Below are 57,671 nucleotides of genomic sequence, written 5' to 3' on the forward strand. Positions count from 1 at the left end.
TCACCCGTCCGCCGCTCGACAGCAAAGTAGCAAGCTACTTCCTGTTTCCGCTCGACTTGCATGTGTTAGGCCTGCCGCCAGCGTTCAATCTGAGCCATGATCAAACTCTTCAATTAAAGTTTTTTTGATGCATTACCTTTCGGCAATGACATCGGCTCAACGAATTATACTGTTTTTCATTAACCACCCTCTATAAAGAGAATGTCAATGAAGCTTACATATTTTGCTTCTTTGAATTTACTTTGCTTGCTCGTGAGAGTAAGAAAGTAGAAAGCAAAGTTGCTATGGTCACTCAGTAGTTCATTGAGAAAATTTGTTGCCACTTACAAAGTAAGATGGCTTCGAATAACTCAACACCTGTGAGTGCCCACACAGATTACTTGATAAATTGTTAAAGAGCTTGGTGCTTGGTAGCACCGCCGTTAGACGCTAGGTCGCTGGCTTGAGGAGGCGTATTCTACGCTTTCCTAGGTTGACGTCAAGTGCTTTTTTTAAAAAGATTTTTAAGCGTTTAACACAACTTAAAAACTATTCTAAAACTAAGCTAACTTGTTGCCCTGACTCAACTGCGTCTTACTTAACGTAATGTTTAGTAGGACTGGTTTGCCGTGTCAGTGGATGCGCATTATAGGGAGTATGAGAATGATCGCAAGCAGTTTTATAAATAAAAACGATCTTTTCTGATAGTCACAATTAAACCACCGCTTACCCCCAGATTTATCCACAGAATGTGCATTCTAGCTCATTAAGTCGGCGATATTCTTTGATATGCTTTAAAACCTGCTAGTAAGCTTAATATAAAAAAGCCACTCAGATGAGTGGCTTTAGATTCATTCTGCTTTCCAGACTAACTAACCTAGGTAAGCTTACCGTGACACTGCTTATACTTACGGCCAGAACCACATGGACAAGGATCGTTACGACCTACTTTAGCACCTTCACGTACAGTCGGAATATGTTCAGCTAAATTTTGAGCTTCTTCAGCCCCCACTAACGCTTCTGCAGCAGCATGCTGATAATTTCGGCTGATCTTAGCTTCTTCTTGACGTCGGCGTTCTTCCATCTCTTCGACATCTGACTGTGCCTGTACCTGTACCTTTGACATAACGCTGATAACGTCATGCTTCAATGACTCCAACATCTCTTGGAACATCTCAAAAGATTCACGCTTATATTCCTGCTTAGGGTTTTTCTGCGCATAACCACGAAGATGGATACCTTGACGCAGATGATCCATCGCAGCTAAGTGCTCTTTCCAAAGCCCATCTAAAGTTTGTAGCATGACAGCTTTTTCAAACTGACGCAGAACCTGTGCACCTACCGTCTCTTCTTTTGCTTGATAAGCTTTCACCCAGGTATCTACTATTCTCTCACGTAGTGTTTCTTCGTGAAGATCATCTTCCTTATCTAACCAGTCTTGTACTGGCATTTTAATAGCGTATTCCTGCTCCAAACGTTTTTCAAGGCCTGGCACATCCCACAATTCTTCTAGTGACTGAGGTGGAACATACATATCGATTAAGCCATTAACTACGTCGGCTTGAATGTTAACGATAGTATCTTGAATATCTTCGGCGTCCATTAACTCATTACGCTGGGCGTAAACGACCTGACGTTGGTCATTGGCTACATCATCAAATTCGAGTAACTGCTTACGGATATCGAAGTTTCTAGCTTCTACTTTGCGTTGGGCATTCTCGATAGCGCGTGATACCCAAGGATGTTCAATTGCTTCACCTTGCTCCATGCCAAGTTTCTTCATCATCGAAGAAACACGCTCGGAAGCAAAGATACGCATTAAGCTATCTTCCATTGAAAGATAAAAACGCGAAGAACCTGCATCACCTTGTCGACCCGAACGTCCACGCAGCTGATTATCGATACGACGTGACTCATGACGCTCGGTACCTAAGATATGCAATCCACCGGCATCAACGACTTCGTCATGGCGAATTTGCCAATCGGCCTTGATTTTAGCTTTCTGTTCAGAAGTTGGGTTCTCAATCGCCTCGATCTCCATCGCCCAGTTACCGCCAAGGACGATATCTGTACCACGACCCGCCATATTAGTGGCGATGGTAACGGCTCCCGTCCTTCCTGCTTGAGCAACAATATCGGCTTCACGCTCATGAAACTTGGCATTCAAGACTTCATGGGGAATCTTCTCTTTCTGCATCAGACGAGCCAGAAGTTCAGATTGTTCGATTGAGACGGTACCCACAAGAACAGGCTGACCACGTTCGCGGCAACCCTGAATATCTTCGACTATTGCAGCATATTTCTCATCCGGCGTTAGATAAACCAAATCAGCATTGTCTTTTCGCACCATAGGTCTATTGGTCGGAATCACAACAGTATCTAGACTATAAATATGCTGAAACTCGAACGCTTCGGTATCGGCGGTACCCGTCATACCCGCAAGCTTTTCATACTGACGGAAGAAGTTCTGGAAAGTGATTGAAGCCAGCGTCTGGTTTTCATTCTGAATATTGACGCCTTCTTTGGCTTCAACAGCCTGATGAAGGCCTTCCGACCAGCGTCGACCCGGCATAGTACGCCCAGTATGCTCATCGACAATAACGACTTCATTGTCCTGAACGATATAGTCGACATCTCTCTCGAAGAGTGTATGAGCACGAAGCGCAGCATTAACATGATGCACTAATGAAATGTTAGCTGCCGAATAGAGGGAATCGCCTTCGGCTAACATGCCTCGCTCGGTAAGCAGAACTTCAACTTTCTCCTGACCACGTTCGGTCATGTGTACTTGTTTCGCTTTCTCGTCGATAGAATAATCTCCATCGCCGATCACCTCTTCCGTATCTTCTTTATCCTGGCGGACTAGCAGTGGAATTAGGGTGTTGATCTTAGTATAGAGAGCCGAACTATCTTCGGCCGCGCCAGAGATGATCAGTGGCGTTCTCGCTTCATCGATAAGAATCGAATCGACTTCATCAATCAGGGCATAGTGAAGTGGGCGTTGAACACGCTCTTGAGGTGAAAATGCCATGTTGTCACGCAGATAGTCGAAACCAAACTCATTGTTGGTTCCATAAGTAATGTCTGAGTGATATGCATCTTTCTTCTCTTGCTGGCCTAAGCCTGCTACGTTGATGCCAACGGTTAAGCCTAAAAACTCAAAAAGTGGACGGTTATTTTCGGCATCACGACGTGCGAGATAATCGTTAACCGTAATGACATGTACGCCTTTACCAGTTAATCCATTCAAATAAGCAGGTAGTGTCGCCGTCAAGGTTTTACCTTCACCGGTACGCATCTCAGCAATACGATTACTATCTAGAACCATGCCGCCGAGCATCTGTACATCGAAGTGGCGCATATCGAATACGCGCTTAGATGCTTCACGAACAACGGCGAACGCTTCTGGCAAAACATCATCTAATGATTCCCCCGTATCTAAACGTTCACGAAAAGTCGAGGTTTTCCCCTTTAACTCATCATCAGTTAACTTTTCATAATCTTCTTCGAGAGCATTAATCTCAGTAACAACCTTGCTAAGAGACTTAAGTGTACGATCGTTGCGACTACCAAATAATTTTGTCAGTATTTTACCAAACATCTGAACCACTTTTTATGTTATTGGCCTAGTCCCTGTCGAGTCTGGAAGCCGATTATTAAGTTAACTTGCTTTGCGGTAGACAAACTTCTGTGGATCTATCTGTTGCCCACCCCGCAACACTTCGTAATGCACATGAGGTCCAGTCGAACGACCAGTACTCCCCATAAGCGCAATACCTTCGCCTTTGGCGACGACATCACCCACAGTTACTGACAGAGATTTATTATGTCCATAGCGAGTTCGCAGACCATTACCATGGTCTATTTCTACCAACTCACCATACCCAAACATTTTTCCTGCCCAAGTGATCACTCCTGCTGCAGTTGCAACCACCTTGGTGCCCTCTTTGCCAGCGAAGTCGATACCTTTATGTATCGTTCTGCGCCCACTAAAAGGGTCATTTCGTAAACCGTAGGGCGACGATAACCAACCTTTACGGATGGGACGCCCAGATATATAACGCTCTTCATCTATATGGAGATTAGATGAGACAGTTTCAAGTATTGAAAGTTGAGCATTATTATTATCTATTCGTGACACTAACTTATCCATATCCAGAATAAGTTGATCGAGTTCGATGTTGGCACCCAAATCACTCAGGCCCCCGACACCGACTTCGGAAGAGAAATCAAACTGATCTTCTAATTGATTGTTCTTAGCGATTTGCAGACCAAGTGCTTCGAGACGTGTCACCTTAGCTTGCATACGGGCAACATGAGTTACCAGCATGGCTAGTTGTGATTCAGTCGCCCCTTTAAGCTCGATAAGTTCTTTTTTCTGCTCTTCACGAGCAACACGTTCATTATCGATATTAGTCTGCTGTTGCTGAATTTGTTTGGCGTTGTGCTGATACAAACCAGTTCCGGCTGCGAGCAACAGAACGGGCAATAATAGCCAACGTTTACCAGGCTGCCATCTTGTGGCGCCGTTTCGACCTTGAATAAAAACTGTTACACTCATAGCCTAATTAAGCCATTTTATTATCATATGAAAAAGCCCCCTAGAGACCTAAGCCAATTACTGCATCAGCAAGGGAAATTCCCTGAGATAGCTGAAAAAGCAGAACTTCTGTTGCACTTGGATAATCACGTAAAACAAGTGCTGACTGGTCCAGTGTCACAGCAGCTCAAGGTTGCCAATCTCCGTCAGGGTGTTCTAGTTATCGAAACGACAACTGCTGCATGGGCTGCAAGAATAAACTTCCAAAAAGCCAAGATTTTGCAACAGCTTCAAGCCGAAACGTTACCCATGCTGTCCGCTATCGAAGTTAAAGTCAACCCGAGTCTGTTTTTGTATGCAACAAAACCCAAAACAAATAACAACAAAATCACTAAAGCAGCTGCAGAACACATAGAGGCACTAGCTGAACATACGGAAGGATCTTTAGGGATAAAACTAAAACGACTGGCTGCTTTAGCCAGTCGTTCAAGACAATCTTAGTTCACTATCAGGCAAATACTGCACCGCTAGGAACCGAAAAACTCACTGGAGCTTCGTCTTCTTTTTCAAAGCTGACTAACTCCCAGGCATCCTGTTGAGCCAATAGAGCACGTACCAATTGATTATTTAGCGCATGCCCGGTCTTGTATGCGCAGAACTCACCGACGATGGCATAGCCTGCAACATACAAATCACCAAATGCATCTAAAATTTTGTGCTTAACAAACTCGTCCTCATAACGCAGGCCATCGGGGTTGAGAACTTTATATTCATCAAGCACAACGGCATTCTCCATACTGCCGCCTAACGCTAAATTATTAGCACGTAAATACTCAATATCACGCATGAACCCAAAAGTTCTCGCCCTACTGATATCACGAATAAAGGCTGAAGATGAGAAATCCATCACCATATGCTGCTTACTACGCGCAATTTCCGGGTGATCAAAGTCGATAGTAAAATCTACTTTGAAGCCTTTATAAGGTTTTAACTCTACCCATTTATCACCGTCTTCAACGCGTATATTTTTCTTGATTCTTAAATATTTCTTTGGCGCGGTTTGCTCTTGAATTCCTACTGATTGTAATAAGAAAACAAATGGACTTGCACTGCCATCCATAATAGGTATCTCAGGCGCATCGACTTCAATAATCGCATTATCGATACCGAGTCCCGCAAGCGCTGCAAATAGGTGCTCGATCGTTGATATACGAATGCCATCGTCATTCACTAGTGCCGTACACATAGTGGTTTCACGGACAAGTTCCGCCTTAGCAGGGATAGAAACTGCAGGCTCCAAGTCTGTGCGCACTAGTACGATACCCGAATTAACTGGTGCAGGCTTGATGCTCAAAGTCACCTTATTGCCGGAATGCAATCCGACGCCGGTAGTTTTTACCATTTCTCTAACAGTTCTTTGAAAAATCATAGTCTTACCTGTATATATCAACAAAAAAAGCACTCAACCTATCCCCCTGAATCACTAGATTCAGGCGTGGCTGGTCGAATATGCTAGCATACCTTTGTAGATTAACCAAAAATCACCTGTAGAACATGCAGCAAAATTTAATTAATACCAGCCTACACGAATAGCTTAATCAGCCTGTTTACGTAAGAAAGCGGGAATATCTAAGTAATCAGTTTCATTCCTTAATGCTGGGGCTGCTGCAGTCTGCGCCACAGGAACTACATTGCCGCTAACCATAGGCTGGACCAATTCGTCACCTTGCGGCTCTGTACGTACTTCGGGAGTCACGACGGACTCAGGACGAGGAGCAGGTTTAGTCACTAATTGGATATCAGCCTTCTTCTCTGAGCCTATACCAGTAGCAACTACAGTAACACGTAGCTCATCACTCATTTCTGGATCAATAACCGCACCGACGACTACGGTAGCGTTATCAGAAGCATAAGCTTTGACATGGTTACCCACGGTCTCAAATTCCTCTATGCTCATATCCATACCCGCTGTGATGTTAACCAATACACCACGGGCTCCAGCCAGATCGATATCTTCCAACAATGGACTGGCTACAGCAGCTTCGGCGGCCTCCTCGGCTCGGTCTTCACCACTGGCGACACCAGTACCCATCATGGCGTTGCCCATCTCAGACATCACAGTCTTCACATCGGCAAAATCGACGTTAATCAAACCCGGACGCGTGATAAGCTCGGCAATGCCTTGAACGGCACCAAGAAGTACATTGTTAGCCGCAGCAAACGCATCTAACAGTGATGTGCCGCGCCCCAAGACCTTAAGCAACTTTTCGTTAGGAATTGTGATCAGTGAATCCACATGCTTAGCCAGCTCTTCGATGCCTTGTTCAGCATAAGCCATACGCTTCTTACCTTCGAAAGGAAACGGCTTGGTCACGACAGCAACCGTTAAGATCCCTTCTTCTTTGGCTATTTCTGCGACTACTGGTGCGGCTCCTGTTCCCGTTCCACCGCCCATACCCGCAGCAATGAAAATCATGTCACAGCCCTTAAGAGCATTTCTGATATTTTCTCTGTCTTCTTCTGCCGCCAAACGACCTATTTCTGGATTAGCTCCGGCGCCTAAACCCTTAGTGACATCGCGTCCTAATTGAATAGTTGTACCAGCAGACGACTTTCTCAGTGCTTGCGCATCTGTGTTAGTAGCAACAAACTCAACACCTTCGATGTTATGCTTAACCATATGCTCTACTGCGTTTCCGCCACCGCCACCGACACCGATGACCTTGATCACCGCTTCATCTGTATGACTGTCCATGATCTCAAACATGGTCTTCTCTCCGTTTTGCCTGCGTTATATATGAAATACCAAATCAAACACTAAGTTAATGTACTAACCTGGTATTAAAATTCACCTTTAAACCAACTTTGAACCCGATTCCAAATGCTGGTTACCCCTTGTCGCTCAGGACGCTCAAACTGACGTTCAAACAACCTTCTTGCTCCATAGTGTAACAAGCCAATACCTGTCGAATATATGGGCTGATCAACATATTCGAATAAGCCCTTCACAGGTAGTGGGTTTGCTACTCTTACCGGCATACCGAATGTAGCCTCAGCCACATCCACTGCCCCCTCGATGGAAGATGTTCCACCAGTGAGAACGATACCAGCAGCGACCTGGTCCTCTAGACCAGAATCACGTAATTCTTTCAACACCAACTCAAACAACTCTTGATATCTAGGCTCAACCACTTCAGCCAAGGTGTGTCTCGACATTGTTCGAGACGGACGCCCCCCTACAGATGGGACCTCTATACTGTCTTCACGACTTACCATTGCGCTTCGAGCGCTAGCGTATTGAACCTTTATCAGCTCTGCATGGGCCAGAGGCGTACGGAAAATCTTGGCGATATCATTAGTCACCTGATTCCCCGCAACTGGTATAACCGCACAATGCCTCAATGCACCATTGGTATATACCGTGATATCGGTTGTGCCACCGCCGATATCGACCAGGCAGACCCCGAGATCTTTTTCATCATTGGTCAATACCGAGTCGGCTGAAGCAATCGCCGAGAACACGAGATCATCGACTTTAAGACCACAACGCTCGACACTCTTAGTTATATTTTTCGCCATATCATTGGCACATGTGACGATATGAACTTTAGCTTCCATGCGCATACCGGACATGCCAATAGGGCTTTTAATCCCATCCTGGACATCGATGGCGTACTCTTGCGGTAACACATGTAAAATACGACGCTCTGTCGGTATCTTCACCGAACGAGCCGTATGGATAACGTTATCGACATCGTCTTGGGTGACTTCTTCATCATTGATTGACACCATGCCATTTTCATTTTGACATGCGATATGCTTACCAGAGATGCCCAAGTAGACAGACGAGACCTGACAATCTGCCATCAGTTCAGCCTGATCTAAGGCTCGCTGGACGCTGCGTACAATTGAATCAAGGTCATTCACACCACCTTTATCCATGCCTCTGGATTGGTGGGTCCCCAAACCGACGACACTTATCTCACCATCGGGCAGCACTTCACCTATAATCACAGCAACTTTTGACGTTCCTATGTCTAATCCAACGATCAGGTTTCTATCTTGATTCTTGGTCATTATTTACTGGCTCTCTTCTGTGCGTTAACCCAACCCACGGCTAATCCGGTGTCGTAGCGCAAATCTACCTTAGCAACGTCTTTATCTTGCTTAATCAGCGTCGGATACACGTTTATAAACCTTTGTATCCTGGCCATTTTATCTTCTCTACCTAGCTCTAGCATGATTCCACTGCCTAGGACACCATGCCACGCATGTCTAGGACTCAAACTTAATCCCTCTAAGTCAAAGCCATTAATGTTCAGTAACTCACTCACTTGCCGATACGTGGTCAACACGATCTTAGACTGATCTTCAGGACCGGCCAATCTTGGTAAGGGACCAATATCCTCTTTTTGAGGAGCATCGAACACTTCCCCAAGATTGTTAAGCCAGGCATCACCATTCCAATGGGCGACCACATCTTGCTCGACTAAATAGATTTTCAATTTAGCAGGCCATTCACGTCTCACTGACGCTTGATAAACCCAGGGCAATGCCTCTAATGCTTCCTGAACTTGATTCACATCGGCAGAAAAAAAGCTTCTTTGCATCAAGTCCTGCAGGGCCGTCTGTATCTCCTCGTCTGAGGTATGCGTTCGATCCCCTTTAATGGCAACGGCTTCAATAGGCAGGGCGTCCGCATCATTGAGTATCAAATTCAACTTCCAAGCAGCCATAGATAAACCTATGAGGACAAGGAAAAGAAATATCAGCCCAAAACAAAGGTACCAATCCATCTGCAACAGCTTAGCCTTCCAACGGCTACCAACCTCACCCCAAGACACGAGCACCCCACCTTCTCTCTTTCTTTCGGTGTGAATGCCTTTCATCAGTACGCCACGGAAAACCGGTCATTATATAGACCTTATGCTCAGGGTCAAAACCTCTATCACCTTCAATGATATACAGTAAATAATCACACTTCTCCTGCATCTAAACTCGCAGTATCAAAACCTAAGTTTGTTTGAGCAATCAACTTTGATAAGGCGCCGATATTGCCAGCCCCCTGAGTCAGCAACAAGTCACCGCCTTGTAGAATATCCGGTAATAAGCTAAGCAGCTGCTCTGCTCCGGCAACAAAAATTGGCTCCAGCTGCCCGCGCAGGCGAATGGAGCGACATAATGCCCGACTATCGGCTCCCGGTACAGGGGCTTCGCCTGCGGCATACACATCGAGCAAGATTAAGCTATCGACTTGAGATAGCACCTCGACAAAATCATCATAAAGGTCTCGAGTGCGGCTATATCTATGTGGCTGGTAGATCATGACAAGACGTTTATCTGGCCAACCCAGCCTTGCCGCCTTGATGGTTGCAGCGACTTCACTAGGGTGGTGACCATAATCATCGACTAACATCACCTCACCTTTGCTAGTAGCAAAAGTTCCCAGTTGCTGAAAGCGTCTCCCTATACCTTGAAACTCAGCCAAGGCACGCACAATTGCCTCATCTTCTATCTCATCTTCGGTAGCCACTGCTATCGCCGCCAGTGCGTTGAGTACATTGTGCTCACCAGGTAAATTTACCATCGCTTCTATGTCTGTCAGACCATCTCGTCTGAGTGTGAAGTGGCTGCGATAACCTTGCTGAACAAAGTTTAATGCCTGAATATCTGCATCTTCATGAAAACCGTAGGTGACAATTTTCCGGCCTACTTTAGGCAGCAGTTCACGGATAACCGGATCATCGATACACATCACTGCGACACCATAAAATGGCAAGTTGTGCAGGAAATCTATGAAGGTGGATTTTAATTTCTCAAAGTCTCCACCATAGGTGTCCATATGATCGGCTTCAATGTTTGTCACCACACTAACCATGGGCTGCAGGTGCAAGAAGCTCGCATCACTCTCATCAGCCTCGGCAATAAGGTAACGACTATGGCCTAACCTCGCATTGGTTCCTGCACTATTAAGCAGACCACCGATAACGAAAGTGGGATCTCGATCGGCTTGAGCATAGACACTGGCAATCAAGCTAGTTGTCGTGGTCTTACCGTGGGTGCCAGCAACGGCAACCCCGTGACGGTAGCGCATCAACTCAGCCAACATCTCTGCACGCTGAACAACGGGTATTCTCAACTTTCTCGCCGCGATTAGCTCAGGGTTTTCTGCATCGATGGCGGTCGATACCACCACAACATCTGCATCATGAACTTGCTCTGCTTGATGACCGATATAAATTTGAGCGCCTAAAGCTCTCAGCCTGTCAGTGACAGGATTCTCGGCAATATCAGAACCGGATAGGCGGTAGCCTTCATTGACCAGCACTTCGGCTATTCCACCCATGCCTGCACCACCGATACCGACGAAATAGATATGCTTAACTCGTCTCATCTCAGGAATGATGCTTCTTAACTGTGAATATTTCTCTTTACTCTTACTCATCTCAATCCTTCTGTGCCAACTCGATGCAAACCTCAGCCACTTTTTCGGTGGCGTCAATAACAGCAACATCTTTAGCTTTTTCGCCCATATGACAAAGCTCGGCTCTGTCGGAGGCTAATATCTGTAACTTATTAATTAATTTGTCGGCATCCAGAATGGTCTGAGGCAGTAAAAATGCGCCCCCGGCATTCACCAACACTCGAGCATTTTTTGTTTGATGATCGTCGACCGCGTGCGGGTAAGGCACTAGTATGCTGGGTAAACCGACGGCGGCTAACTCTGATACCGTCAAGGCTCCAGCCCGGCATAACACGACATCAGCCCAACGATATGCAGCTTCCATGTCGTCAATAAATTCGGCGACGATGACGCTTCCGTCTTGACCTAGATGCTGGTACTCACCTTTTACCGATACCAGATTGCCTTTACCCACTTGGTGCCAGACAGTAATGGAGTGAGTCTTACTCACAGCGTCAGTCACTCCGGGCATAAGATCATTAAATACTTTCGCCCCTAAACTCCCGCCAACGACTAATACTTTTAATGCATCTTCGACGCAGTCTTCTTCTGCGGATAGGCCTAATTCGACCAACTCTTTACGTATCGGATTACCGACGACCTGAGCCGATACCTGCTCAAAGGTATCTTCGAAGGCACATAAAACCTTGCTTGCAAAACGAGACAGCAACTTGTTAGTCATCCCGGGGATGGCATTTTGCTCATGTAACACCAGAGGTATTCCCATCAGTCTCGCTGCAATCCCTCCTGGCCCACTGGCAAAACCACCCATGCCTAAGACTACATCCGGCTTAAACTCTCGTATCACTTCCCTCGCTTGCATCACAGAGCGCATCACCTTAAATGGCGCGGCTAACTTACGCACTAGTCCGTTGCCTCTGACACCCTTGATATCGATAAAATCAATATCGAAGCCATGCTGAGGCACTAGACGAGCTTCCATGCGCTCGGCCGTACCCAGCCACCTTACCTTCCAGCCTTTTTGGCTTAGGAATTTGGCGACCGCTAACGCAGGAAACACATGGCCACCTGTACCACCGGCCATGATTAAGATACGTTTATCTGCGGAGACATTTGTCATTAATTAATTTTTCCTTGTACTGCCTGGATACAACTCAAACGCCGCTCATGATCGATGCGAATGAGTATCATGGCTGCGGCTGTCATAACCCAGAGGCTACTGCCCCCATAACTGATAAATGGCAAGGTCAAGCCCTTGGTCGGTAACATGCCGATACTCGCTCCCACATTCACAACCGTCTGAAAACAGATCCAGATCCCGATGGAATAGGCGAGATAACCTTCGAAGGCTTTATCTATCGCGATACATAAATTACCTAACCTAATCGCTCTTAACGCCACAAAGAGCAACACAGACAGGACTACAATAATGCCCACAAAACCCAACTCTTCACCTATCACAGCAAAAATAAAGTCGGTATGTGCTTCTGGCAGATACTCGAGCTTTTGAATGCTATTCCCCAGGCCCTGCCCAAACCAGTCGCCACGGCCATAGGCCATCAAAGACTGAGTTAACTGATAACCGCTGCCAAACGGGTCTTGCCAGGGGTCTAAGAAAGATGTCACCCGGCGCATTCGATATGGCTCCAATAATACCAAGGCCACAAACGCCAACACTCCGGTCAAAATCAGGGCGAAGAAATCAAACAGTCGAGCTCCAGCCAAAAATAGCAAGCCAACGGTGCCCACAAACAGGACTACGACCGTACCCAAATCCGGCTGCAACAGGATAAGCACCGCATATACCGCAAACACGGCAATAGGCTTGTAGAAGCCCTTGGCATTTTCTCTAATCTCTTCATGGCGCCTCACAAGGTAGCCAGACATATAGATAGCGAATGCAAACTTGGCCAGCTCAGCTACCTGTATTCTAATCGGCCCGATCGTTAACCAACGTTTTGCCCCATTCACTGTGGTCCCTACCAGCAAAACCGCAACCAACATGATTCCTACGATAAGCAGTAACATGGGACTAAACTTCTGCCAGTGACTCATCTCTATCTGCAGCACCACGGCGGAAATAACCACGCAGCCAATAAGATAAACAATATGCCTGATCACAAAGTGAAAAGGATTACCGGTCAGGCTCTGCGCCTCAGGCATAGAGGCCGACATCACCATGACAAAACCAAAACTTATCAATGCGAGGATAGAGAACAGCAAGGCACGATCATACAGCTGTGTGCCTGGAGCCTCATTGTCTTTAAACAAGTTGAGCCAACGCCATGTAACAGACGAGCCAAACAAGTTAAGTTGCCTCTCTTGGCTAGGCATCCGTGACAGCCTCAGGATCTAAGTTTTTGGCGCTTAACGCCTGTACCTGTTCACGAAAATCATCGCCTCTAGCCATAAAATTCTTATACATGTCCAGACTCGCGCAAGCCGGAGACAATAAGACAATGTCGCCAGCCGTTGCCAAACCAGCAGCTTGCTTGACGGCATCGGCCATCGAGTCGACTCGCTTGGAATTATCTTTTAGTGCCGCAATTTCATCGCCATCTTTACCCAAGGTAATGAGGTGAGTAACCTTATCTAATACAGCTTCCAATGGGCTAAAGTCGGCCCCCTTGCCATCGCCACCGGCAATCAGAATGATGTCACCTAAATGCTCACTCAAGCCTTGCAACGCGGCAACCGTAGCACCGACATTCGTCGCCTTTGAATCATTGACGTAAGAGACTGCGTTTATATTTGCCACTAGCTCACATCGGTGAGCTAGGCCAGTAAAGTGTTTAGCCACTTCTATCATGGATTCTTTTTCTATACCGGCATGATAAGCCAGAGCCATGGCGGCAATTAAATTGGCATGATTATGACTGCCGACGATCGCAACATCATGTAATGAGACAATCTCGGTTGTCCCATGGACTATCTTGCCATCCTTAACGCCCCATTCGTCGTTTACTGGCGACGTTAAACCGAAGCTGTTTTGGTTCATTGGGTCATTGGGTTGAGTCAGGGAGTCTTCACGATTAAACAAGGCTCTCTTACTCTGATCGTAGAGGGACAACTTAGCTTGCCTGTAAGCCTCTAGATCTCTATAACGATCCATATGGTCTTCACTGATATTTAAGCAAGTCGCCGCAATGCAATTCAGGCTATGAGTTGTCTCTAGTTGAAAACTGGACAACTCGAGTATATAAAGATCGATTGGACTCTGTAATAGGTTCAGAACCGGGATCCCTATGTTGCCACCCAGTGCATAATTAAGGCCGGCGGCTTTAGCCATCTCGCCCATTAATGTTGTGACCGTTGACTTACCATTCGAGCCTGTGATCCCTATGACGCATGGGCTTCTATCTTTAACTGCTCGTGCGAACAACTCGACATCACCGATAACCTCGATATCCATGTCTATTGCTGCACGGATCTCAGGCGTATCTATGGCTATGCCTGGACTAATCACTATTTGACTGGCCTGCACCAGATAGCGGCAATCGAAGCCTCCGGTAATTAAGTTCACCTCAGGAAATTCGAGCGCTAGCTGCTTGGCCCCTGGAGGTTCCTCACGAGTGTCCATGACTAGAGGTGTGATCCCCTGCTGGCACAAATAGCGCACAACCGAGAGCCCAGTGGCTCCCAATCCTAAAACTAAGTGCGAATTGTGCAGTTCCATAGTCAATTACCTTAACTTCAGCGTGGCAAGGCCAAGCAAAACCAAGAACAGTGAGATGATCCAGAATCGAACGATCACTCTGGGCTCGGGCCAACCTTTCAATTCATAATGATGATGGATAGGTGCCATACGGAAGATTCGCTGACCACGAAGCTTGTATGATCCGACCTGTAGAATCACCGAAACAGTTTCCATCACGAACACCCCCCCCATGATGACCAATAAGATCTCCTGACGAACTAAGACTGCGATGGCTCCCAATGCGGCCCCCAGAGCAAGGGATCCAACATCTCCCATGAAGACCTGTGCCGGGTAAGTGTTAAACCAGAGAAACCCAAGACCCGCACCCACAATCGCGGTGCAGACAATGACCAGCTCACCGGCCCCTGGCAGATAAGGGATATGCAAATAGTTAGCAAACTGTACGTGACCAGACAGATAGGCAATCAGGGCAAACGCAGCCGCAACCATGACAGTAGGCATGATCGCCAAACCGTCTAACCCATCGGTTAAATTCACTGCATTACTCGAGCCTACGATGGTGAAGTAGGCTAAAACAATGAAGAAAGCTCCCATCTGCGGCATAACATCTTTGAAAAATGGCACCACGAGTTGGGTTTCACCCAGAGTATCTGCAGAGGCATAAAGGTAAAATGCGATCACTATGGCCGCTATTGATTGCAAAATATATTTCCACTTTGCAATCAATCCCTTGGTATCTTTACGAACCACTTTACGATAATCATCGATGAAACCGATGAGACCAAAGCTTGCCAATACGAACAACACGACCCAAACATATCGACTGCCCAGATCTCCCCAAAGCAATACACTGATAAAAATACCAGCCAAGATCAGAATACCGCCCATGGTTGGCGTACCACTCTTGCTAAAGTGTGATTCTGGTCCATCGTTGCGCACAACCTGTCCAATCTGCAGCGTCTGTAGACGCTCGATCATTTTAGGTCCCCACCAAAGGCAGAAGACCAAAGCGGTCATCAGACCTAAGATGGCTCTGAAAGTGACATAAGAAAAAACGTTAAACCCAGAATAAAACTGAGTTAAATACTCCGCCAGATACACCAGCATTAAACAAACTCCCCGCGCCCGTAGGCAAGTATTAAAGCTTCGACCACGCGCTCCATTCTGGCACTACGTGATCCTTTGACCAAAACAGTTACATCACCTTGTAACAGCTTAATATTTTTTATTAAATCTTCTACCAAACGTTCGAGGCTAATATGGCCATCGCCCCCAAAGGCACGACTCGCATTAGCACTGAGCTCACCTAAGGTAAACAGCGAATCCAGGCCTCTTTGTCTTGTCAGCTCGCCTAGTTCAGTATGCAAAAGGGCCGCATTGTCGCCCAGTTCTCCCAAATCACCCAGCACTAAACAGCGATGACCTTCAATTTCTTGAAGCCAGTCGATTGCAGCGGTGACTGAAGCAGGGTTTGCATTATAGCTATCATCGATCACACGGACCCGCCCCAATTGAGTGGGCAGCATTCTACCTTTGACAGGCACTAGAAGTGACAAGCCTAATTTTATTTCATTTAGCGTTAATCCAAAAGATAAACAGATGGCCGTAGCGGCTAGGGCATTACTCACCTGGTGACGTCCAGATAGTGGCAGAGCGATAAAAACAGTCTCTTGCAAGTAACTCAATTTGAAGCGGTAACACCCCACTGAATCGGCTTCAAGATCAGATGCTTGAATATCAGCTTCTGACTCGACTCCAAACGTCAGTTGAGTAAAACTCATCGATGCTGCCAGCATTACAGATGCAAACTGATCGTCGGCATTAATCACTGCCGTCCCAGTCGATGCTAAATGATTAAATATTTCAGACTTTGCACTGGCAACGCCTTCAAGAGAACCAAAGCCCTCCAGGTGCGCCGACGCTACATTGTTGACTAAGGCCACATCAGGCTTTACCAAGGAAGAGGTGTAATCGATCTCCCCCTTGTGGTTCGCGCCTAACTCGAACACACCAAATTCATCATCGGCCTCTAAGCGTAAGAGTGTCAAAGGCACGCCAATTTCATTATTGAAGTTACCAGCGGTGTACAAGACCTTGTGCCTTTGAGATAAGATAGTCGCCACCATCTCCTTAACGCTAGTCTTGCCATTTGAACCGGTTAACGCAACTGATTTGGGCTGGATAAGCTCTCTTAGGTGAGCTCCCAGCTCTCCCATCGCCCTCTGGGTATCTTTAACGATCAGTTGAGAAATGTTCAGTGGTAATTCGTGATCGACCAACAAGGCTGTTGCGCCATTTTCCACTGCCGTGCCCGCAAAATCATGCCCATCGAATTTCTCGCCTTTCAATGCGATAAAAAGAGTTTGCGCTGGGATAGCTCGGCTGTCGCTGGAAACATGACGAAACTCACCGTCTGCGCCCACTAGCCTGGCATTCAAGCGTTGGCATATACCTGACAAGTTCAATGGGATCATATCCGCTCTCCCGCCAGTGATTTCGCTAATGCTCTCTCATCATAATCCAAGCGTTCGCCTGCTATTTCTTGATAGGTTTCATGTCCTTTCCCCGCCAGCAAGACGAGATCTCCAGGCTTAGCTAAGGCGACAACTTGTCTGATGGCTTTCTCCCTATTCATTTGAGTTAGCACTCGCTCTGGGGCATTCAAACCCGCTAATATCTCTTCGATGATGACTTCAGGAGATTCACTTCTGGCATTATCGCTGGTAACCATCACCTTATCTGCATAGACTTCGGCAGCTTGAGCCATCAATGGCCGTTTACCCTTATCGCGATCGCCGCCACAGCCAAATAAACACCACAACTGACCTTCACAATGGCCTCTCAACGCCTTGAGAGCCTGCTCTATAGCATCCGGGGTATGGGCATAATCAACCACTAGGGTCACACCATTTTCAGTGGTAAAACGCTCCATCCTTCCCGCGACAGGTTTTAGCTGAGGCGCCATGGCCGCCATGGCCTGCATATCGTAGCCAATCAAATATAAGGCACCCAGTGCTGCAACTAAATTGGAGAGATTGAAAGAACCTAACAGAGGTGACGCCAACTTAGCCTGCCCCTCGGGCCAGACAAGGGTCGCCGTGACACCTTGATGGTGTTGATGGTTATCTTGGGTGTATATACTCGCGGCTTCGGCATGTGCCGAACAGATACTGAAACCAAGGTGCTTAGCCGATTGCTCCTCAGAGAGCCACTGACGTCCGACTTCATCATCGAGGTTTATCAAGCTGCCTTGCAAGGATGGAAACTTAAATAACCTTTTCTTTGCGTCGCTATAAGCCTGCATAGTGCCATGGTAATCTAAGTGATCTCGGCTCAAATTAGTAAACACGGCGACATCGAAAGGAACGGCTTCAACCCGGCCCTGAATAAGACCATGGCTGGATACTTCCATGGCGCACAAGTCGGCACCCGCCAGGTTAAAAGCCTGTAACTGGGCGAAAATAGTGATGGGATCGGCAGTGGTATTGCCACTGTCGACTAAGTCCCCCCATAAACCATTACCTAAAGTGCCCATCAAGGAAGCTTGCTTGCCTAAAAGAGCGACTAACTGAGCCATCAATTGAGTAATGGATGTTTTACCATTAGTTCCGGTGACACCAATGAGTTTGAGTCTCAGTGCCCCCAATGGATAAGCTTGTGCTCCGATTGCCGACAACTGTTGGCTTAATTGGAAAAACAACACCTGAGGTGAGTCCGTTTTTTCAAGCTTGAGCAGACCATGTTCGGCAGGGTCATCCGTGTGGACTAAGGCTGCCACCGCACCTCGTTCGAATGCAGCACAAATAAACTTTCTGCCATCGACAAGATGTCCAGGGACCGCAATAAATAGATCCCCGACAGCAATCACTCTGCTGTCCAATAATATGTTATTGAATGATTCCAGCCCTGAGTAATGCAACCAAGGCGCTAGAAGATCACTTAGCCGCATTATTCTGTTCTCCTGACATGACTTTCTAAACGTACTTTTTCTTTCGAGGAAATAGGCTCCACATTCAGCATCTGTAATGCGCCAGACATCACCTTAGCAAATGCGGGACCGGCCACATCGCCACCATAATACCTGTCTCCTTTGGGCTCATTCACCACGACTGCAATCGCCAGTCTTGGGTTATGCACAGGGGCGACGCCGGCAAATAGGGCGACATAGTCTTCACCATAGCCGCCGGCAACGGCTTTTCGCGCCGTACCTGTCTTGCCCGCAACTGGATAGCCCTCAATATGCGCTTTCCTGGCTGTGCCACCAGCCTCTGTCACGCCTATCAGCATCTCCATCACATGCTGGGCAACTTCCGGAGATATCACCTGTACCCCCTCAGGCTTCTTCTTGAGCTTCAAGATAGAAGATGGGTACAAGACACCTTTACCGCCCAACATGGCATACATTCTTGCGATCTGTAACGGAGTCACTGTGAGAGCGTAACCAAAAGAAAGCGTCGCTCGTTCAAACTCAGACCAGCGTCTACGGTCATGAAGTAAGCCTGTACTCTCACCCGCAAGATTAATGCCTGAATAATTGCCTAAGCCCATGGCCTGGTAATAGCCTAATAGTTCCTGCACCGGCATAGATAAGGCTATCTTGGTCATGCCTACGTTGCTGGAATGAACCAATACTTCACCCAAGGAAAGGTCGCCATAGTTCCTGCCATCACGCACTATCTTACCGCCGATCCGAATACGTCCCGGTGAGGTCTTAAAGATCTGGTCCTTGTCAATTGTGCCCGCTTCTAATGCTGCAGCGACCACAAAAGGCTTAATTGTTGAGCCCGGCTCATAGGCATCGGTTAACGCACGATTACGCATACGATAACTTTGTAAGTTGTCTCGGGAGTTAGGGTTATAGGATGGGGTATTTGCCATAGCCAATACTTCACCTGTGTTCACATCGATGACGACTATCGAGGCAGACGTAGCCTGATTGATCTCAGTGACACGCTTGATCTCTCGATAGGCTAATTGCTGAATACGCTGATCTATACTCAGAACCAAGTCATTGGGACTCTCACCTTCTTGCACCATGTCCAGGCGCTCAACTACGTGTCCATCTCGGGATTTACGTACCTTTTGTTTCGAAGGAGTACCCGTCAACCAATCGTTATAGGTGTTTTCAATCCCCTCGATACCCACATCATCTATGTTAGTAATGCCGATCAATTGGGCGGTGATTTCGCTGGTGGGGTAATAACGGCGCGACTCGGCTTTAAGATATATCCCGGGCAATTTGAGTTTTTTAATGTAATCGGCAACAGCTGGAGTCACTTGACGCTTCAAGTAGGTGAAACGTCGCTTGGGATTGGCTTGAACCCGACTTAAAATCTTGTCTTCGGGCTCATGGAGTACATCGGCTAACGCCTCCCAAAGACGCATATCGGCAAAGCCATTTTTGTCGTAAACCACTTTAGGATCGGCATACACGGCTTTCACAGGTACACTGACAGCCAACATTTCACCATTACGATCGGTAATGAGTCCCCGCTGAACCTCTCTGCTGGTCGTTCTTAAGCTGCGCATATCACTTTCATGGCGCAACTTTTCAGGTTCAATAATTTGAATATAGGCGGCACGACCAATCAAGCTGGTGAATAACAGGCAGACGAACCCTACCACTACGTATAAACGCCAGTGAATGAGCTGTGGTTTTTGCTTCCTTTTAGCCTGCTTGTTCTTCCTCATGATACTCTTGTTATCACCTATCCTTGATTGTTTGTAGCTGTGAATGTTTATACATTTTCAATATATAAACGGGATTATTATCACGGTATCCTTACCACAACTTCTTCCTTAGGCAATGGCCGACTCATGTCTAACTGTTTACTCGCAATCCGGGTAATTCGACTATGTTCAGACTGAGATTGCTCTTCGAGCAATAGATTTCGCCATTCGATATCTAACCTATCTCTTTCCTGCCACATCTGATCCCATTGGCTGATATATTTACGGCTCACATAGCTTGTATATACAATGGTGATCGCGTTACCAACCACTGCCGCCGCAAGCAGTAATACCCACTTATGATGCCAAAGATCGAGTAAGACGATTCGAGTCAGATTAAGCTGAGCTTGCCCCATATCAGCACTCCCTGCTACGCATGCTTATATCCAATGAGCCAGGTATTAGCATTTGCTTCCACACCCATTATCAATACTCTAATCTCTCTGCGACTCGCAAAACAGAACTACGGGCTCTCTTGTTTATCTCAACTTCTTCGGTAGAAGGCTTGGTCGCCTTACCAATGCCCTTCAACAAACGCGTTTTATCGAGTTCGGCCTCTGTGATCGGTAAGCCATGGGGAACACTTTTCCCTCGGGTATGGCGACGGATAAAGCGTTTCACCATCCTATCTTCGAGAGAATGGAAGCTGATCACCGATAAACGTCCCTGAGGTGCCAGCACGACAAGTGCGCCCTCTAATGCCTGGTCGATCTGCTCTAATTCACTATTGATGTAGATGCGTATGGCCTGAAATACTCGTGTGGCTGGATGCTTATTGCGTTCCTTACTCTTACAGATCCTAGCGATAAGGTCCGCCAGTTCCTTGGTTCTCAAGAAAGGAGTCTTTTCACGATCTGCCACAATACAACGCGCGATATGACGAGAATTCTTCTCTTCACCATAGGTTTTAAATACCCAAGCCATATCTTCAATTTCGGCGCGGGCGATCCACTCTGCAGCGGTTTCCCCCTGAGAGTTATCCATACGCATATCTAGTGGACCATCTCTTAAGAAACTGAATCCACGCTCAGCATCGTCCAGTTGGGGTGATGAAACACCAAAATCGAGCAATACACCATCTATCTTGCCCTTCAAGCCAAGATCTTCAACATAAGTAGCCAGTTGACCAAAACCACCATGCACTATGCTGAACCTGTTATCGTCGGCAAACTGCTTAGCAGCCTCAATGGCTTGTGGATCTCTGTCTATAGCAATTAAACGACCATTCTCACCTAAGTGCTTCAACACTTCACGAGAATGCCCGCCTCTGCCAAAGGTGCCATCGATATAGATGCCATCTTGTTTTATGTTCAGGCCTGCAACCGTTTCAGAAAGCAGTACTGATAAATGTGAAAATTCTTGGCTCATTAGTATCTTCTATCTATTTTTGCGTCACTGATCACAGTGAGAAATCGGCAAGACGTTCATTGTTGGCGAACTCTTCGCTACGAATCGTCTCTCGGCTTTGCTCTATCTGCTGCTGCCATGCAGCCTCATCCCAGAGCTCAAATTTGTTTAACTGACCCACTAACATTGCGTGTTTATCTAAATTCGCATATTGACGTAACGGCAGAGGAAGTAATAACCTACCGTTACCATCTAGCTCACACTCGTGTGCATAGCCTAATAGCAATCTTTTCATAGCTCGTTCAGAAGCTTGGGTATCGGAAAGCAGAAGCAGTTTTGCTTCAATCTTGTTCCATTCATCTAATGGATACAGCAGAAGACATGATGATTGAAAATCAACAGTAATCACTAACTGACCATGATATTCGGCACGTAATGGCTCACGGTAACGCTTAGGGATAGCGATCCGGCCTTTTGTATCAAGGTTTATAGCACTCGCACCACGAAACACGTTAGTTTGTCCTTGCTGTCAGTAAATGATCCACATATATCCACAAATTCCCACAATTGCTAATTCTAGAGACAGAACACAAGACTTGTCAAGAGCACCACCTATTTAAAAATCCAGTACTCAAGCGGGTTAGCAGCATGTTTAAAAAATGATTGAGTTGACGAAACTAGATGGAGGAAAGTGGATCTAGAACCCTAAAGAGTTGAAAAAACAGACAGAAGAGGAAACTAATGTCGAATACTAGAGGTGAAAAGTGGTAGGAAATCCCAGAAATATTCGACTCAGTTGGAAATTGAGCGTTCCGATTCGATTTTATGAGCGCTATTTACATCGTATCTCATCAAAATACTTATGAATGAAGAAGCTCAGATAAACAAAGATTAATCATTGGTCTATTATGTAAGAACCAACTTTAACACTTAAGCATGACTAAATATCGAGCAGAAACTGCCGATAGTACTAAGTAGGAGTACTTAACAGGAGATATCATGGTTGGTTTAGATAGCCTTTATGCCATGCTTGCACGCCCCATTCAGCTAAGCATTAAACGTAAACGCTTGATGGTCGAGGAAGCTGACAATAGCGCGAGTATTGCTGCCGACGATCATGAGACCCCACAATCGGAGCAGTCGAGTCTTGAACGACGACAATCACAGGAAGATAGACGTGAAGGTCTATTTCGTGGTGATCGCCGCAGTGACTCTGAAAAAAATGAAGCAAGTGAAAGAGAACGTAAAACAAGCAGAGATCTCGCCGAACATGAAGCGGTGAACTCACCACTCCCCAGAATTGATATCGATATTTAATCAGCCCCCATAGCTAATAACAGCAAGATCATTTTCAGCTAGGCCTTGGTTGACGTAACTTGAGAAACAGCCTCTTTCCAACCGAGGTAAAGACTCTCTCTAGCCTCGGCAGAAATATCAGGACTAAAGGATTTATCTAAGTTTGCTTTATGTTTCAGCTCAGCCGTAGACTGCCAAAACCCCACAGCCAAACCAGCCAAAAAAGCAGCTCCCATTGCCGTAGTCTCGGTGACGACCGGACGATGCACCTCTACGTTGCTTATGTCTGCCTGAAACTGCATTAAAAAGTCATTAGCAACGGCGCCACCATCGACGTTAAGCTGTTTTAACATAACTCCACTGTCTTTAGTCATCGCCTCGAGAAGATCGCGGCTCTGATAGGCTATAGCCTCTAGTGCGGCTCTGATAATGTGATTACGATTGGAGCCTCGTGTTAAACCGACTAAGGCACCACGCGCATTTGGCTCCCAATAAGGCGCACCTAAACCGACAAAAGCGGGGACCAAATAAACACCATTGGTATCTGCTACTTTAGAAGCGAAGTATTCGGTATCCTGGACATCACGAATAAGGCCAAGCTCATCTCTGAGCCATTGAATAGTCGCCCCCCCCATAAACACGGCTCCCTCCAGGGCATAATTGACTTCCCCCTTGGCACCTATGGCTATAGTGGTTAACAAGCCATGTTGAGATCGCACCGCCTGTTTACCGGTATTCATCAGCAGAAAACAGCCAGTGCCATAGGTATTCTTGGCCATGCCCTCATCGATACAGAGCTGACCAAACAAGGCCGATTGCTGATCACCTGCAATTCCTGCAATATCTATCTCCCCACCTTCCCCTGCAATTCTTGTCTTACCATAGATACAAGTAGATGGTTTAACCTCGGGTAATAGAGAGCTGGGTATATCGAGTGCTTTGAGTAACTTTTGATCCCATTGCTGAGTATGAATATTAAATAGTAAGGTGCGACTCGCATTCGTCGGATCTGTGACGTGAACCTTGCCCTCGGTCAACTTCCACACCAGCCAGGTATCGATAGTGCCGAACAGGAGCTCGCCTTTTTCCGCCCGAGCTCTGACACCGGGAACATTATCTAATATCCACTTTATTTTAGTGCCTGAAAAATAGGGATCCAAGAGAAGCCCGGTAGACTCGCGTACATATTCTTCTAAGCCTTGTAACTTGAGCTCATCACAGATACTACTACTACGACGGCATTGCCAAACAATGGCGTTGTATACCGGCTTACCTGTTTTTCTATCCCATATGATCGTAGTTTCACGTTGATTAGTTATGCCAATGGCGGCCACTTCATCACTATGAATATCGGCTCTGGCGAGCACTTCGATCAGGGTCGAACTTTGGGATGCCCATATTTCCATAGGATCATGCTCAACCCAGCCCGCTTGAGGGTATACTTGAGTAAATTCGCGCTGAGACATGGCAACAATATTGGCATCATGATCAAATACGATAGCTCTTGAGCTCGTGGTCCCCTGATCTAACGCAATCACATATTTCTTGGTCACAACTTTTTCCTATTGTTGGCTAGTATTTCTCAATCATAACCATACAGGTTATTGCTGAGTCTCCTGTAACACTCCTATTTCGGGTTCCACTATTGTTTCTGGTTCCACAGTATTCGCTGACTCGGGCTCTTCAGCATTGGCTTCCACCGTGATTTCATCACAGGCATGAGCTGGCAGATACCAAAACTCGGCCAACTTGCCATTTTTAATATGGAAATTGCCGATGCTGCACTGACTCAGTTGCTCACCATCATTGTCCCAGGTCACCCTTTCCACAGTACTGACATAATTGCCCGAATCGATCATCTGAAGAATAGTGGCATTAGCATCTTTCAATGTCTCAAAGTAATCCGCCATCGCGGCCGCAAACTCTTTCTGGCTAGAGGTTTCGACCTCAACCTTGGTCCCGGTAACATGCATCCAACGAACATCATCTGTAGTGTATTGCAGCATCTGTTTGACATCATGGCTGTTGTAGGCTGCGATAAATCCTTCGACAATCTCAGTAGAGGTCTGATTGGCCATTGCGGTAAAAGGAAGTAAAGACAGGGTCGCCGCAAGTAGATAGGGCTTCATATCACACCTCTTGTTTGGTAGTTGCCGATCTAAAATAGATCACAGATTAAGTTCATCGTATTAGATGAATATAATCTTATGAAGTTCATTTTACTAACAAAATATAGTCAAATACGACAGAAACGACAATGCCCCACATAAGTGAGGCATTGTTATCCAGCTTTAGGTAAGCCTTTAGTGCTACATCGAGTCACTGAACTGAATATAAACTAACCCGATTAGCCAGACATAGCCCACAGCTTCACAACTAAGCTAAGTGGATTATAGCTTGTAACTTAATTGCATACCGACTAACCAGACATCGCCAACAGCTTCACCATCGAAGTTCACCTGAGCCAGATCCATTAGATTCATCGACTCATTGATCGGTGCATCACCGTAAGCCTTAATATAAGTCACAGCAAAATCTACAGTCAGATTTTCAGAGGCTTGATAACCGGCACCGACACTGAGCCACAAACGATCAGAATCCGGAATAGTCATGGTGCGATATTCATCATCCACTGCGGTATTATCGTAGGCGATACCCGTGCGTAAAAGCCATTCGTTATCTAACTGATATGTAGAGCCCAATGCGAAGCGCCAGTTATCCTTAAAATTCTCTTCTTTAACAAGATCTGACTCCAATCCACCCACAGGCTTAACGTCACCCGGGAAATAAGCGACTAATTCATCGAAGACACTCCATTGCGTCCAGTTAACACTGGCATGCATGGCCCAGTTGTCACTGAGTTGGTGATAAGAAGCCAGCTCAGCAAATGCTGGTAACTCCAGTGGCAAGTTTCCTTCAATATCGACATCTTGCCCGCCAGTATAAAGCAGACCCGAAGCCGAGCCCTCAAGTTCTAGCTCAACACCGCTGTGATAGGCGAAACCCAGACGATGTGCAGGATTTATCTGCCAGCTGGCGCCAACTTTCCAACCCATAGCAATATCGTCACCTTCCATGCTCTTAAGGCTGGTACCACCAGCTGGTAGAGCCTCTGCGACGTCTGCTGGCAGCGAAGGGTGAGCCTTCAATCCATCGATCCAGCCAGGAGCCGATGCGCCGATATTTCCCTCGCCGTATACGATTCTCAGTCCTGCACCGACACTGAATGCTTGATTGATCTTGTATGCAATATTGGGATTAAACTCGACAGTAGTCACCGAAGTCTCGCTGCCGAAGATGGCCGCCGCGTGATCGGCTGGTAACTCAGTCGTCAAACCGTAATTAGAGTTAATCGCCATCCCCCAGGTCCAGCTATCATTAATCTGACTAGAAAAATAAAAATTAGGTACCACAGCATTATCGGCAACATCTATGGCATCGGCATTCATCGTCATCGCCTGTGAGCCGAACAGCGGAGAAGCGATAGAGATATCACCAGTCACATCTACGTTTGGCATCACATAGATGCCACCTGCAGAGAAACTCGTCCCTTCAAGGTAGGTCAACATGGCAGGGTTACGTGCCTGAGTGGATGCATTATCGGCCATAGCCGCTTCACCGGCAAAAGCACGGCCCAGACCCGTGGCTGAGTACTCGGCTAATTGAAAACCTGCCGCCTGTACATGAGATACACTTCCCAGGAGCACCCCAGTCACGGCCAGAGATATTATGCGCTTGTTCATCATCTTAGTTTTTATTCCCATAATTATTATCTTTCTTAATCGACATCAGCTTTAGAGTAATAGCTCGATTTTTAGCATCTGGAGTGTACTTATGCAGAATATCTTTGCAAGCAAGAGAGATAATTCAGAGTAATTAACTGGATATGCCGAGGTATTCAGTATTTAGTAAGATGAAATGGCTATTTAAAACAGTCTGCAAGTCAACTATGACGAGACAGCGTCACCATTGGAGATGAATTTCATGGGGAGAATGTTATAAATAACCATATAAATCAATAGACAATGAAATTTATAGCGACTTACACACGTTAGCTTAAATAGAAATCTTCTGGTAGTTAAAATCACTAGAAGAAATAACAAAACCTTGAATCAGTTCACAGAAAAATAAAACAATCATATTTTCAATAGGATGGAGCTAGTTGGTTTCGATTTAAAACAAAAGCCGGATAAACACTTGTTCATCCGGCTCTAGATTCTTAACACTTAAGTACAAATGTACGCTTAAAAAATCTTACAGCTTCCAGCTTGGGAGTTTAGCTTCATAAGCCGCAATCTGATCGACATAACCTAAAGTCAAACCAATAGCATCCAAGCCATTTAGTAGGTTATGTCGAGCCGAAGTCTCAATCTCAAAACTAAATTTAGCCCCCGATGGAGATGTGACAGTTAAAGCCTCAAGATCGACTGTGATCTCGGCGCCCTCTTGTGCCTCAACCTCATCCATCAACTGCTGCACTTCGACATCAGTCAAACGCACCGGCAGTAGGCCATTGTTGATAGAGTTACCATAGAAAATATCGGCAAAGCTTGGTGCGATAATGGCGCGTAAACCAAAATCGGCTAACGCCCATGGGGCATGCTCACGGCTAGAACCACAGCCAAAATTTTCCTTAGTAAGGAGAACCGATGCGCCCTTATATCTGGGAAAGTTGAGGCTAAACTCTGGATTTGGCTGATCGCCAGCCTCGTCCAAATAACGCCAATCATGGAAGAGGTGTACACCAAAACCATCGCGAGTCACTTTAGACAGAAACTGCTTAGGGATGATCTGATCGGTATCGACATTAGCGCTATCGATCATGACCGAAAGCCCAGTGTGTGAGGTAAATGGATTCATTACTCTGTGCTCCTAGTAAGCTCTGTGAATAGCGACGACATCATCGGCTATAAAAAATTCATACATCTCGGTGCTCCTAGTAAGGTTTGCGAATATCGACGAAGTGACCAGCGATAGCCGCCGCTGCGGCCATGGCCGGGCTAACAAGGTGAGTACGACTACCTCGTCCCTGACGTCCCTCGAAATTACGATTACTGGTTGAGGCGCAACGATCGCCTGCCTCTAAACGATCATCGTTCATCGCTAAACACATAGAGCAACCCGGTAGACGCCACTCGAATCCCGCATCGATAAAGATCTTGTCCAGTCCTTCGGCCTCCGCCTGCTCTTTAACTAAACCTGATCCTGGTACTACAATCGCAATCACGCCATCGGCAACCTTACGGCCCTTAGCCTGTGCAGCCGCAGCACGTAGATCTTCGATACGAGAATTAGTACATGAACCGATAAAGGCCTTGTTGATACTAACATCAGTCATACTAGTCCCGGCTGAAAGCGCCACATACTTGAGCGCTTTTTCGATGCTGTGTCTAACCGTAGCGTTTTGCTCATCTGCTGGGTTTGGTACGACGCCATCGATGGCAACGACTTGTCCCGGATTTGTTCCCCATGTGAGCTGAGGCGCTATATCACCGGCCTCGAGCACAACTGTCGCATCAAAAACTGCATCTTCATCAGTTTTTAATTCGGCCCAATCCGCTACAGCTTGATCCCAAGCTTCGCCCTTGGGTGCAAATTCACGCCCCTTCATATATTCGACAGTGGTAGCATCCGGCGCAATCATTCCCGCCTTAGCCCCCATCTCAATGGCCATATTACACACAGTCATGCGACCTTCCATGGTTAGGGCTTCGATAGCCTCACCACAGAACTCAACGACATAACCCGTGCCGCCATCCATGCCAATCTTGCCTATGATGGCAAGCACGATATCTTTGGCTGTGATCCCGACAGCGACATGCCCACGCACCACAATCTTCATCGTCTTAGCTTTTAGCTGACGCAAGGTTTGCGTCGCCATCACGTGCTCAACTTCAGACGTGCCTATACCGAACGCCAGTGCACCAAATGCACCGTGAGTGGCGGTGTGAGAGTCACCACATACGATAACAGCGCCGGGTATGGTGATGCCAAGTTCAGGCCCCATCACATGCACTATACCTTGGTTCTTATGATGTATGTCATAGAGGCGCACACCAAACTCTTTACAGTTATCCTGCAGTGTTTCTACTTGGATTCGAGCCATAGGGCTCAAAGCATCCAGGCTTGCACTCTTAGTCGAGGTGTTATGATCCATGGTTGCGAAGGTTTTCTCTGGCGCGCGCATTTTGCGACCCGCGGCCCTCAAACCACTGAATGCCTGAGGTGATGTCACCTCATGGACCAAATGTCTGTCTACATAGATAAGCGGCGCTTCACCCTCATTCTCAACGACGATATGTGCATCCCATACCTTCTCGTATAAAGTCTTAGCCATGATCTACGCCTCCCCTACAGTTAATGCAATAACTGAGACAGTACAACCATCCCTCATACCATTCTCGTATAAAGTATTAGTCATATATTAAACCCCTTCGGCAACAGCTTGAGCAATATAATCACCCATCTGACTGGTAGATTTAGCCTGGCTACGCTCGCTTGCAGGCAGTAACTCACCAGTTAAGTAACCATCTCTCAGTGTCTTGCTCACGGCGGCTTCTATCGCTTGGGCAGCATCTTCGAGTTTCAGGCTATGACGCAAAAGCAAGGCGGCTGACAGAATTTGTGCCACCGGATTAGCGATTCCCTGACCGGCGATGTCCGGCGCACTGCCACCAGCAGGCTCGTACATGCCGAAACCTTCACTGTTCATGCTAATCGATGACAGCAGACCCATAGAACCGGTCAACATGGCAATCTCATCCGAGACGATGTCGCCGAACAGGTTAGAGCAGAGCATGACATCGAATTCATTTGGACGACGTAACAACTGCATGGTGGCGTTATCGATATAGATGTGTTCAAGTTCGACATCCGGGTAATCCTTAGCGACCTCTTCGACGACTTCACGCCAGAGTACACTGCAAGCCAAGACGTTAGCCTTATCGACCGAAGTCACTTTCTTGCGACGACCCTGGGCAGATTCGAATGCAATCTTAGCTATGCGCCTGATCTCTTTGCGGCTATATCTCATGGTATCGAATGCTTCTTCATTCTCGCCTTCGCCCTGACGACCCTTAGGCTTACCGAAATAGATACCGCCAGTTAATTCACGCACACAAAGAATATCGAAGCCCTTCTCTGAGATGTCGCTACGCAGTGGCGACATATGTTCGAGGCCCGTATGTAATTTAGCCGGACGCATATTGCAGAAAAGCTCGAAGTGTCCACGAAGAGGCAGTAGCGCGCCACGCTCAGGTTGATCGTTTGGCGGTAAGTGCTCCCACTTAGGACCGCCAACTGAACCAAACAGTACGGCATCGGCCGCTTCACAACCTTTTAGAGTCGCTTCTGGTAGAGGACAACCATGATTATCGATGGCCGCGCCCCCAACATCATATTCACTATATTCGATTGAGAGATCGAAACGCTTCTCGACCGCGGCCAGCACCTTGCGCGCCTCGGCCATCACTTCGGGTCCAATTCCATCTCCGGCTAATACAGCTACTTGATAACTCATACGACACTTACTCCCAACTCTTTAATTTTACTATTCGAATAATTGATAACTTTTTTATACGCCGCCTAACTCGCTACGCTTCTGCTGAATTTTCTCTTTACAATCGGCAACTTTATCTGCACGCCAAGTCAGGTTCATCACATGTATCAGCGCCTGAACCGAAGCTTCAACCACATCGGTCGCCAGCCCGACGCCATGGAAGCTCTGCTGCTGATAGCTCGCCTCAATATCTACCTGACCCAGGGCATCTTGTCCCTCACCCTTGGCGCTTAGCTTATAGCTGGTAATATTCACTTCACACTTGCTCGCACGGGCGATGGCATTATACGCAGCATCCACAGGACCGTTACCCGTGGCCGCCTCAGTGACAGTCTTGCCATCGATTTCAACTTTAACCGTCGCAGTTGCATTGCCTTGAGTAGAATCAGAATGGACCACCAGCTGCTGCAATTTATAATGCGCGTCCTCATCGACCTGAGCCTCAATAAAGACCAGTGCCTCTAGGTCATAATCAAATACCTGACCCTTCTTGTCTGCCAGCTCAACGAAGGAGTTATACAAGGTATCCATATCGTAATCGCTCTCGCCATAACCCATCTCGGCCATGCGATGCTTAATCACGTGACGTCCCGAGCGAGAAGTCATATTGAGATTATTACGGGGTAGCCCTATGCTCTCTGGCGTCATGATCTCATAGGTATTCTGTGACTTAAGCATGCCATCTTGATGAATACCCGATGAATGAGTGAATGCATTAGCACCGACTATCGCCTTATTTGCCTGTACCGGCATGTTACACAACTGGCTGACTAGGTTTGAAGTACGATGGATCTCTTTGGCATTGATGCCGGTTTCGAAACCAAGTTTTGCCTTACGGGTAGACAAGATCATGGCTATCTCTTCCAGAGAACAGTTACCCGCCCGCTCGCCGATGCCATTGACCGTACATTCGATCTGGCGTGCACCATGCTGCACAGCGGTGATCGAGTTAGCGACAGACATGCCTAAGTCATCGTGACAATGAACCGAGATCACCGCCTGATCTATGTTAGGAACCCGATTAAACAAGGTTTCTATGATGGAACCGAATTCGCTCGGTATGGTGTAACCTACGGTATCGGGAATATTAATTGTCCTGGCGCCCGCTTTAATCGCCTCTTCGACCATGCGACATAGGTTGTCGATAGGCGTGCGACCCGCATCTTCACAGGAGAACTCGACATCGTCGGTGAATCGTCGTGCATACTTGATGGCGCCAACCGCCATCTCTAATACCTGATCGAAAGAACGTTTCAGCTTACTTTCAACATGTATGGTCGAAGTGGAGATGAAAGTATGAATACGGAACTGTTCGGCAACCGACAGTGACTGAGCCGCTGCATCGATATCTTTTTCCAAAGCGCGAGACAGGGCACATACTCGGCTGTTTTTTATCGTACGGGCTATGGTCTGAACAGACTTAAAATCTCCCGGAGACGAAACAGGAAAACCCACCTCCATCACGTCAACACCCAGTCGTTCCAGAGATAGCGCTATCTGTAGCTTTTCCTTAACCGTTAAGCTTGCCGCCAAGGCTTGTTCGCCATCACGTAGGGTCGTATCAAAAATAATCACTCGGTTAGACATCTGGTTTCTCCGTGGAAGACCTAATTATTATTTGCGCTTAAAAACAAAAAACCCCGCGGTTGTTAGCGCGGGGTTTGTGAATGCTGTTTCTCTATCGAGTGTGCAACACTACATCCTCCGCGCAGGACCTGCGAGAATGAGAATGAGGAGGTTGAGTAATGCACGCTTTATATTCATCTGTCTTATTTATTCAATGTGCATAATTAATTATGCAGAAGTTAATACTCGATTTTGACGTTATTTTCGTAAAGAACGTTTAATTTTTAACGTGTGGCGGCTCCAGTGTCAACCCCATTCTTTTCATTTTCGCCTTATTAGACCAGAGAAAACACCTTTAAACCCTGACTATCTTTTCATTAACCCTATAATCTGCAGCCATTTACCTAAGATATCTCGATAAAAAGTCGATTTTGAAACAAATAGTTCTAAATCATACTCTGTTGTTTTTTAATACATCAAATTAGTTATAATGCCTGCCACATGGATTTCGAATAAGTAAACGGAGCTTCACCCAATGATCTTTCGTATCGTAGTGCTTTGCCTCACATTCTGGCTAGCGCCAGCATGGGCAAACATACAAGACAGACTCGATACGATCGACAGGCTCCTTTATCAATACCCTACTCAAGCCCTCAATGAGATCAACACCCTAGAAAACATTACCTCTCCCATCAAGCTTACCGAAACAGATAAATTAAGGCTCTCACTACTCAGATGTGAAACCTTCCTGCAACTAGGCGAAAATGAGGCAGCAATTAACGTTGCCCGCATGAATGAAGCTAAGGCGAAGATTCTCAAGCTAGATCAAGCGCGTCCTTACTTCCTCAACTGCATGGCTGCCGCATTCAATAACTATGGTGATTACCGACAGGCATTACCCATACTGGACAGCTCTGTCATGCTGTCCAGGGAGCTTAAACAACCTCAGTCCCTTGTAAACGGATTGAGACTTAGAGGTATAATAGATACTCAGATTGACAGCTATAGTAGCGCATTCGAAGATCTCGTTTTAGCCAGTGATATCTACTCCGATACCCGATCACAAGCTATCAATTGGGTACTGCCTCCAAAGATCAGTATCACACTAGCTATGAGCCAACTGCTAGCCAAAAACGGTAAGTTTAAACCCGCCTACCAGTTATTAGAAAAGGCCCTCGTTAGAGATGATCCCAAGGGTAAGGTGCTACTCACAGCCAGCATACAAGTGGCAAAGATGGCTCAGCTTAATCATGCTATATCCAGTGACCAACTGATTAAAGAGGCAAAAAATTTATTACCAGAACTCGAAACGGCTTTCGAGCTTGCCGTGAGTTACAAGGATATTGCTCAGCTAGAATATAGCAGAGAAAATTACAGTCGAGCGATTCAGCTATTGGAGATCAGTTTACATACCTTCATTAAACAAAAAAGCACCATAGAAAAATTACGAACCCAACGTCTACTTGCCCAAGTACTACTGACAAGCGGCAACCAGCCCAAAGCCATGACCCTGATGAACCAAGCCATAGCAACGGGTCTACAAACTTTTAAATATCATGAGTTAGTACTGTGCTATCAGGTATTGAGTGCCTATTACGTTGATCAGGGCAATTTCGAGCAGGCTTATCATTACCAAGTGCTCAAATTCGGTGCCGCAGAAAACACCTTTAACTTCATCAAAGATACGCGTTTACAGCAATTAAACACTCGTCTGAGCCGACAACAGATTGCACATTCTGCCATAGATAGACACAGTCCTATGCTAGGCAGTCAAGCTCAGTTTAAGAGTGAATATGTACTACTGACTCTATTCATCCTAGTGGCTCTTATGACCATAAGGCAGAGACTAAAATCAACTAAGCTCGCGCAAGCGCCAAAAATCTCCAGCTCACTCGAACAGAAAATAGATAAACTGATCGGCCACAGCAAACTTGTCGGTTTCCACTTGAGTCTTATTCTTATCGATTCCAGACATATTTTTCCTGCCGATCTACCTCTTTTGCATACACGACTGGAGAACCTCCTCAGAGAGCAAGACATAATCACAACGACTATCGATGAGGAGGTGGTGATCTTGTTACCTCATACACAGGAGAAAGGCACCTTAAAGATTATCGAACAGATAAAAACAGTGATGCAGCCACTACAGCAAGGTGATCGGGCTAATATTGGCTATTCAAAATTGCAACAACAGGACAGCCTCAAGTCTTTGATAAAACGAGCTAAGGTGAAACAGTTAATTTTGAAGAACAGGAAACAAGCAAGCCATAGCACAACAACTGTTTAGCTCCAGCTCTCCTAGCTATCAGCCAGCTAGTTAGTTAGTTAGTTAGTTAGTTAGTTAGTTAGTTAGTTAGTTAGCGATCTTATGAAGATAATTCACCGCCGAAACGGCTTAGCTCGAACTCCCTGAATCTGGCTCTCCTAGCTATCGGCTAGGTAGTTAGCGATCTCATCGAGGAATTCACCACCGAAACGGCTTAACTTACGCTCACCGACACCGTTAACAGCCAACATTTCGCCTGGACTCGTGGGGGTCATGGCCGCCATTTCGGCCAGAGTCGCATCGTTGAATACCAGATAAGGCGGAACATCCAATTCTTCAGCCAAGCGTCTACGCAGCAGCTTCAATCTGGCAAATAACTTACGATCATAATTCAATGGCGCACGAGTACTGCCACTACGACGCTTAGAAGTGGTTTGCAGTATGATTCTCGGCTCTGCCAACAATAACTCAACTTCCCCTTTGAGCACTGCTCGCGCCGAGGGGTTCAACTTGACCGATGAGCCCCGGGTAATATCTTGACTGGCAAAGCCTAAGTGGATTATCTGCCTGATGATACTCAGCCAAAATTCATGACTCTTGTCTTTGCCTATTCCCCAGGTGGATAACTTATCATGGCCGCGGTCCAACACATTGGCGGCTTTAGAGCCACGCAACACCTCGATGAGGTGATTGATGCCGAAGCCTTGCTTCAAACGATAGATGCTTGAGAGCACCTTCTGTGCATCTTGAATGCCGTTATATCGCTTAGGCGGATCTAAACAGATATCACAGTTACCACAGGGCTCTTCGGCACTCTCATCGAAATAGTGCAGCAGCACCTGACGACGACAGGTCTGCGCCTCGGCAAAGGCGGCCATGGTATTGAGCTTATGCAACTCGACCTGCTGCTGGGGACCCGGCTCAGATTGCTCTATCAGATGGCGTACCCGGCCGATATCGGCGGGGTCGAACAGCATCAAGGCCTCAGAATCTAAACCATCACGTCCGGCCCGTCCCGTCTCTTGATAATATGACTCCACGCTCTTGGGGATATCGTAATGCACCACGTAACGAACATTGGACTTGTTAATACCCATGCCAAATGCCACGGTTGCCACCACGATATCGAGTTGATCTTTCAGGAAGCGGTCTTGAACATCGGCCCTCTCCTCCTGAGTCCTGCCCGCATGATAAGAGTCGGCATTATGGCCCTGGAGTCTCAGACGCTCCGCCACCTCATCGACTCGTCTACGGCTGCCGCAATAGATGATGCCACTGGTGCCATTTTGGGCAGTAACGAACTGACGTAACTGATTAGCAGCATTGAGCTTCTCGGCCACTGTATAGCGAATATTCGGACGGTCGAAACTGGTGAGTAAGGAGTAAGGAGTAATAGTCAGACGCTGACAGATATCTTGTCTGGTGGCCTGATCTGCCGTGGCCGTCAGTGCCATAATCGGCACATGGGGAAAATACTGTCTCAGCCTGCCTAGCGCCGCATACTCGGGCCTGAAATCATGACCCCATTGGGAAATACAATGCGCCTCATCTATGGCGAAAAGCGAGATATGCAGTTCATGCAGACGGTCGATAAAGCTGGCTTGCAGCAAACGCTCGGGAGAAACATAAAGCAGTTTTAGCTCGCCGCTGTGCATCTCCCTGAGGATCCTAGCCCGCTCTTCCCCTGCCTGAGATGAATTTAGGTATCCGGCATTGACTCCCATCTGCTGCAGGCTATCGACCTGATCTTTCATCAGGGATATCAGCGGTGAGACGACTATGGTCAACCCTGGCATCTGCAATGCCGGTAGCTGATAACACAGGCTCTTACCACCACCTGTAGGCATTATCACCAAGCAATCGATACCGGCACAAATCTGCTCTATCACCTCCCGCTGGCCCTTTCTGAAGGTGCGGTAGCCGAATACCGACTGCAGGCTCGAAGAGAGTGGATCTGATTGAGGTTGCGGCATCACTTGGTCCATGGGCATCGGGAGTCTGAAATAAGGCCGACCATTCTAATAAAGCTCACGCCTCTTGTCTCTCATGATCGGCTAATGTTTGAGAATAATCTTGCATACCAAGGTAAATAAGCGATAGATTAATTGCTCTAATAATAATCAACGACCCATTTAAAGTCGTATAAGGGATGCTTATGACCAATCCAGTGCAAGCCGAAATTCTTAAGAGAGTGGCTGAAGTGTTCGATAAGCAAGTGCCATTCCATAACCTCTTGGGCATGGACATCAAACGTTATGATATCGATGGCGTCGAAGTTAGCGTCAATATGAAGCCTGAGCTTATCGGCAATATCCACCAGCAAATCCTCCATGGCGGCGTCACTGCCACGGTACTCGACGTTGTCGGTGGACTGACAGCCTTCTCGGGTTTAGTCGCCAGTCGCGATGACTGGAGCGTAGAAGAGCTACAGAGCCGCTTGCAAACTTTAGGCACCATAGATCTGAGAATCGATTACCTCAGGCCCGGCAGAGGTGAGATATTTACCGGCACCGGCACTGTGATCCGCGCCGGAAATCGCGTATCAGTCTGCCGCATGGAGCTGCATAATGAACGTGGCGATCACATTGCCTTCGGCACGGGTACTTACATGGTCGGCTAAGTCTGTAGAAGGAACGGCTTCAGAACACAGCGGTCGCAAGCTTTTCTTGCCACAGCTATGTTTGCCTGTAGCTCGCTTATTTCCAAGTGTCAGTTTTACTTTCCTGGTGTCACTCTCATGAGACAGGCAAGAAACGGTTAGTCACAGCTTTAAGCTTGAGGCTGTAAGGCTTGAGGAATACAATGAGGCACTTTCTCACTTTGTAGTTCTATTCATGCTCGATTCTGAATACCGCAAAGGCATAGTCTTTGCTATTTGTGCTTATACTCTCTGGGGCTTCGCGCCACTCTATTTCAAGTTGCTGGGACAGGTTTCCGCAACCGAGATCTTGATACACAGGGTGATCTGGTCATTCGTGTTTGTCACTATACTCATGATGACATTCGGTGGCTTCTCTCGCCTCAGACAAGTGTTGAAGCGGCCGAAGCAGCTCATGGTATTAACCTTGACCTCGATTCTGATCGCGGCTAACTGGCTACTGTTTATCTGGGCCATCAATAATGATCATATGTTGGATGCCAGCTTAGGTTATTTCATCAACCCACTGGTAAATGTCATGTTGGGCATGGCCTTTCTGGGCGAGCGACTGCGGAAACTACAATGGTTTGCCGTCGCATTGGCCGCTAGCGGCGTAATGGTTCAGTTGATCTCGTTTGGCTCAATTCCCCTGGTCTCTTTGGGTCTTGCCTGCTCATTTGGTCTCTACGGACTGCTACGTAAAAAAGTTAATGTAGATGCCAAGACAGGCTTACTGGTCGAGACCGCCATACTATTCCCGGTTGCACTCATCTACCTGCTTACCAATGTGGGCGGCTCATTAACCAACATGATGACCAACGAGATGTCACTCAATCTGCTGCTATTAGCGGCGGGCATAGTGACCACCATACCCTTGCTCTGTTTCGCCGCTGCGGCGGTGAGGATCCCACTATCAGTACTGGGCTTCATCCAATATCTCGGCCCTAGTATCATGTTTATCTTAGCTATCACCCTCTATGGCGAATCATTCGATCTGGAGAAAGGAATCACCTTCCTGTTTATCTGGGGAGCCTTGGTCGTATTCACCATAGACATGTTCTACAAACGCAAGAAACAGTAATCGACAAATTAATCATCAAGAGGCCTCTATTTCTCATCATAGAAATAGAGGCCTTGTCTCTTCTATAGCATTTTTAACACCTACTATTCAAACTTATAGCTAAACTGCAGAGTCGCACTACGTCCAGGCTCGGTATAGACCACGTAACCTCCTGGAGTAAACGGCATATCGTAGGAGCTATTGATGGTGATCTCGTCACTCAAGTTTTTCAGTACCAAGCCCAGTTGCCAGTCCGAGTCGGTATTAATCAAGGCTATCTGCGCATTGTATTTAGCAAATGCAGCCTGCTCGGTATAAGGGTTGAGATCCGCGTTGGTGAAGTAGCTGGACTTAAACACTGTCTCGGCCATCAGCCGAATGTCATAGTCGCTACTCAACTCGGTGCGATACTCGAGCCAGGTGCTACCCGATACCTTAGGCGAAAGAGCATTTGGCTGGCCTGATAGGTCGCAAGAGCTGCCATTAGCCTCCACCAGATCCGATGTTTGACTCAAACTAGTAAAGCACTTGGCACCGGTAAACTCATCCCAACTGAAATCGAGTAAACCCAGACTTCCCGACCATAACCAATCATCGGCAAACGCCCAACGACCATCCAGCTCTAGGCCGAAGGAGGTTGCCTTGGCACCATTTTCCACATAGAAGCCTGTGCTGCCATCGAAGGTCGATGTCTGCAGATCGCTGAACTCCATGTAAAACACCGCCAAATTAAGATCGGCGGCTCCGCCGTCTAAGGTGAGTTTACTGCCTAACTCGTAGGACAATACCGACTCATCATCGAACTCGAAGTTTTCCGGCAAATTTGCCCTGGCATCGAATCCGCCTGATTTCGCTCCTTTGGCGATACTGGCATAAAACATGGCATCATCAATTTGATATTTGAGCGAGAGCGCAGGAGTGAAGCTCTCTTCGGTGCGCTGAGCCCTGATACTATGATCCTCACCCGTTCTATAAATTGGGTTGGCAATATTTTGTGTATTGTTACCCAGCAACAAGGGATCCAGATAGGGATAGTCCGGACCTAACATCAGGCTATAAGCGGCTCCAGAGATCCCAGGTAGTCCGAACTGATCCAGTGCGCCTTGCAGTGCCGGCGGCGATATCAAGGGCACCTGTGAGATTGGATCCCCGGACAAAAGATCGATAAGCGTCAAGTCCCGGCTACCGTCTTTCTCTTCATGGGTATATCTGAGTCCCAGACTGACGCTCCACTGCTCATCCAGGTTCCAATCGAACTTACCGAAAGCACTCATCACCTCGGACTGAGTTCGAAACTGCCTCACCCCATCAAATTGCAGCGCATAGGCCAAAAAGTGTTCATCATAGGTGAGATCTGAATCTTGATAGTAGGCGCCTAAGATATAATTGAAGCGCTCATGTCCAGGCGACATCAGCCTCAACTCCTGGCTGAATTGACTGTACTCCTCATCGCTGACACTGCGATACAAGAGAGGTCTGGGCGTCCTGTCGCCATCATTTGAGGTATCGACCTCATAGGATTGCCATCCACTGATGGCGCTTAGAGTGTGATCACCCAGTTCATACTCTATCTTCAAGGTCTGATGACTGGCGGTGAACTCTCCGCCCTCCACCTCTCCGATTGCTGGCGTGGTCTTAGCCGATATGAGGCTGACACCATAATCCCCCAGGCTGGCCGCAAGATCTGGGTTAGCTGCGGCTAATGCAGGCTCTAAAATGCCCTTAGTATTACTGTCACCGGTAAACTCATCCTTATCCTGTTGCAACTTGAGATCTATGCTCAATTTATCCGTTGGCTGCCAGGCTAAAGATAACCGCCCCAACAGCGTCTCATGCTGGACTTCAGATTCATCAGTAATGATGTTCTTCATATAGCCATCGCTGTCCACAGCCCTAAAAGCGAAGCGGGCCTGCAGAGTATCGGCTAAGGGGCCAGATACTGCACCTTCGAACGTCAAACCATCATAGGTCATGTCATAGCTGGTATTGATGTAGCCACTGAAGTAGTCCGTCGGTGACGCTGTAGTAAGATTAAGCGCACCAGCCGTGGTGTTCATGCCAAACAGAGTGCCCTGAGGGCCACGTAAGACCTCTACCATCTCCAGATCGAGAAAGGTGCTGCGCATCAGGTGCCCACGGCCGCGATAGATACCATCGACATAGGTACCCACCGTCTGCTCGAAGCCCTGATTAGGCCCAGATCCCAGGCCGCGCATATAGATATTAAAGCCTTGGCCGGATTGACTGACACTGAAGTTACCGATCCGGCTCGACAACTCTTCTGTGTTACTGATGTTCATATTCTCTAAGGCTTCACGATTGATGGTCGCCACCGACAAGGGTACATCTTTCACACTCTCGGTACGCTTCTGGGCCGTGATTGTGATCACCTCAAGTTGACGAGCATTCTCTTGCTCTTTCTCATTACTATCATCATCTGCAAACACCAGCATAGGCGTTGAAATCATGCTGCTTATCAGCAGTTTAGTTATTATATTTAATTGCATAGTCCACTCTCTTATTTTATTTTGGGATTACGCAGATGAATACGACTTTATTCCATCTGATTTAGGCCCGCACTCCCCTGCGGGCCCGCCTTAATGTGTTATACCATTCCATATAAGTATCTGGTCAGTTCAGAGGCTCTCAGTTTTTTCAATTCAAGGCGCATTGATGAGGAAATGGTATTCCCTTTTAAGTCAATGCAACACAGAAGTGGAAACACTAAGAGCCTCACGCAGTGCGGGTTTCAAAGCCCTTTATGCTACGTTGAATGTTCTCGATATAGAATAACTATTAGCTTCAAACATTCGCCTTGCCTACAGTGCTTTGAACTCCCGCTGAATAATCAGATACTTACTCGGAATGGTATTAAATACAGGGGAAAACAGCCTCAAACATGGAAGGCATCATGTAGCGGGATTTAGGAAAGTATTCCTTCATCACAGTCTGCTCATCACCTGGCTTAAGGATTTTCTGCACCGCGTTGGGAAAGTCAGGCGAGGCGAGTAAGTTACGGATCTGCACCACAGCCATATCCTCATCGCCCAAGCCATCACCATCGGCCGCCATCTCTAGCCAGGCGACGCCACATTGGCGTTTGGCATTACGGGGCCTGTCCTCCTCACGTGAAACCACTATGGTGTAGTAGCCCTTGGCATCCAGAGGCACCTCCTCATCGAACAGGCAATCGGTTACCCGAGTGTTGGCGAAGCTCTGATTGGAACAAATAGACCAATATCTCAGGTCGGCATCGAGCTGTTCACGAGCACCATAGAAGGACTTAGTGACCTTAGGCATCTTGGCGCGGATAACCAATATCTTGCCAAATTTACGGTTCACTATGGTGCGAATGTAATTATTATCCAGGTTCGGATAGAAGCCCCCCTCAGAACGGCGACCCGCGGTGATTTTTTTACCCGAATACATGGACAACAAGAATTCTCTATCGTATTGGATGTACCAACTCGCCGGGTTGGTAGCCGGCCAGGTAGCAGGCTTATCCGGCTGATCTCTAAGGGCTATATATTGCTCTGCAGGAATGTTGAGTGCCGTGGGATCGATCCTCAAGGGTTGTCCGACATTCAAGCTGTCACAAGCTGCATTGCCTTTTAACGTCTTGCCATTACTCAGAGTTAATATCGGCTCGGGCAATGGCACACCACCTGTGATAGATGCCTGCTCATCGGGCAAATAGATACGATAAATCAACAGCTGCTGATCTTTCTTATAGGTAGGTGCATAGATGCTCTTACGCACCATATTGCGTTGCATCACGCCTCGCTCTATCTCCGGCGGAATTCCTGTCTGTACCGCGATGCGGTAGCTGCGTTTCTCAGCCAGGCGATCGGCGCCAGCCTGATAAGGATTAATATTATTTAGCTTAGGTGCCACCAGGTAATCGGCCACCGAGTCCATGGGGCGCCCTCCTTCGTCATAACTGATCAATGACTGGTAGCGTGCATGGGCAAACTCACCGTCGATCTGCAACTTGGCTCCCTTAGGTATGGTGAAAGTCGCCGCCCAATAGAAGACGTTTGCATCCGGATAGGCCACATTGATATAGGGATCGGCACTGAAAGGGCCTCGATTCCAGAAGCAGGTACGTGGGCCACCAACATCAGATGTTGGCTTCTCATAGTCTAAAGCTTGTGCCTGTGCTTGAGGTGAAGCCTGAACCGACAGGCTGCTGATGCCCAGAAAAAAAACAGATATCCATTTAAGGCGATGCGTGTTTATTATATTAGTAATTGCGTAACTCATCTTTCTCCCCAGCGGAAATGAAACACTGATGTTACTTTTCCGTAAAAGTATGTAGCTTATTAACCTAGTCGATATAGAGAGGGTCAATTGTCGCCAAATAGACAATCTCAGATAAAAGTCACCGATGAACAGCTTAAAGATTTTCTGAAATGCTCGGAGGTCTTTAATGCCTGTAAGTCTGAGGATATCGATTACATTCTGAGACAACTTAAGATTTATCATTATGATAATGAAACGGTTATCGCTCATAGAGAAGATGTGGGAGATCAGATTAGGTTTGTGATCAAGGGCAGCTTAAACATAGTAGCCACTAGCTTAGACGGTAAAGAGGTGAGGTTTCCCCCCATAGGACCTAACCGATGGATCGGCTGGATATCCTGTTTCGATGACCAAGTCTTGTCCCATGATTGGGTCGCCACAGCGAACTCAGACATCATAGTCCTCCCTGGTATTGCAATACGAAAACTATGTAGCAAGAACCCGGACTTATACCCCAAGATAATGGCGGAGATTAATCGTCAATTTAAGTTACTCATGAGCTGGACCGAGTTTGTCTCCCTGCATTCCCTCAGCGCCAGAGCCAGCATGCTGATCCAGATTCTGGCACAGATAAGTGCGACACCCATGGATAACAAGCCCGGCTGGTTACAGGTGAATGTCACTCAAGAGCACTTGGCCTCTTTCCTCAACCTATCACGCCAAACTGCCAATAAACTGCTTGTTGGATTAGAGAAGGATGGTTTTATCAGCATAGGATATCGAAAGATCCTCATCAATACCGCATACCTGAGAGCTCAGACTGGCAAATGAATCATTAGACAGATCAATTCCAAATAAAAATGCCAGCTAATGCTGGCATTTTCTATCCACAGCTACTCAGAACCTTATAGTTCTAAGGCGAGTATCTTGGATTTTCTTTGATAGTTGTACAATTGCTTCTTCTTATCTGGCAAGGTTTCCACATCGACAATATCGAAACCCTGTTCCAGAAACCAATGAATGCTGCGCGTGGTCAGGGCAAACAATTTAGAATAGCCCCTGACCCTGGCTTGACCGATAATATTTTTAAGCAGTATGCTCCCCCTGTCGGCATCCCGGTATTCTGGATGCACCACCAGACAGGCAAACTCACCGGCATTGTCTTCCTCGAACGGGTAAAAGGCCGCGCAGCCTATGACCAGGTTATCGCGTTCGATAAGCATAAACTGCTCAATCTCCATCTCCAGCTGCTCACGGGAACGACGGACTAGAATGCCCTTCTGCTCTAACGGACGGATCAGATCTAAGATCCCGCCTATATCGCCAATGCCGGCACGGCGCAGACGCTCGGCGCTCTCGGTTACAATCTGGGTACCTATACCATCTCTGGAGAAGAGCTCCTGCAACAAGGCACCATCATCCAGATAACTAACAAAGTGACAACGGGAAACACCATTTCGACAGGCATCTATGCTGGCCTTGAGAAAGGCTTTAGTACCTGGACAGACACTCGAGCTTAAGTCTAAATCGTTCAAGATAGCTTGAGCATCATTTGGCATCAACTCGGCCAGCACTTGACCCGTACTATCCAGGATGCCTTTCTGTGAGCTAAAACCTATCATCTTATCGGCTTTGAGTTTCACTGCGATCTGAGTGGCGACCTCTTCGGCTGTCAGATTAAAGCTCTCTCCCGTAACTGAAGCGGCAACGGGCCCGAGTAACACTATGCTATTACTTTCCAGCTGCCCCTTGAGGCCTTGCACATCGATACGCCTGACCTTGCCACTCAGGCAATAGTCGACACCATCATCGACACCAAGAGGCTGAGCGATAACGAAATTACCACTCACCACATTGATCTGCGCCCCCTGCATCGGGGTATTACTCAGACTCATGGAGAGTCTGGCGGTGATATCCAGCTGCAGTCCACCCACAACTTGTTTAATCACCTTAAAGGCATCTTCGTCGGTGATCCTTACGCCATTGTAGTATTCAGGCAGGATGGTTTTGTCCGCCAAAGCCTCATCAATCTGCGGCCTGGCACCATGCACCAGAACAATCTTGATCCCCAGACTATGCAAGAGGGCAATATCATTAATGATCGAACGAAATTGTTTATTAGCTAACGCCTCGCCCCCTAGCATCACCACAAAGGTCTTGCCCCTATGGGAATTGACGTAGGAAGCTGAGTGACGAAATCCATCAACGAGTTCAGTGGTACGCACGAATATATTCTCACCTTAATTCATTTATGCAAAACTGACGGCCACAGCCGTAGGTTATAACAAACATGATATTGCATTTTAATTCAAAATAAAAGCATTTATATTTAATCGTGGATATGTAAAAACTGTTTTAAAATAGGGCGCGGACTAATAAAATGAAAATAACACAAATGAATAACAATTTAGATTATTCATTTTACTCGATCTACATGACAATGCGTTGAACAAACTAAATTTTAAGCAAAAAAAAACCCCTGAATCAGGGGCTTTAGTAGAAGTTAGCAACAAGTTATTACTTGATTTTAGCTTCTTTGTACATAACGTGCTTACGGATAACGGGATCAAATTTCTTGATTTCCATCTTTTCAGGCATGTTACGTTTGTTCTTTTCAGTCGTGTAGAAATGACCAGTCTTAGCGCTAGAAACTAGCTTGATCTTCTCACGATTACCTTTAGATTTAGCCATGGTTTATTATACCTTCTCGCCGCGTGCACGAAGTTCTGCAACAACAACTTCAATACCTTTCTTATCGATAATACGCATACCTTTAGGGGTAAGACGTAGCTTAACGAAGCGCTTCTCGCCTTCTAACCAAAAACGATGGTTTTGTAGGTTAGGTAAAAAACGACGACGCGTAGAATTCTTCGCGTGCGAGCGGTTGTTACCAACCATCGGCTTCTTGCCAGTTACTTGGCATACTCTTGACATGTCAATCTTCTCCAAAACAAAATATTTTTAACGCTCGAGCATTAATGCACCTCGAACACGGCCGTCGCCTGAGGCACACAACAGAGGGCGCATTTTATACAGGATCTAAAAGCAAAGATCAAGGAATAGTTAGTCTATCCATCCCCGCTCTGCAAATGAAACTATCTCGCGATCGCCTACAACCATATGGTCTAACAAGGAAACATCTATGGTTGCCAAGGCACACTTTAATCGCTCAGTAATTCGCCTATCGGCCAGGCTTGGCTCCGCAACTCCAGATGGATGGTTGTGGCAGACAATCACGGCCGCGGCTTTTTTCTCAAGCACCAGACACACCACATCTCGTGGATAAACTGACGCTGAATCTATGGTGCCGCGGAATAATTCAACAAACTGAATTACTCGGTGCTGACTGTCCAACAACAAAATGGCGAACACTTCATAGGCACGATCCCGTAATTGTCTCATTAAATAGTCCCGAGTTAAATCAGGATCACTCAATATTTTGCCTCTTTTTAACTTTTCCGCCGAAATCCGGGTACTAAACTCAGCCGCAGCCTGAATCTGAGCAAACTTTACCGGCCCCATACCAGGTAATTTACAGACCTCCTGCTGAGAGGCCTTCAGTAGCTCCCTGAGCCCGCCGAACTCTGCGATTAGATTCCGAGCCAACTCAACGGCACTCAATCCCTTTAAGCCATTTCTAAGCACCACAGCTAACAGCTCAGAATCTGATAACTGACCGGCCCCATGGCTCAACAGTTTATCCCGCGGCCCCTCTCCTGACGGCCAATCTTTGATCCCCATCACCCCTCCTTGCGTGATTTTCAACTTATGCTGAGTATGGTCGAGTTTTCTAAAACTTGTATCCTCCACAGCCTAAGCTTTGTGATATCTTAGGCTGCAATTCAATTTAGCGACTGCATTGTTTCTCATAGGTCATCCTTATGAGCCACGGTCTATGAGCAAAAGTATGAGCCAAAGTAAGACTTCAAGCCCAACCAATAAAAATATCCTACTCGCTATAGGCGGCGGAATAGCGGCCTATAAATCAGCCGATCTTATCCGACGCTTAAAAGAGCGTGGCTTCGACGTACGTGTTGTGATGAGTCAGAGTGCGAAGGAATTTATCACTCCGCTTACCTTGCAAGCCTTATCGGGATATCCGGTGGCATCGGACCTACTCGACACCGCAGCTGAAGCGGCCATGGGTCATATAGAGCTGGCTCGATGGGCGGATCTGGTGATTGTCGCCCCGGCAACTGCCAACCTGATAGCCCGAATCAATGCAGGTATGGCCGATGAGCTTATTACCACCACTTGCTTAGCTACCGAGGCCCCAATGATACTCTGCCCGGCGATGAACCAGCAGATGTATCGTAATCAGGCGACACAAGATAACCTGGCAAACTTAGCCAAACGCGGTCTTAAGATTTGGGGACCCGCATCGGGCAGCCAGGCCTGTGGCGAAATAGGCCCTGGACGCATGCTCGAACCTTTAGATATCGTCGCTCTGGCAATGCAATTTTTCGCGCCTAAATTACTGGCGGGCCACTCACTACTGCTGACAGCCGGACCGACACGGGAAGCAATCGATCCTGTGCGTTATATCTCCAATCATAGCTCGGGCAAAATGGGCTTCGCCATCGCTAAAGCGGCGGCCGACATGGGCGCCGAGGTCACCTTAATCTCCGGACCAGTCAACCTGACGACACCAGCTGGAGTCAAACGAGTCGATGTTATCTCGACCCAAGACATGCTTGATGCTGTGATGAGCCGAGTCGATAGTCACGATATTTTCATCGGCTGCGCCGCCGTAGCCGATTATCGAGTGGCAGATGTCGCAACGGATAAGATAAAAAAATCATCCTCCAATATGCAGCTTGCCTTGGTAAGAAATCCTGATATCTTAGCCACCGTTGCCAGCCATAGTCCAAGACCATTTACCTTAGGGTTCGCCGCCGAGACCCAAGATGTCGAACGCTACGCTAAAGATAAACTAGTGCGCAAGAAACTCGATATGATTGCCGCCAATGATGTGTCTAATCCTGAACTGGGTTTCAATGCCGACAACAATGCACTCAAGGTCATTTGGGCTAAGGGCCAAGAAGATCTTCCGGCAACCGATAAGCAAACCTTGGCCAGCCAACTACTCGCCATTGTCGCCAAACGAATAGCCATTTTAAAAGATGACAAGAAATGAAGACACCCATAGAAATCAAAATTCTCGATTCACGTATCGGTTCACAGTACCCCCTCCCCGCCTACGCAACACCAGGCAGTGCGGGTATGGACCTTAGGGCCATGATTGAGACAAGTATAATCGTCGAGCCGGGTGAAACTATCTTAATTCCAACCGGTATTTCGATTCATGTTGCCGATCCTGGACTTGCGGCCATGATTTTACCGCGCTCGGGCCTGGGTCATAAACATGGCATAGTGCTTGGAAATTTAGTTGGCCTGATCGACTCCGACTACCAAGGCCCTCTTATGGTCTCTTGCTGGAACAGAGGTAGTGAACCTTTTACCTTAGAGATAGGTGACAGATTAGCCCAACTGGTGTTTGTACCGGTAATGCAGGCTGAATTTAAGCTTGTCGATGAATTTGATAATTCAAGTCGTGGCGAAGGTGGCTTTGGCCACTCAGGTACCAAATAGCAAAACACCCTATAGCTAGATATTAGCTAGCTGAGTGTGATCAATAAGAGTGACATTCACTTGCCCAAGACCCATTCAAAGGTAAATGAAGATATCACCTAGCTCCTGTCGTATTCGAGTGAAGGAAAACTAAATGGCTGCAAGCCCTAAAATTAATCGCCGCGAACATATTCTCCAATGTCTAGCCACCATGCTAGAAACCAATCCAGGACAAAGAATTACCACAGCCAAACTCGCTGCCGAAGTTGGTGTATCCGAGGCGGCCTTGTATCGTCACTTCCCGAGTAAGGCCCGCATGTTTGAGGGTTTGATAGACTTTATCGAAGAGTCGCTACTTTCACGCATCAACCTCATCATGGATGAAGAGAAAGACACCATGAAACGCTGCCAGTTATTGCTGCAACTGCTGCTTATCTTCTCCGAGCGTAACCCGGGGATCTCTCGAATTCTCAATGGCGACGCCCTTTTGGGTGAAAATGAACGCCTGCGCAGCCGGGTTAATTTGATATTTTGTAAGATAGAGACCCACCTGAAACAGATCCTCCGAGAGAAGACTTTACGTGAAGGCAAGGGTTTCAAACTGGACGAGGCGATTCTGGCGAATCTATTACTCGCCGTCGCCGAAGGACGGATCGCTCAATTTGTTCGCAGCGAATTCAAGCAAAAACCGACTCAGCACTTCGACCAACAGTGGATATTTATTCAACAGCAACTGCTACAAAGTTAACCCCATATACCCTATAGCAGCCTGTATAAAGGCTGCTGCTCCCAAAGAAAATTAATTGCAGATCCTAACCGTTTACTTTACCCTCCTCATTTAACGCATTCGCAAAAACCAACGATCTCACGTAACAATGATATCTCTATGAAACTAATTAGCTGTTTTAGTTTTACCTAGGGATATATACGTAAAATTAATAGAAACTTGTAACACGGATGTCTCAATGAAACTAATTAGTTGTTTTAGTTTTACCTAGGGATATATACGTAAAATTAATAGAAACTTGTAACACGGATGTCTCAATGAAACTAATTAGTTGTTTTAGTTTTACCTAGGGATATATACGTAAAATTAATAGAAACTTGTAACAAGGATGTCTCAATGAAACTAATTAAGTGGTTTAGTTTTACCTGCCTACTGCTAAATAGTCTGATAGGCCAAGCTCAAACAAATGATCTCATTGCCAAATTTAGCCGATCCACCGAATACTCTAATGTAAAAATATCTCCTAATGGAGAATACCTTAGTGTCTTGACCTCAAAAGAGGGAAAGAAAATGCTAATGATATTAGACGCCATCTCCAAAAAACCAATTAACGTTATTCATTTTCCCGGAAATGCTCAAGTTGGCAACTACGAATGGGTCAATCATGAGCGCATCGTTTTACAAAAAGAATACCTGAAAGGTTGGAAAGACCACCCACAATACTATGGCGAATTAATGGCTGTAAATGCCGATGGTTCCCAAGCTAAATACCTTTTTGGCTATAAAGGTGGTGAAATGCAAACGGGATCTAGGCTGAAAAAAAATACCCCCATTCGTGCCACAGCTTATATCTTAGACCCCTTGCCTAAAGATGAACGTTTCATGCTAGTTCAGGCACTGCCTTGGGGCTCAGGGGGAAGTAATACGGCAGAAAACCGACAAAGGGTCTATAAAGTTGATGTGTATAAGGGCACCCGTAAAAAAATTACCACATCCCCTATTCCTTATGCCAGATTCCTCAATGACGATGAGGGCAAGGTCCACTTTGTCAGTGGTACAAGAGATTACATTAGCTACACACTGTTTTATCGACAAGATAGTAAATGGGTAGATACAGATAAACTCAATCTAAACCTGAGCCAGATGAGCCCTATCGCTTTTGGCGAAAATAGCGACAGTGTTTATGTTGTAGGCAGTGAAAATGGCAAACCTAAAGGCGTGTATCTTGTCAACATTAAAACGGGCACAAAAAAACTAATAAGCCAAGATGAAATTGTCGACCCGAGCAACATCTGGCTTAATAAAATAAGTAAAAAACTCTACGCCGTTGAGTATGAAAATGGCTATCCGACCTATGAGTTTGTCGATAAAAAAGATACACACGCTAAATATGTTAAGCAATTACTCGCTTCATTACCGGGACATCAGATCCATCTAGTCAGTGAAACTAACGATGGCAGCCAGTTTATAATCAAAGCATTTAACGATAGGAATCCAGGAGATTACTATCTGTTCAACAGCAAAACGGTAAGGCTTGAGTATCTTGTTTCTCAAAAAAAATGGCTTGACCCAGAGCTGATGGCTGAGGTTAAACCTATCACTTTCACCAGCCGAGACGGCAAGCAGATCCATGGCTACCTCACTCTACCCAACGGCAAGGAAGCCAAGGATTTACCTCTGGTAGTCAACCCACATGGCGGTCCACATGGGCCAAGGGATTGGTGGGGATTCGACACGCAAAACCAATTAATAGCCAGCCAAGGTGCAGCCGTACTTCAGGTCAACTTTAGAGGCTCTGGTGGCTACGGATCCAGCTTTGAATATGCTGGTCACCAAAAGTGGGGAACTGAGATTCAGTATGACATAATTGATGCCACTCGCTATGTAATCGAACAGGGATATGTCGACAAAGAGCGAATCTGTATCGTCGGCGGAAGCTTCGGCGGATACTCGGCATTACAAAGCTCTATTATCGAACCCGACTTATTTAAGTGTGCGATTGGTTTCGCTGGCGTCTATGATCTTGAACTTATGTTTGAAGAGGGCGATGTTCAAGGACGAAAAGCCGGCAGAAAATACCTGACAGAAGTGCTTGGCACCGACGAAGCAGCTCTAGCTAAGATGTCTCCAAGCCATAATGTCGATAAACTCAAAGCTAAATTGTTATTAGTGCACGGAGGAGAAGACGAGCGCGCTCCTATAGAGCAGCTTGAGTCTCTTGAAGATGCACTGAAAGAAATCAACTACCCCTATGAAAAGTTGATCATGGATGATGAAGGCCACGGTTTCTATAATGATGAACACCAAGAGAAATATTACAAACTTATGATGGCTTTCCTAGAAACTAATCTCAAATTATAACCGTTAATTAACACTTCAAGCCGATTGGCTCAATCGGCTTTTTTGCTATTCCCACACAGTTTCAGGGTATAATTTATCGTCGATTCAGGGTATCCTCCATCTCTGTTTGTTATTCTAATATAATGCTAACTAGCCCATGGCTTTTAGCTAAACGAAATTAACACTCGATATTTACAGCCATAAAAACGTACAGGAAATAACCACTATCTGGATAGTGGAGGAAACTATGACATCGAAAGAAGCACAGCTCAGTGAGTCAGCACTACAAGTTCAAACGGCATTATTAGCCCGAGGACTCGAGACACCTATGCTACCTTCAGAATTTAGCGCAGAGGAACGTAAGGAGAGGATCGAACATCATATGCGCGAGATCTTAACCTTGATGTCTCTGGATCTAACCGATGACAGTCTGGTCGATACCCCACGTAGAATCGCCAAGATGTATGTGGATGAGATATTTTCCGGCTTAGATTACGCCAACTTTCCTAAGATCACCGTCATCGAAAATAAGATGGGCTTCGATGAGATGGTTAAGGTCAAAGATATCAGCCTAACCAGTACCTGTGAGCATCATCTGGTCACCATAGATGGTTTCGCGACCGTGGCTTACCTGCCACGCAAGAACATCATAGGTCTGTCTAAGATTAACCGTATCGTGCGTTTCTTTGCCCAGAGACCTCAGGTGCAGGAACGCCTCACTCAACAGGTGTTAGTGGCCTTACAGACTCTGCTTGAGACAAAAGATGTGGCGGTGAAAATGGATGCGGTGCATTACTGCGTTAAGTCTCGTGGCATCATGGATTCCACCAGCTCGACAACGACCACCGCACTAGGTGGCATATTCAAGTCAAACCCGGCGACCCGCGCTGAATTCTTAAGTAATTAAATATAGCAGATTCGAGTTTCGAGTTTCGAGTTTCGAAAAATGCTATTTCAGAAAATAAAAAACGCTGCATCATAAATGCAGCGTTTTTATTTTAGCCTTTACTCTAAGCCTGTTCGCTGGCGCTCTCGAAGTGAGCGTGCGAACGCTCTAGCACTCTAAACTTATCTTCTATATCCCGTACTTATCACGATAAGCACTCACCGAGGCCAACTGCACTTCCATGCCCGGCTTTTCAGACAAGTAGTTGATCAGATCGCCCAGCTTGATGATTGAGATGATCTCACAGCCAAAGTCACGTTCAACTTCCTGAATAGCAGAGAGCTCACCCTTACCTTTCTCTTGACGATCCAGAGCAATAAGCACGCCCGCTAGCGAAGCGTCATGAGCCTGAATGATCTCCATCGACTCACGAATCGCGGTGCCAGCGGTGATCACATCATCGACTAGCATGACACGACCTTTTAGCTCGCTACCGACTAGGCTGCCACCTTCACCGTGCTGTTTCTTCTCTTTACGGTTAAAGCAATATGGCATATCGATATCATGATGCTCACATAGGGCTACTGCCGTCGTGGTCGCAATTGGGATCCCTTTATAAGCAGGACCGAAAAGCAGATCATGCTCTATGCCAGAGTCGACCAAAGCAGTCGCGTAAAAACGCCCCAGACGGGCTAGATCGCGTCCGGTATTAAACAGACCAGCATTGAAAAAATAGGGACTGATACGGCCGGATTTAAGCGTAAACTCGCCAAATCTCAACACCTGACGCTCTAGGGCAAACTCGATAAACTCACGCTGATAGGCTTTCACAATCTCTCCTCAATTTAACTCTTTTAATATTTGTTTGAGCAACACATTCTTATTCAAAAAAGGACCCATTTGGGTCCTTTTTAACTTTAATTCAATGACGCTTTCTGTACATCGACTATTTCACGAATACCGTGCTTAGCCAGTTCTAACATACTAAGCAACTCTTCATGACTAAATGGCTCACCTTCGGCAGTCCCCTGAATCTCAATCATCTGACCGGTTTCGGTCATGACCACATTCATATCCGTTTCAGCTTCACTGTCTTCGATATATTCAAGATCGCAGATTGGCTCACCTTTATAGATACCAACACTTACCGCAGCGATAAGAAACTTTAGCGGGTTGGTTTTCAAGATACCCTTACCACGCGCCCAATTAAGCGCATCGACCAAGGCTACACAGGCGCCGGTGATAGCCGCAGTACGTGTGCCGCCATCGGCCTGAATCACGTCACAATCGATAACTATGGTGTTTTCGCCTAAGGCTTTCATATCCACGGCTGCACGTAGTGAGCGACCGATAAGACGCTGGATCTCTTGAGTACGACCAGATTGCTTACCACGGGCCGCCTCACGGTTCATGCGAGTATGAGTCGAGCGAGGCAACATGCCATATTCAGCCGTAACCCAACCTTGGCCTTTTCCTTTAAGAAAACGAGGAACACCCACTTCGAAGCTAGCCGTACAAAGTACTTTTGTCTCGCCGAACTCGACTAAAACAGAGCCTTCAGCGTGAGCTGTAAACTGACGAGTGATCGTCACTGGGCGAGATTGAGCTGGCGTTCTGTCACTAGGGCGCATAGATAATTCCTGTATTCATGGATCGATTGGCGATTTTTACTGCATTATTTTCGGTCAATAGTATAAGGGCATGTGGCCACGGATGCCATGTTATTTAGCCCAACAAAGTAAAGCTGCGCTGCTTTGCTTTGACCATTACAGCCATAGGTCTATAATCCCAGATCACTTTCACGGTTAAACAATTGGAAAAACCATGATCCAAAGCATGACAGCCTACGCACGTATCGAACATAAAGCAGACTGGGGCAATGCCTCCTGGGAAATACGCTCAGTCAATCAGCGCTATCTGGAGACTTATCTGCGTCTGCCTGAACATTTCCGTAGCCTAGAGCCAATCTTACGAGACAAATTGCGTAAGCGTTTAAACCGTGGAAAAATCGAAGTTAATCTCAGATACGATCTTGCCGACAACAAGAGCAACGAACTGCAGCTCAACCAAGATCTTGCCAAACAGCTGGTAAACGCAGCCAACTGGGTCAAACAGGAAGCCGGTCAAGGGGAACTCAATCTGGTCGATATCCTTAAATGGCCGGGTGTGATGTCGGGTTCAGAGCAAGATATGGATGCATTAAGCAAGGAGCTATTGGTTGCCTTCGACAGCGCCATCGACCAGTTTATCGAAGCTCGAGGCCGCGAAGGTGCTGCTATAAAGACAATGCTACAAACACGTCTGGACGCCATAGTCGCGCAAGTAGCCGTAGTTCGAGAACATATGCCTACGGTAATGCAATGGCAGCGTGATAAGTTGACTAACCGTTTGGCCGAGATAACCGGAGAACTGGATCCTGCCCGTCTGGAGCAAGAGATGGTTATTCTCGCCCAGAAGATGGATGTCGCAGAAGAGATGGACAGACTCGACGCCCACGTCGCTGAAACTCAACGCATCCTCAAGAAAGGTGGTGCTCAGGGCCGTCGTCTCGACTTTATGATGCAGGAGTTCAACCGCGAGTCGAACACCTTAGCCTCTAAATCTATCAGCAGCGAAATCACTGCTGCCGCAGTAGAGCTTAAAGTGCTAATCGAGCAGATGCGTGAGCAGATCCAGAACGTAGAATAGTCACGTTTAACTGCTAAATTTGGTAAAAGCGACTAGCATAGCCCTTTACTTACAGGGCTTTTTGTTATCTGTGCAAGACATCATCTCAACTAACTAGAATCAACCCATGTCGATAAAAATCAATTCCATCGACACGTAATATTTATATGTCGATGGAATCAACATATAGAAGGGTCATTCCCCCTCCTCCCACTCTTGTTCAGAGGCTGTATTTTTCTCATCATGAGGCTGAACAGTCAATTCAGGGTTCCTAACTTTAATATCTAGCTCAAGATTCAAGGCAGAAAAAATTTTAAACAGCGTTTTCTAATTTAGTAGAATCTGGATTCAGCTCAAAGCTTGAAACCGTATCCTGACGAATGCCTACCTTACTACCCACTTTGCTTTGCGAGAGCTTCATATTAAGCCGTGCATCTTTGAGATACGTACTAAGCTATTTTGAGTTAGTCACCTTCATGATCGTTCTAACCTAATGAGTTACCATCAATATCCCAGCGGGCAATAAGAATGATCGGCAAACTCTAATCCAACGCTAAACATGTATAGATTTCTGCGCTTTTTATACATATGACAAAAACACTCAGACATGTTTACTTTACATGTCGATTGAATAGGCATGAGCTCATACGTTATTGAAAAGTGAATATTTTCACTATTTTCTAATATCCGTTCAATATTCGAAGTATCGGTTTATCTGAGTAAGGGCAAGGAAAGTCGCCAGATTTGATATCCGGAAAATGCTGGTCGCAGATACCACTAGCAAAGCGGTATAGGACATCATCGATAAAGCGGTCAACTGGGATAAACTGGTGTTTCTTACTGCGCTGACCATTGATCTTTCGCGGTTGCTGATTAATAAACATGCTCAGTTCCCACGCCTCCTCGCTGTCAAAATCTCGCGGCTTGTAGTCATCAAACAATGAATGTAAATAGTGCTGAACCTCAGTAATATGGGCGCCTATGCTGGGATCTAAATTACGAAAACAGTGAACCTTAGTTTGTTCAAAGTAATGCTCAATATTATCGAGTACCTGCATACCATGATCATCGTTTCGAATAAACCTATTGGCTCGTAACCAGCCAATGGCATGTAGTTTCCAGTGACTATAAAAATCTTGCTGTAACTGCGCCCAGTCAGGCTTAAGAGGATAGTGAAGCATCATGCAGTAACGGCTATGGGACTCCATAAACACCACTAACCAACTGCCATCATCATAGGGCTGCCACTGACGGCCGGATAAGTGAATAACCTGCCCCTGCCAGCTCACACGATTAGCATTGGTGCTAATCGGCTGCACGCCAGGATTATTGCTATCAGCGTCTGTCATTCGCTCAAGAGGTTGCTTAAGCATTTTACACATGGAATTGGACAGACTTAAAAACAACGCCATCAAGGTCACTCAGATTAACTCGTTAGATGGCCATCATGTTATCACCCTTAATTAGATATACACCTACAGCGTATAAAAAGGAGGTAAATAGAATTTTCCTTATTCATATTTAAGCTAAACTCAGTAATAGTCAAAGTTTTGATTAAGTATTCAGGATGAATAAAAACCTAATTGAGATAGCCTATGACGACAGGGAACACGCGGAAATATTGCTGGAGCAATTATCCCTCCATGACAATCTATGTCTTGTGAAAAAACGCCTTGCCCTAGGTGATTATCAGATAAGTAACTGGCTTATCGAAAGAAAGACACTCCTCGACCTGGTAATTTCTCTTTGTGACGGTAGGCTATTTTCACAGGTAGCAAGATTATCTGCATGCGACCACAATACAGCACTGCTTATAGAAGGTTCATCTCGTGATATTGCATCTTATGATATTACTCGAGAAGCATTGATAGGGGCGCTGTGTTCTATTTCAATCAACTTCAACATGCCTATTTTACGTAGTTTGTCTCAGGCTGAATCAGCTAAAATACTCTACTTTTGCGCCAAACAATTATATAGCAGAGAAACAGAATTAAAACTCAATGGCAGAAAACCTAAACGTAAAAAAAACCGCCAACTTTTCATACTTCAAAGCCTTCCTCAGGTCGGCCCCAAATTAGCAAAACGCCTGTTGAATCACTTTGATAACATCGAGGCCGTATTCATAGCATCAGCAGAAGAGCTCATCAAAGTAGAGGGTATAGGACAAGAGAAAGCGCGAAAAATACGTGACGTATTAACATCATAATCAACAAGCCTCCCAAACACTTTCAACAGTAAGCCGTTTCTTCCTACTGGCAAGCCCATCGAGTACTGGCATTAGACACTCATTGCCGTTTTTTTGCCTATTTACCTCTTAAGCTGAATATCTTATCAATTGAATCTACACTCCTATATCTCGCTATTTAGACTCGAATTTACTATCAACCCAGTCCATAGAGGTTAAGTCGTCATCGGACTAATCCGATCTCAAAACGAGTCAAGTCCACTTCTAAGTATTGGCGCTATCGGCCATCAAGCACTACTTTTAATCTAGCTATCAATTCTAATAAAAAGCCGATCTTTATTCCCACCGGCAACGCGCTCATAACGACGGCTTGTTTAATTACAAGTCATATGAACACACGTCTGATTTCAACGGATATTGACCTATCCCATCTAGATCAATGGAGCGACTTGATGAATATAAAAAAATTACTCTTAATCTCTTTAGCCGGTTCAATCCTCAGTGCCTGTGGCGGCAGTGACAACGACAGCAATCCCGACCCCACCATTCCCGAACCTGCCGCTATAACTAAAACCGGTAAAGTTGCAGATGGATATTTAGTGGGTGCCACGGTTTGTTTAGACCTGAACCTTAATAAAACCTGTGACCCAGATGAACCCAGCACGACGAGCACTGCCGGGGGAGATTTCACGATTACCGGGGCAACACAAGAGCAGATAGACAACTTCCCCTTGCTGGTTGAAGTCACAGTAGGTGTCGTCGACGAAGATACCGGAGAGGCAATTACACAGCCCTATACCATGTCAGCCCCTGTAGGATATGAATTCGTCAGTCCTTTGACCACTATGGTACAAAATGAAGTCGAACAAGGCAGTGAGCTTAGTGATGCAGAATCAAGCCTGCAGAGTCTTCTGGGAACTAGCCTAGATCTCACCCAAGATTATGTTGCCCAACAGCTCAACGATGAACTTGGAAGCGATGAGCAAGCAGA

General features: G+C 46.5%; 48 protein-coding genes, 1 rRNA gene and 1 pseudogene (1 of these 50 running past the window's edge). 14 read left to right on the forward strand and 36 right to left on the reverse strand.

From position 1 onward, the window contains the following. The 3 genes from FS373_RS28530 to FS373_RS28540 form a co-directional block, all read right to left on the reverse strand. Window positions 1-116: ribosomal RNA gene (locus FS373_RS28530) — 16S ribosomal RNA — on the reverse strand; the annotation flags it as partial. 740 nt (window positions 117-856) lie between these two features. Beyond that, window positions 857-3,580: a preprotein translocase subunit SecA gene (gene secA, locus FS373_RS28535; protein ID WP_144048402.1), complete on the reverse strand. Its 2,724-nt coding sequence runs from the start codon at window positions 3,578-3,580 to the stop codon at window positions 857-859. A gap of 60 nt (window positions 3,581-3,640) precedes the next feature. Then, a complete protein-coding gene (locus FS373_RS28540) occupies window positions 3,641-4,540 on the reverse strand; it encodes a M23 family metallopeptidase (RefSeq protein ID WP_144048403.1) in 900 nt (299 codons plus the stop codon). A gap of 27 nt (window positions 4,541-4,567) precedes the next feature. Between FS373_RS28540 and FS373_RS28545 the strand changes: the two genes are divergently transcribed. Continuing rightward, window positions 4,568-5,020: a DUF721 domain-containing protein gene (locus FS373_RS28545; protein ID WP_144048404.1), complete on the forward strand. Its 453-nt coding sequence runs from the start codon at window positions 4,568-4,570 to the stop codon at window positions 5,018-5,020. A 7-nt stretch (window positions 5,021-5,027) separates the two neighbouring features. Here FS373_RS28545 and lpxC read toward each other — a convergent pair whose 3' ends face one another. The 15 genes from lpxC to mraZ all read right to left on the reverse strand — a co-directional run bounded on the left by lpxC (window position 5,028) and on the right by mraZ (window position 22,189). Next, window positions 5,028-5,948 (reverse strand): UDP-3-O-acyl-N-acetylglucosamine deacetylase, encoded by a 921-nt coding sequence (gene lpxC, locus FS373_RS28550; RefSeq protein ID WP_144048405.1) that lies wholly within the window; start codon window positions 5,946-5,948, stop codon window positions 5,028-5,030. A gap of 165 nt (window positions 5,949-6,113) precedes the next feature. Next, the gene (gene ftsZ, locus FS373_RS28555; RefSeq protein ID WP_144048406.1) at window positions 6,114-7,286 is read right to left on the reverse strand and encodes a cell division protein FtsZ; all 1,173 of its coding nucleotides are present in this window, start codon (window positions 7,284-7,286) and stop codon (window positions 6,114-6,116) included. 74 nt (window positions 7,287-7,360) lie between these two features. After that, a complete protein-coding gene (gene ftsA / locus FS373_RS28560; RefSeq protein WP_144048407.1) occupies window positions 7,361-8,596 on the reverse strand; it encodes a cell division protein FtsA in 1,236 nt (411 codons plus the stop codon). Beyond that, on the reverse strand, window positions 8,596-9,363 hold the full coding sequence (locus FS373_RS28565; RefSeq protein ID WP_144048408.1) for a cell division protein FtsQ/DivIB: 768 nt from the start codon (window positions 9,361-9,363) through the stop codon (window positions 8,596-8,598). Before FS373_RS28565 ends, ftsA begins: the two co-directional genes overlap by 1 nt. A gap of 131 nt (window positions 9,364-9,494) precedes the next feature. Continuing rightward, entirely contained in the window at window positions 9,495-10,964 is a 1,470-nt protein-coding gene (murC, locus tag FS373_RS28570; protein ID WP_144048409.1) for a UDP-N-acetylmuramate--L-alanine ligase, read from the reverse strand. A gap of 1 nt (window position 10,965) precedes the next feature. Then, complete coding sequence (gene murG / locus FS373_RS28575; protein WP_144048410.1) at window positions 10,966-12,063, reverse strand: undecaprenyldiphospho-muramoylpentapeptide beta-N-acetylglucosaminyltransferase; 1,098 nt, start codon at window positions 12,061-12,063, stop codon at window positions 10,966-10,968. Beyond that, complete coding sequence (ftsW, locus tag FS373_RS28580; protein ID WP_144048411.1) at window positions 12,063-13,277, reverse strand: cell division protein FtsW; 1,215 nt, start codon at window positions 13,275-13,277, stop codon at window positions 12,063-12,065. Before ftsW ends, murG begins: the two co-directional genes overlap by 1 nt. Continuing rightward, a complete protein-coding gene (gene murD, locus FS373_RS28585) occupies window positions 13,270-14,619 on the reverse strand; it encodes a UDP-N-acetylmuramoyl-L-alanine--D-glutamate ligase (protein WP_144048412.1) in 1,350 nt (449 codons plus the stop codon). Before murD ends, ftsW begins: the two co-directional genes overlap by 8 nt. A gap of 6 nt (window positions 14,620-14,625) precedes the next feature. Then, a complete protein-coding gene (gene mraY / locus FS373_RS28590; RefSeq protein ID WP_152831175.1) occupies window positions 14,626-15,708 on the reverse strand; it encodes a phospho-N-acetylmuramoyl-pentapeptide-transferase in 1,083 nt (360 codons plus the stop codon). Then, a complete protein-coding gene (locus FS373_RS28595; protein WP_144048413.1) occupies window positions 15,708-17,075 on the reverse strand; it encodes a UDP-N-acetylmuramoyl-tripeptide--D-alanyl-D-alanine ligase in 1,368 nt (455 codons plus the stop codon). The genes mraY and FS373_RS28595 overlap by 1 nt, the downstream gene beginning before the upstream one ends. After that, on the reverse strand, window positions 17,072-18,550 hold the full coding sequence (murE, locus tag FS373_RS28600; protein WP_152831177.1) for a UDP-N-acetylmuramoyl-L-alanyl-D-glutamate--2,6-diaminopimelate ligase: 1,479 nt from the start codon (window positions 18,548-18,550) through the stop codon (window positions 17,072-17,074). The genes FS373_RS28595 and murE overlap by 4 nt, the downstream gene beginning before the upstream one ends. Then, window positions 18,550-20,292, reverse strand: a complete 1,743-nt coding sequence (locus FS373_RS28605) for a peptidoglycan D,D-transpeptidase FtsI family protein (protein ID WP_152831179.1) — start codon at window positions 20,290-20,292, stop codon at window positions 18,550-18,552. The genes murE and FS373_RS28605 overlap by 1 nt, the downstream gene beginning before the upstream one ends. A gap of 80 nt (window positions 20,293-20,372) precedes the next feature. Next, complete coding sequence (ftsL, locus tag FS373_RS28610; RefSeq protein ID WP_144048416.1) at window positions 20,373-20,687, reverse strand: cell division protein FtsL; 315 nt, start codon at window positions 20,685-20,687, stop codon at window positions 20,373-20,375. Between the two features lie 70 nt (window positions 20,688-20,757). Then, window positions 20,758-21,699: a 16S rRNA (cytosine(1402)-N(4))-methyltransferase RsmH gene (rsmH, locus tag FS373_RS28615; protein WP_152831181.1), complete on the reverse strand. Its 942-nt coding sequence runs from the start codon at window positions 21,697-21,699 to the stop codon at window positions 20,758-20,760. 31 nt (window positions 21,700-21,730) lie between these two features. Continuing rightward, window positions 21,731-22,189 (reverse strand): division/cell wall cluster transcriptional repressor MraZ, encoded by a 459-nt coding sequence (gene mraZ, locus FS373_RS28620; protein ID WP_144048418.1) that lies wholly within the window; start codon window positions 22,187-22,189, stop codon window positions 21,731-21,733. A 488-nt stretch (window positions 22,190-22,677) separates the two neighbouring features. On the opposite strand from mraZ, the gene FS373_RS28625 reads away from it, so the two are divergent. After that, window positions 22,678-22,995 carry a hypothetical protein gene (locus FS373_RS28625; protein WP_144048419.1) on the forward strand — a complete coding sequence of 106 codons (318 nt, stop codon included), beginning with the start codon at window positions 22,678-22,680 and terminating at the stop codon, window positions 22,993-22,995. Between the two features lie 38 nt (window positions 22,996-23,033). Here FS373_RS28625 and glpK read toward each other — a convergent pair whose 3' ends face one another. The 7 genes from glpK to leuA form a co-directional block, all read right to left on the reverse strand. Next, on the reverse strand, window positions 23,034-24,527 hold the full coding sequence (gene glpK, locus FS373_RS28630; RefSeq protein ID WP_144048420.1) for a glycerol kinase GlpK: 1,494 nt from the start codon (window positions 24,525-24,527) through the stop codon (window positions 23,034-23,036). 48 nt (window positions 24,528-24,575) lie between these two features. Beyond that, entirely contained in the window at window positions 24,576-25,103 is a 528-nt protein-coding gene (locus tag FS373_RS28635) for a nuclear transport factor 2 family protein (RefSeq protein ID WP_144048421.1), read from the reverse strand. A 261-nt stretch (window positions 25,104-25,364) separates the two neighbouring features. Beyond that, window positions 25,365-26,717: an outer membrane protein transport protein gene (locus tag FS373_RS28640; protein WP_144049147.1), complete on the reverse strand. Its 1,353-nt coding sequence runs from the start codon at window positions 26,715-26,717 to the stop codon at window positions 25,365-25,367. 511 nt (window positions 26,718-27,228) lie between these two features. Then, a complete protein-coding gene (leuD, locus tag FS373_RS28645; protein ID WP_144048422.1) occupies window positions 27,229-27,834 on the reverse strand; it encodes a 3-isopropylmalate dehydratase small subunit in 606 nt (201 codons plus the stop codon). A gap of 76 nt (window positions 27,835-27,910) precedes the next feature. After that, a complete protein-coding gene (gene leuC, locus FS373_RS28650; protein WP_152831183.1) occupies window positions 27,911-29,311 on the reverse strand; it encodes a 3-isopropylmalate dehydratase large subunit in 1,401 nt (466 codons plus the stop codon). Window positions 29,312-29,398: 87 nt separating this feature from the next. After that, window positions 29,399-30,493 (reverse strand): 3-isopropylmalate dehydrogenase, encoded by a 1,095-nt coding sequence (leuB, locus tag FS373_RS28655; RefSeq protein ID WP_144048424.1) that lies wholly within the window; start codon window positions 30,491-30,493, stop codon window positions 29,399-29,401. 54 nt (window positions 30,494-30,547) lie between these two features. Beyond that, on the reverse strand, window positions 30,548-32,119 hold the full coding sequence (gene leuA, locus FS373_RS28660; protein WP_144048425.1) for a 2-isopropylmalate synthase: 1,572 nt from the start codon (window positions 32,117-32,119) through the stop codon (window positions 30,548-30,550). 514 nt (window positions 32,120-32,633) lie between these two features. Between leuA and FS373_RS28665 the strand changes: the two genes are divergently transcribed. Next, window positions 32,634-34,385, forward strand: a complete 1,752-nt coding sequence (locus FS373_RS28665) for a histidine kinase (protein ID WP_144048426.1) — start codon at window positions 32,634-32,636, stop codon at window positions 34,383-34,385. A gap of 137 nt (window positions 34,386-34,522) precedes the next feature. Here FS373_RS28665 and recQ read toward each other — a convergent pair whose 3' ends face one another. Further along, a complete protein-coding gene (gene recQ / locus FS373_RS28670) occupies window positions 34,523-36,355 on the reverse strand; it encodes a DNA helicase RecQ (protein ID WP_144048427.1) in 1,833 nt (610 codons plus the stop codon). 164 nt (window positions 36,356-36,519) lie between these two features. On the opposite strand from recQ, the gene FS373_RS28675 reads away from it, so the two are divergent. After that, on the forward strand, window positions 36,520-36,984 hold the full coding sequence (locus FS373_RS28675) for a thioesterase family protein (protein WP_112350919.1): 465 nt from the start codon (window positions 36,520-36,522) through the stop codon (window positions 36,982-36,984). A 214-nt stretch (window positions 36,985-37,198) separates the two neighbouring features. Further along, window positions 37,199-38,083: an EamA family transporter RarD gene (gene rarD, locus FS373_RS28680; RefSeq protein WP_144048428.1), complete on the forward strand. Its 885-nt coding sequence runs from the start codon at window positions 37,199-37,201 to the stop codon at window positions 38,081-38,083. An 83-nt stretch (window positions 38,084-38,166) separates the two neighbouring features. Here rarD and FS373_RS28685 read toward each other — a convergent pair whose 3' ends face one another. Both FS373_RS28685 and FS373_RS28695 read right to left on the reverse strand, forming a co-directional pair. Continuing rightward, entirely contained in the window at window positions 38,167-40,569 is a 2,403-nt protein-coding gene (locus FS373_RS28685) for a TonB-dependent receptor (protein WP_152831185.1), read from the reverse strand. 364 nt (window positions 40,570-40,933) lie between these two features. Next, window positions 40,934-42,325, reverse strand: a complete 1,392-nt coding sequence (locus FS373_RS28695) for a hypothetical protein (RefSeq protein ID WP_144048432.1) — start codon at window positions 42,323-42,325, stop codon at window positions 40,934-40,936. A gap of 87 nt (window positions 42,326-42,412) precedes the next feature. Here FS373_RS28695 and FS373_RS28700 point away from each other — a divergent pair, with 87 nt between their 5' ends. Next, entirely contained in the window at window positions 42,413-43,135 is a 723-nt protein-coding gene (locus tag FS373_RS28700; protein ID WP_152831187.1) for a Crp/Fnr family transcriptional regulator, read from the forward strand. A gap of 74 nt (window positions 43,136-43,209) precedes the next feature. Here FS373_RS28700 and argA read toward each other — a convergent pair whose 3' ends face one another. The 4 genes from argA to radC all read right to left on the reverse strand — a co-directional run bounded on the left by argA (window position 43,210) and on the right by radC (window position 46,045). Next, on the reverse strand, window positions 43,210-44,529 hold the full coding sequence (gene argA, locus FS373_RS28705) for an amino-acid N-acetyltransferase (RefSeq protein WP_144048434.1): 1,320 nt from the start codon (window positions 44,527-44,529) through the stop codon (window positions 43,210-43,212). Window positions 44,530-44,821: 292 nt separating this feature from the next. Continuing rightward, window positions 44,822-44,995: a 50S ribosomal protein L33 gene (rpmG, locus tag FS373_RS28710; protein WP_013053319.1), complete on the reverse strand. Its 174-nt coding sequence runs from the start codon at window positions 44,993-44,995 to the stop codon at window positions 44,822-44,824. A 6-nt stretch (window positions 44,996-45,001) separates the two neighbouring features. Continuing rightward, window positions 45,002-45,238 (reverse strand): 50S ribosomal protein L28, encoded by a 237-nt coding sequence (gene rpmB, locus FS373_RS28715; RefSeq protein WP_144048435.1) that lies wholly within the window; start codon window positions 45,236-45,238, stop codon window positions 45,002-45,004. 129 nt (window positions 45,239-45,367) lie between these two features. Next, entirely contained in the window at window positions 45,368-46,045 is a 678-nt protein-coding gene (radC, locus tag FS373_RS28720; protein ID WP_144048436.1) for a RadC family protein, read from the reverse strand. A 166-nt stretch (window positions 46,046-46,211) separates the two neighbouring features. Here radC and coaBC point away from each other — a divergent pair, with 166 nt between their 5' ends. From coaBC to folE, 5 genes are all read left to right on the forward strand, one after another. Continuing rightward, window positions 46,212-47,441 carry a bifunctional phosphopantothenoylcysteine decarboxylase/phosphopantothenate--cysteine ligase CoaBC gene (gene coaBC, locus FS373_RS28725; RefSeq protein ID WP_144048437.1) on the forward strand — a complete coding sequence of 410 codons (1,230 nt, stop codon included), beginning with the start codon at window positions 46,212-46,214 and terminating at the stop codon, window positions 47,439-47,441. Beyond that, window positions 47,438-47,896, forward strand: coding sequence for a dUTP diphosphatase (gene dut, locus FS373_RS28730; RefSeq protein WP_144048438.1), 459 nt, complete (start codon window positions 47,438-47,440; stop codon window positions 47,894-47,896). The genes coaBC and dut overlap by 4 nt, the downstream gene beginning before the upstream one ends. A 133-nt stretch (window positions 47,897-48,029) precedes the next feature. Then, window positions 48,030-48,623, forward strand: a complete 594-nt coding sequence (gene slmA, locus FS373_RS28735) for a nucleoid occlusion factor SlmA (protein ID WP_144048439.1) — start codon at window positions 48,030-48,032, stop codon at window positions 48,621-48,623. Window positions 48,624-48,998: 375 nt separating this feature from the next. Continuing rightward, window positions 48,999-50,963 (forward strand): alpha/beta hydrolase family protein, encoded by a 1,965-nt coding sequence (locus FS373_RS28740; protein WP_144048440.1) that lies wholly within the window; start codon window positions 48,999-49,001, stop codon window positions 50,961-50,963. Window positions 50,964-51,189: 226 nt separating this feature from the next. Then, on the forward strand, window positions 51,190-51,849 hold the full coding sequence (gene folE / locus FS373_RS28745; protein WP_077753487.1) for a GTP cyclohydrolase I FolE: 660 nt from the start codon (window positions 51,190-51,192) through the stop codon (window positions 51,847-51,849). A gap of 168 nt (window positions 51,850-52,017) precedes the next feature. Here folE and pyrE read toward each other — a convergent pair whose 3' ends face one another. Then, window positions 52,018-52,659, reverse strand: coding sequence for an orotate phosphoribosyltransferase (gene pyrE / locus FS373_RS28750; protein WP_144048441.1), 642 nt, complete (start codon window positions 52,657-52,659; stop codon window positions 52,018-52,020). A gap of 86 nt (window positions 52,660-52,745) precedes the next feature. Further along, the gene (gene rph, locus FS373_RS28755) at window positions 52,746-53,459 is read right to left on the reverse strand and encodes a ribonuclease PH (RefSeq protein ID WP_144048442.1); all 714 of its coding nucleotides are present in this window, start codon (window positions 53,457-53,459) and stop codon (window positions 52,746-52,748) included. 193 nt (window positions 53,460-53,652) lie between these two features. On the opposite strand from rph, the gene FS373_RS28760 reads away from it, so the two are divergent. Continuing rightward, on the forward strand, window positions 53,653-54,516 hold the full coding sequence (locus FS373_RS28760) for a YicC/YloC family endoribonuclease (RefSeq protein ID WP_144048443.1): 864 nt from the start codon (window positions 53,653-53,655) through the stop codon (window positions 54,514-54,516). Window positions 54,517-54,690: 174 nt separating this feature from the next. Here the strand turns inward: FS373_RS28760 and FS373_RS28765 are convergent. Both FS373_RS28765 and FS373_RS28770 read right to left on the reverse strand, forming a co-directional pair. After that, window positions 54,691-54,916, reverse strand: a pseudogene (locus FS373_RS28765) (helix-turn-helix domain-containing protein). Window positions 54,917-55,175: 259 nt separating this feature from the next. Continuing rightward, window positions 55,176-55,868: an amino acid adenylation gene (locus FS373_RS28770; protein ID WP_227993381.1), complete on the reverse strand. Its 693-nt coding sequence runs from the start codon at window positions 55,866-55,868 to the stop codon at window positions 55,176-55,178. Between the two features lie 194 nt (window positions 55,869-56,062). On the opposite strand from FS373_RS28770, the gene FS373_RS28775 reads away from it, so the two are divergent. Continuing rightward, window positions 56,063-56,701: an ERCC4 domain-containing protein gene (locus FS373_RS28775; protein ID WP_152831188.1), complete on the forward strand. Its 639-nt coding sequence runs from the start codon at window positions 56,063-56,065 to the stop codon at window positions 56,699-56,701. A gap of 431 nt (window positions 56,702-57,132) precedes the next feature. Next, a protein-coding gene (locus FS373_RS28780) for a hypothetical protein (protein ID WP_152831190.1) crosses the window boundary here: on the forward strand, window positions 57,133-57,671 show its start. The gene runs 2,317 nt beyond the window's last position; only the first 539 of its 2,856 coding nucleotides appear in the window; its start codon is at window positions 57,133-57,135; the stop codon falls past the right edge of the window.

The organism is Shewanella sp. YLB-07 (assembly GCF_009377275.1).

Excerpts from the sequence above, each read along its gene's own strand:
- FS373_RS28770 (WP_227993381.1), bottom strand. The coding sequence starts at position 55,868 with ATGCTTAAGCAACCTCTTGAGCGAATGACAGACGCTGATAGCAATAAT.
- leuD (WP_144048422.1), bottom strand. The coding sequence starts at position 27,834 with ATGAATCCATTTACCTCACACACTGGGCTTTCGGTCATGATCGATAGC.
- recQ (WP_144048427.1), bottom strand. The coding sequence starts at position 36,355 with ATGCCCATGGACCAAGTGATGCCGCAACCTCAATCAGATCCACTCTCT.
- rpmB (WP_144048435.1), bottom strand. The coding sequence starts at position 45,238 with ATGTCAAGAGTATGCCAAGTAACTGGCAAGAAGCCGATGGTTGGTAAC.
- FS373_RS28760 (WP_144048443.1), top strand. The coding sequence starts at position 53,653 with ATGATCCAAAGCATGACAGCCTACGCACGTATCGAACATAAAGCAGAC.
- slmA (WP_144048439.1), top strand. The coding sequence starts at position 48,030 with ATGGCTGCAAGCCCTAAAATTAATCGCCGCGAACATATTCTCCAATGT.
- folE (WP_077753487.1), top strand. The coding sequence starts at position 51,190 with ATGACATCGAAAGAAGCACAGCTCAGTGAGTCAGCACTACAAGTTCAA.
- dut (WP_144048438.1), top strand. The coding sequence starts at position 47,438 with ATGAAGACACCCATAGAAATCAAAATTCTCGATTCACGTATCGGTTCA.
- rarD (WP_144048428.1), top strand. The coding sequence starts at position 37,199 with ATGCTCGATTCTGAATACCGCAAAGGCATAGTCTTTGCTATTTGTGCT.
- murD (WP_144048412.1), bottom strand. The coding sequence starts at position 14,619 with ATGGAACTGCACAATTCGCACTTAGTTTTAGGATTGGGAGCCACTGGG.
- leuB (WP_144048424.1), bottom strand. The coding sequence starts at position 30,493 with ATGAGTTATCAAGTAGCTGTATTAGCCGGAGATGGAATTGGACCCGAA.
- FS373_RS28675 (WP_112350919.1), top strand. The coding sequence starts at position 36,520 with ATGACCAATCCAGTGCAAGCCGAAATTCTTAAGAGAGTGGCTGAAGTG.
- FS373_RS28625 (WP_144048419.1), top strand. The coding sequence starts at position 22,678 with ATGGTTGGTTTAGATAGCCTTTATGCCATGCTTGCACGCCCCATTCAG.
- rph (WP_144048442.1), bottom strand. The coding sequence starts at position 53,459 with ATGCGCCCTAGTGACAGAACGCCAGCTCAATCTCGCCCAGTGACGATC.
- ftsZ (WP_144048406.1), bottom strand. The coding sequence starts at position 7,286 with ATGTTTGAGATCATGGACAGTCATACAGATGAAGCGGTGATCAAGGTC.
- rsmH (WP_152831181.1), bottom strand. The coding sequence starts at position 21,699 with ATGAGCCAAGAATTTTCACATTTATCAGTACTGCTTTCTGAAACGGTT.
- FS373_RS28665 (WP_144048426.1), top strand. The coding sequence starts at position 32,634 with ATGATCTTTCGTATCGTAGTGCTTTGCCTCACATTCTGGCTAGCGCCA.
- radC (WP_144048436.1), bottom strand. The coding sequence starts at position 46,045 with ATGGGGATCAAAGATTGGCCGTCAGGAGAGGGGCCGCGGGATAAACTG.
- leuC (WP_152831183.1), bottom strand. The coding sequence starts at position 29,311 with ATGGCTAAGACTTTATACGAGAAGGTATGGGATGCACATATCGTCGTT.
- murG (WP_144048410.1), bottom strand. The coding sequence starts at position 12,063 with ATGACAAATGTCTCCGCAGATAAACGTATCTTAATCATGGCCGGTGGT.
- FS373_RS28685 (WP_152831185.1), bottom strand. The coding sequence starts at position 40,569 with ATGCAATTAAATATAATAACTAAACTGCTGATAAGCAGCATGATTTCA.
- FS373_RS28540 (WP_144048403.1), bottom strand. The coding sequence starts at position 4,540 with ATGAGTGTAACAGTTTTTATTCAAGGTCGAAACGGCGCCACAAGATGG.
- mraY (WP_152831175.1), bottom strand. The coding sequence starts at position 15,708 with ATGCTGGTGTATCTGGCGGAGTATTTAACTCAGTTTTATTCTGGGTTT.
- secA (WP_144048402.1), bottom strand. The coding sequence starts at position 3,580 with ATGTTTGGTAAAATACTGACAAAATTATTTGGTAGTCGCAACGATCGT.
- FS373_RS28740 (WP_144048440.1), top strand. The coding sequence starts at position 48,999 with ATGAAACTAATTAAGTGGTTTAGTTTTACCTGCCTACTGCTAAATAGT.
- murC (WP_144048409.1), bottom strand. The coding sequence starts at position 10,964 with ATGAGTAAGAGTAAAGAGAAATATTCACAGTTAAGAAGCATCATTCCT.
- FS373_RS28605 (WP_152831179.1), bottom strand. The coding sequence starts at position 20,292 with ATGAGGAAGAACAAGCAGGCTAAAAGGAAGCAAAAACCACAGCTCATT.
- coaBC (WP_144048437.1), top strand. The coding sequence starts at position 46,212 with ATGAGCCAAAGTAAGACTTCAAGCCCAACCAATAAAAATATCCTACTC.
- FS373_RS28695 (WP_144048432.1), bottom strand. The coding sequence starts at position 42,325 with ATGAGTTACGCAATTACTAATATAATAAACACGCATCGCCTTAAATGG.
- FS373_RS28775 (WP_152831188.1), top strand. The coding sequence starts at position 56,063 with ATGAATAAAAACCTAATTGAGATAGCCTATGACGACAGGGAACACGCG.
- leuA (WP_144048425.1), bottom strand. The coding sequence starts at position 32,119 with ATGTCTAACCGAGTGATTATTTTTGATACGACCCTACGTGATGGCGAA.
- FS373_RS28595 (WP_144048413.1), bottom strand. The coding sequence starts at position 17,075 with ATGATCCCATTGAACTTGTCAGGTATATGCCAACGCTTGAATGCCAGG.
- FS373_RS28640 (WP_144049147.1), bottom strand. The coding sequence starts at position 26,717 with ATGAACAAGCGCATAATATCTCTGGCCGTGACTGGGGTGCTCCTGGGA.
- FS373_RS28545 (WP_144048404.1), top strand. The coding sequence starts at position 4,568 with ATGAAAAAGCCCCCTAGAGACCTAAGCCAATTACTGCATCAGCAAGGG.
- rpmG (WP_013053319.1), bottom strand. The coding sequence starts at position 44,995 with ATGGCTAAATCTAAAGGTAATCGTGAGAAGATCAAGCTAGTTTCTAGC.
- murE (WP_152831177.1), bottom strand. The coding sequence starts at position 18,550 with ATGCGGCTAAGTGATCTTCTAGCGCCTTGGTTGCATTACTCAGGGCTG.
- lpxC (WP_144048405.1), bottom strand. The coding sequence starts at position 5,948 with ATGATTTTTCAAAGAACTGTTAGAGAAATGGTAAAAACTACCGGCGTC.
- FS373_RS28635 (WP_144048421.1), bottom strand. The coding sequence starts at position 25,103 with ATGAAGCCCTATCTACTTGCGGCGACCCTGTCTTTACTTCCTTTTACC.
- ftsA (WP_144048407.1), bottom strand. The coding sequence starts at position 8,596 with ATGACCAAGAATCAAGATAGAAACCTGATCGTTGGATTAGACATAGGA.
- ftsW (WP_144048411.1), bottom strand. The coding sequence starts at position 13,277 with ATGCCTAGCCAAGAGAGGCAACTTAACTTGTTTGGCTCGTCTGTTACA.
- ftsL (WP_144048416.1), bottom strand. The coding sequence starts at position 20,687 with ATGGGGCAAGCTCAGCTTAATCTGACTCGAATCGTCTTACTCGATCTT.